The sequence below is a fragment of the Polaromonas sp. YR568 genome (genome assembly GCF_943372955.1).
Lineage (GTDB): Bacteria > Pseudomonadota > Gammaproteobacteria > Burkholderiales > Burkholderiaceae_C > Polaromonas.
Genome location: NZ_CALSAL010000002.1, coordinates 1 through 57,671, shown reverse-complemented (window position 1 = coordinate 57,671; position 57,671 = coordinate 1). Strand labels below are relative to the sequence as shown.

General features: G+C 60.3%; 42 protein-coding genes and 1 pseudogene. 22 read left to right on the top strand and 21 right to left on the bottom strand.

Annotated features, from left to right (window positions below; all coding sequences use genetic code 11):
* Positions 1-29: 29 nt before the first annotated feature.
* From AAG793_RS06150 to AAG793_RS06140, 3 genes are read right to left on the bottom strand one after another with little or no spacing between them, the layout of a single operon-like run.
* Positions 30-692 (bottom strand): class I SAM-dependent methyltransferase, encoded by a 663-nt coding sequence (locus tag AAG793_RS06150; RefSeq protein WP_341905607.1) that lies wholly within the window; start codon positions 690-692, stop codon positions 30-32.
* A gap of 13 nt (positions 693-705) precedes the next feature.
* Positions 706-837 (bottom strand): hypothetical protein, encoded by a 132-nt coding sequence (locus AAG793_RS06145; RefSeq protein ID WP_341905604.1) that lies wholly within the window; start codon positions 835-837, stop codon positions 706-708.
* Between the two features lies 1 nt (position 838).
* Positions 839-2,077, bottom strand: coding sequence for an MFS transporter (locus tag AAG793_RS06140; protein ID WP_341905602.1), 1,239 nt, complete (start codon positions 2,075-2,077; stop codon positions 839-841).
* 169 nt (positions 2,078-2,246) lie between these two features.
* Between AAG793_RS06140 and AAG793_RS06135 the strand changes: the two genes are divergently transcribed.
* The 4 genes from AAG793_RS06135 to parC all read left to right on the top strand — a co-directional run bounded on the left by AAG793_RS06135 (position 2,247) and on the right by parC (position 8,730).
* Positions 2,247-4,217 carry a DNA topoisomerase IV subunit B gene (locus AAG793_RS06135; RefSeq protein WP_341905598.1) on the top strand — a complete coding sequence of 657 codons (1,971 nt, stop codon included), beginning with the start codon at positions 2,247-2,249 and terminating at the stop codon, positions 4,215-4,217.
* On the top strand, positions 4,217-5,068 hold the full coding sequence (locus AAG793_RS06130; RefSeq protein WP_341905594.1) for a transglycosylase SLT domain-containing protein: 852 nt from the start codon (positions 4,217-4,219) through the stop codon (positions 5,066-5,068). Before AAG793_RS06135 ends, AAG793_RS06130 begins: the two co-directional genes overlap by 1 nt.
* Complete coding sequence (locus AAG793_RS06125; protein ID WP_341905590.1) at positions 5,068-6,279, top strand: diguanylate cyclase; 1,212 nt, start codon at positions 5,068-5,070, stop codon at positions 6,277-6,279. Before AAG793_RS06130 ends, AAG793_RS06125 begins: the two co-directional genes overlap by 1 nt.
* 96 nt (positions 6,280-6,375) lie before the next feature.
* A complete protein-coding gene (gene parC / locus AAG793_RS06120; RefSeq protein ID WP_341905585.1) occupies positions 6,376-8,730 on the top strand; it encodes a DNA topoisomerase IV subunit A in 2,355 nt (784 codons plus the stop codon).
* Positions 8,731-8,818: 88 nt separating this feature from the next.
* Here parC and AAG793_RS06115 read toward each other — a convergent pair whose 3' ends face one another.
* The 4 genes from AAG793_RS06115 to AAG793_RS06100 form a co-directional block, all read right to left on the bottom strand.
* Positions 8,819-9,271 carry a RidA family protein gene (locus AAG793_RS06115; protein ID WP_341905583.1) on the bottom strand — a complete coding sequence of 151 codons (453 nt, stop codon included), beginning with the start codon at positions 9,269-9,271 and terminating at the stop codon, positions 8,819-8,821.
* A gap of 190 nt (positions 9,272-9,461) precedes the next feature.
* Positions 9,462-10,394 (bottom strand): transglutaminase family protein, encoded by a 933-nt coding sequence (locus AAG793_RS06110; protein WP_341905580.1) that lies wholly within the window; start codon positions 10,392-10,394, stop codon positions 9,462-9,464.
* A 4-nt stretch (positions 10,395-10,398) separates the two neighbouring features.
* Positions 10,399-13,419: a circularly permuted type 2 ATP-grasp protein gene (locus AAG793_RS06105; RefSeq protein ID WP_341905578.1), complete on the bottom strand. Its 3,021-nt coding sequence runs from the start codon at positions 13,417-13,419 to the stop codon at positions 10,399-10,401.
* Positions 13,420-13,598: 179 nt separating this feature from the next.
* Positions 13,599-17,249, bottom strand: a complete 3,651-nt coding sequence (locus AAG793_RS06100; protein ID WP_341905573.1) for a transglutaminase family protein — start codon at positions 17,247-17,249, stop codon at positions 13,599-13,601.
* A 583-nt stretch (positions 17,250-17,832) separates the two neighbouring features.
* Between AAG793_RS06100 and AAG793_RS06095 the strand changes: the two genes are divergently transcribed.
* From AAG793_RS06095 to AAG793_RS06075, 5 genes are all read left to right on the top strand, one after another.
* Positions 17,833-20,502: a DNA internalization-related competence protein ComEC/Rec2 gene (locus tag AAG793_RS06095; RefSeq protein WP_341905568.1), complete on the top strand. Its 2,670-nt coding sequence runs from the start codon at positions 17,833-17,835 to the stop codon at positions 20,500-20,502.
* A 76-nt stretch (positions 20,503-20,578) separates the two neighbouring features.
* Complete coding sequence (locus AAG793_RS06090; RefSeq protein WP_341905565.1) at positions 20,579-22,072, top strand: circularly permuted type 2 ATP-grasp protein; 1,494 nt, start codon at positions 20,579-20,581, stop codon at positions 22,070-22,072.
* 2 nt (positions 22,073-22,074) lie between these two features.
* On the top strand, positions 22,075-22,242 hold the full coding sequence (locus AAG793_RS06085) for an alpha-E domain-containing protein (RefSeq protein WP_341905562.1): 168 nt from the start codon (positions 22,075-22,077) through the stop codon (positions 22,240-22,242).
* Positions 22,243-22,254: 12 nt separating this feature from the next.
* Positions 22,255-23,217: an alpha-E domain-containing protein gene (locus AAG793_RS06080; RefSeq protein WP_341905557.1), complete on the top strand. Its 963-nt coding sequence runs from the start codon at positions 22,255-22,257 to the stop codon at positions 23,215-23,217.
* 185 nt (positions 23,218-23,402) lie between these two features.
* On the top strand, positions 23,403-24,221 hold the full coding sequence (locus AAG793_RS06075; RefSeq protein WP_341905554.1) for a transglutaminase family protein: 819 nt from the start codon (positions 23,403-23,405) through the stop codon (positions 24,219-24,221).
* Between the two features lie 35 nt (positions 24,222-24,256).
* Here AAG793_RS06075 and mltB read toward each other — a convergent pair whose 3' ends face one another.
* The 4 genes from mltB to AAG793_RS06055 form a co-directional block, all read right to left on the bottom strand.
* Positions 24,257-25,330, bottom strand: coding sequence for a lytic murein transglycosylase B (gene mltB, locus AAG793_RS06070; RefSeq protein ID WP_341907597.1), 1,074 nt, complete (start codon positions 25,328-25,330; stop codon positions 24,257-24,259).
* Positions 25,331-25,461: 131 nt separating this feature from the next.
* The gene (locus AAG793_RS06065) at positions 25,462-27,519 is read right to left on the bottom strand and encodes a DUF3488 and transglutaminase-like domain-containing protein (protein WP_341905551.1); all 2,058 of its coding nucleotides are present in this window, start codon (positions 27,517-27,519) and stop codon (positions 25,462-25,464) included.
* Positions 27,492-28,433: a DUF58 domain-containing protein gene (locus AAG793_RS06060; protein ID WP_341907594.1), complete on the bottom strand. Its 942-nt coding sequence runs from the start codon at positions 28,431-28,433 to the stop codon at positions 27,492-27,494. The genes AAG793_RS06065 and AAG793_RS06060 overlap by 28 nt, the downstream gene beginning before the upstream one ends.
* A 143-nt stretch (positions 28,434-28,576) precedes the next feature.
* Complete coding sequence (locus tag AAG793_RS06055; RefSeq protein ID WP_341905548.1) at positions 28,577-29,497, bottom strand: MoxR family ATPase; 921 nt, start codon at positions 29,495-29,497, stop codon at positions 28,577-28,579.
* A gap of 53 nt (positions 29,498-29,550) precedes the next feature.
* Here AAG793_RS06055 and AAG793_RS06050 point away from each other — a divergent pair, with 53 nt between their 5' ends.
* The 7 genes from AAG793_RS06050 to AAG793_RS06020 all read left to right on the top strand — a co-directional run bounded on the left by AAG793_RS06050 (position 29,551) and on the right by AAG793_RS06020 (position 37,949).
* Positions 29,551-30,504, top strand: coding sequence for a histone deacetylase family protein (locus tag AAG793_RS06050; protein ID WP_341905545.1), 954 nt, complete (start codon positions 29,551-29,553; stop codon positions 30,502-30,504).
* A gap of 83 nt (positions 30,505-30,587) precedes the next feature.
* On the top strand, positions 30,588-31,931 hold the full coding sequence (locus AAG793_RS06045) for a mechanosensitive ion channel domain-containing protein (RefSeq protein ID WP_341905542.1): 1,344 nt from the start codon (positions 30,588-30,590) through the stop codon (positions 31,929-31,931).
* 266 nt (positions 31,932-32,197) lie between these two features.
* Positions 32,198-32,947, top strand: a complete 750-nt coding sequence (locus AAG793_RS06040) for an electron transfer flavoprotein subunit beta/FixA family protein (protein WP_341905539.1) — start codon at positions 32,198-32,200, stop codon at positions 32,945-32,947.
* A gap of 9 nt (positions 32,948-32,956) precedes the next feature.
* Positions 32,957-33,889, top strand: coding sequence for an electron transfer flavoprotein subunit alpha/FixB family protein (locus AAG793_RS06035; protein ID WP_341905537.1), 933 nt, complete (start codon positions 32,957-32,959; stop codon positions 33,887-33,889).
* An 83-nt stretch (positions 33,890-33,972) separates the two neighbouring features.
* Positions 33,973-35,763: an acyl-CoA dehydrogenase gene (locus tag AAG793_RS06030; RefSeq protein WP_341905532.1), complete on the top strand. Its 1,791-nt coding sequence runs from the start codon at positions 33,973-33,975 to the stop codon at positions 35,761-35,763.
* A gap of 63 nt (positions 35,764-35,826) precedes the next feature.
* Positions 35,827-36,780 (top strand): nitronate monooxygenase family protein, encoded by a 954-nt coding sequence (locus AAG793_RS06025; protein ID WP_341905530.1) that lies wholly within the window; start codon positions 35,827-35,829, stop codon positions 36,778-36,780.
* Positions 36,781-36,845: 65 nt separating this feature from the next.
* Positions 36,846-37,949 carry an acyltransferase family protein gene (locus AAG793_RS06020; protein ID WP_341905527.1) on the top strand — a complete coding sequence of 368 codons (1,104 nt, stop codon included), beginning with the start codon at positions 36,846-36,848 and terminating at the stop codon, positions 37,947-37,949.
* Positions 37,950-37,967: 18 nt separating this feature from the next.
* Here the strand turns inward: AAG793_RS06020 and AAG793_RS06015 are convergent, their stop codons facing one another.
* Positions 37,968-38,369, bottom strand: a complete 402-nt coding sequence (locus AAG793_RS06015) for a cupin domain-containing protein (protein ID WP_341905523.1) — start codon at positions 38,367-38,369, stop codon at positions 37,968-37,970.
* 114 nt (positions 38,370-38,483) lie between these two features.
* Here AAG793_RS06015 and AAG793_RS06010 point away from each other — a divergent pair.
* The 5 genes and pseudogenes from AAG793_RS06010 to AAG793_RS05990 form a co-directional block, all read left to right on the top strand.
* Positions 38,484-38,747, top strand: a pseudogene (locus AAG793_RS06010) (radical SAM protein); the annotation flags it as partial.
* Between the two features lie 192 nt (positions 38,748-38,939).
* A complete protein-coding gene (locus tag AAG793_RS06005; protein WP_341905519.1) occupies positions 38,940-40,190 on the top strand; it encodes a site-specific integrase in 1,251 nt (416 codons plus the stop codon).
* Between the two features lie 6 nt (positions 40,191-40,196).
* Positions 40,197-42,086: a hypothetical protein gene (locus AAG793_RS06000; RefSeq protein ID WP_341905517.1), complete on the top strand. Its 1,890-nt coding sequence runs from the start codon at positions 40,197-40,199 to the stop codon at positions 42,084-42,086.
* Position 42,087: 1 nt separating this feature from the next.
* Complete coding sequence (locus AAG793_RS05995) at positions 42,088-44,250, top strand: hypothetical protein (protein WP_341905511.1); 2,163 nt, start codon at positions 42,088-42,090, stop codon at positions 44,248-44,250.
* Between the two features lie 37 nt (positions 44,251-44,287).
* Entirely contained in the window at positions 44,288-44,776 is a 489-nt protein-coding gene (locus AAG793_RS05990; RefSeq protein ID WP_341905507.1) for a hypothetical protein, read from the top strand.
* Between the two features lie 520 nt (positions 44,777-45,296).
* On the opposite strand, the gene AAG793_RS05985 is transcribed toward AAG793_RS05990, so the two are convergent.
* The 9 genes from AAG793_RS05985 to AAG793_RS05945 form a co-directional block, all read right to left on the bottom strand.
* Complete coding sequence (locus AAG793_RS05985) at positions 45,297-46,154, bottom strand: amidohydrolase family protein (RefSeq protein WP_341905504.1); 858 nt, start codon at positions 46,152-46,154, stop codon at positions 45,297-45,299.
* Between the two features lie 227 nt (positions 46,155-46,381).
* Complete coding sequence (locus tag AAG793_RS05980; RefSeq protein WP_341905502.1) at positions 46,382-47,128, bottom strand: IclR family transcriptional regulator; 747 nt, start codon at positions 47,126-47,128, stop codon at positions 46,382-46,384.
* A 69-nt stretch (positions 47,129-47,197) separates the two neighbouring features.
* Entirely contained in the window at positions 47,198-47,992 is a 795-nt protein-coding gene (locus tag AAG793_RS05975; protein WP_341905498.1) for an alpha/beta hydrolase, read from the bottom strand.
* On the bottom strand, positions 47,985-49,514 hold the full coding sequence (locus tag AAG793_RS05970) for an AMP-binding protein (RefSeq protein WP_341905495.1): 1,530 nt from the start codon (positions 49,512-49,514) through the stop codon (positions 47,985-47,987). Before AAG793_RS05970 ends, AAG793_RS05975 begins: the two co-directional genes overlap by 8 nt.
* Positions 49,511-50,701, bottom strand: coding sequence for an acyl-CoA dehydrogenase family protein (locus tag AAG793_RS05965; RefSeq protein WP_341905492.1), 1,191 nt, complete (start codon positions 50,699-50,701; stop codon positions 49,511-49,513). Before AAG793_RS05965 ends, AAG793_RS05970 begins: the two co-directional genes overlap by 4 nt.
* On the bottom strand, positions 50,698-51,990 hold the full coding sequence (locus AAG793_RS05960) for a TRAP transporter large permease (protein WP_341905489.1): 1,293 nt from the start codon (positions 51,988-51,990) through the stop codon (positions 50,698-50,700). Before AAG793_RS05960 ends, AAG793_RS05965 begins: the two co-directional genes overlap by 4 nt.
* On the bottom strand, positions 51,987-52,532 hold the full coding sequence (locus AAG793_RS05955) for a TRAP transporter small permease (RefSeq protein WP_341905486.1): 546 nt from the start codon (positions 52,530-52,532) through the stop codon (positions 51,987-51,989). Before AAG793_RS05955 ends, AAG793_RS05960 begins: the two co-directional genes overlap by 4 nt.
* A gap of 9 nt (positions 52,533-52,541) precedes the next feature.
* Positions 52,542-53,531: a TRAP transporter substrate-binding protein DctP gene (dctP, locus tag AAG793_RS05950; RefSeq protein ID WP_341905483.1), complete on the bottom strand. Its 990-nt coding sequence runs from the start codon at positions 53,529-53,531 to the stop codon at positions 52,542-52,544.
* Positions 53,532-53,583: 52 nt separating this feature from the next.
* Positions 53,584-54,066, bottom strand: coding sequence for a MaoC/PaaZ C-terminal domain-containing protein (locus tag AAG793_RS05945; RefSeq protein ID WP_341905479.1), 483 nt, complete (start codon positions 54,064-54,066; stop codon positions 53,584-53,586).
* 657 nt (positions 54,067-54,723) lie between these two features.
* Here AAG793_RS05945 and AAG793_RS05940 point away from each other — a divergent pair.
* On the top strand, positions 54,724-57,671 hold a 2,948-nt coding region (locus AAG793_RS05940; protein WP_341905476.1), incomplete at its 3' end, for a hypothetical protein.

Genomic DNA, 57,671 nt, shown 5'->3' with positions numbered 1-57,671 from the left:
GGAGGAGCCAGAGGTTTGGCGCGCCGGACTCAATCCTGCATTCTACCCAGACCCCAAGGCAGCTGATAGCGCGCGGGGACGGCCTGCGAGGGGCTTTCTGGTGAGGGCAAACCCGTATCGATCGGAGGCTCGTTGACAGCGGCAATCCGCTGGACGAATCGCTGAAGTACCGGTTGGCCGGTGCCGTCACCGCGCTCCTCAAAGCCGTCCTCAAACGCCACCACCCGCAGTCCTGCGCATACCGTCAGCAGTTCACCCGTGCGAAGAAGAAAGTCGGGCCGGGAGGGCTTGCCCACCGTCTCGTTGCCGGCGGTAAAGGTTTCGTAAATCAGCACACCGCCCGGCGCCAGACTGGCGAGCAAGGTGGGCATCAGCGGTCGCCACAGGTAATTAGTCACCACCACGGCGTCAAACTGCCGGTGAGCGAAGGGCCAGGGGCCGTTTTCGATGTCGGCCACGACAGCCTCGCCTTTCGTGAGGGAGGCGGCAATGGCCTCGATGGCGTCACTGGAGCGGTCTACTGCGGTAACCGCATGACCCAGCGCATCCAACCACCGGGTGTGGCGACCATGGCCGCATGCTACGTCGAGCACGGTGCCATGCGCGCGAACCAGATGGGACCAGCGCTGCACCCACGCCGAAGGTGCTTCGGTGCCGTGCAGTGGCGGGCTGGCCGGCAGCGGGGCCGTCATGCCGGACAGGACACTAGAAGCACGCCCACACCTGATTGGCCAGTGTGAACAGGAACTCCGGGCGTGTGTACATCGCGAACACGGCGCCAGAGGCCACCAGGACCAGGGCCCACACGCCGATTTTCTGGAAGGTGCTCAGATTCATCTCAGGCGGCCGCCACGGCTTTGGCATGACCCCTGCGCTCGATCGGTGCCTCGCGCACCGGCAGATTCACGAGCGCCGCAAACACGCCCAGTGCAATCGCGATGTACCAGACGATGTCATAGCTGCCGGTGCGGTCATACAGGTAGCCACCCAGCCACACGCCCAGGAACGAGCCAATCTGGTGGCTGAAGAAAATGAAGCCACCCAGCATGGACAGGTGCTGGATGCCGAAAATCTGCGCCACCACCGCATTGGTCGGTGGAATGGTCGACAGCCACAGCAAGCCCATGACGCTGGCAAAGATGTAAACACTGAGCGGGGTCAGCGGTGCGGCGAGAAAGATGGCGATGACCACGGCGCGCGAGAAGTAGATCGTGGCCAGGATTTTCTTCTTGGCGATGCGCTGGCCCAACGAGCCGGCGATGTAAGTGCCAAACACATTGAACAGGCCAATCAGCGCCAGGGCATAGCTGGCCACCTCCGGAGAAAGCCCTTTGTCCTTCAGGTAGCTGGGCATGTGCACGCCAATGAAGACCACCTGAAAGCCACAGACGAAGTAACCCGCCATCAGCAACTGGAAGCTGGGGTACTTGAAGGCCTCCTTCAGTGCCTGAAGAATGGTTTGTTCCCGCTGCACCGGTGCGCTGCTGGAAAATCCTTTCTCCCGCAAGCCGAGGGCCAGCGGCATGATGAGCAGCACGGCGCCTGCGAGCGCGAGCAGGGCCTCTTTCCAGCCCAGCCCGCTGATCAGAAAGCCCTCGACCGGCACCATCAGGAACTGACCGAAGGAACCCGCAGCAGCGGCCACACCCATGGCCCATGAACGCTTGCTCTCGGGAATATTGCGACCAATCACGCCGTAAATCACCGCATAGGTGGTGCCGGCCTGCGCCGCGCCGATCAGCACGCCTGCCGTGAGCGTGAACATCGGGCCCGTCGTGGATTGCGCCATGCCCACCAGGCCCAGCGCGTAGAGAACGGCACCACCCAGAATCACCCGGAACGCGCCAAAGCGGTCGGCGGCCATCCCCGCAAAAATGCCGAACACGCCCCAGGCCAGGTTCTGCACGGCCAGTGCAAAGGCGAACGTCTCGCGCGTCCAGCCCTGCGCCTGGGTGATGGGCTGAAGCCACAACCCAAAGCCGTGGCGGATGCCCATGGACAAGGTGACGATGGCGGCGCCGCAGATGAGCACCTGGGCCATGGAAAGAGGGGGGCGGGTCGATGGCGTGGAAGACATCCAGCCAATGTAACCAATGCCGTGCCTGTTTGCTGCTGAAAGTTTTGGTGAAAATTTTCAGGGCATTGATGCGTCGATGACATGGATGGTTTATCCCGACTGGTTCGAACCTGGAGTACTGGATATTTATCCAGCTTTAAAATCCCGGCGGTCTACAATCCGTGCTCCCATGGCCGATAAAACTCCTACTGAATATTCCGAAGGCTCCATCCGCGTTCTCAAAGGGCTGGAGCCGGTCAAGCAGCGTCCGGGCATGTACACCCGCACCGACAACCCGCTGCACATCATCCAGGAAGTGCTGGACAACTCTGCCGACGAGGCGCTGGCAGGGCATGGCAAGAAAATCAAGGTCACCCTGCACACCGACGGCTCGGTGAGCGTGGAAGACGACGGCCGCGGCATTCCGTTCGGCCTGCACCCCGAAGAAAAAGCCCCGGTCGTGGAACTGGTCTTCACCCGCCTGCATGCTGGCGGCAAGTTCGACAAGGGCAAGGGCGGTGCCTACAGTTTCTCCGGCGGCCTGCATGGCGTGGGCGTGAGCGTGACGAATGCGCTGTCCAAGCGCCTGGAAGTCACCTCTTATCGCGAGGGCAGCGTGGCCAGCCTGGTTTTCTCCGGTGGCGACGTCACCGAGAAGCTGCAGGTGCGTAAAGCCGGCGAGGGTGACCGCAAGACCGGCACCACGGTGCGGGCCTGGCCAGACGCCAAGTATTTCGAATCGTCCGCGCTTCCGATGACCGAACTGATGCATTTGCTGCGCAGCAAGGCGGTGCTGATGCCGGGCGTGAGTGTGACCCTCACCACCGAAAAGACCCGTGACACCCAGACCTGGCTGTACAAGGGCGGTCTGCGCGACTACCTGATGCAGACGCTGACAGCCGATCCGGTGATTCCGATGTTCGAAGGCGAAGGCTTTGCCGACAGCAACCACGACAGCTTTGCCGAAGGCGAGGGCGCGCAGTGGTGCGTGGCCTTCACCGAAGACGGCCAACCGGTCCGTGAAAGCTACGTCAATCTGATCCCGACCAGTGCCGGCGGGACGCACGAAAGCGGCTTGCGCGACGGCCTGTTCAATGCGGTCAAGAGCTTCATCGAACTGCACTCGCTGCTGCCCAAAGGCGTCAAGCTGCTGCCGGAAGACGTGTTCGCCCGCGCCAGTTATGTGCTCTCGGCCAAGGTGCTGGACCCGCAGTTTCAGGGTCAGATCAAGGAGCGGCTCAATTCCCGCGATGCGGTGCGGCTGGTCTCCAGCTACGTGCGGCCTGCGCTGGAGTTGTGGCTCAACCAGCACGTCGATTACGGCAAAAAGCTCGCCGAACTGGCCATCAAGGCTGCGCAAACGCGCCAGAAGGCAGGGCAGAAAGTTGAAAAACGCAAAGGCTCGGGCGTGGCGGTGCTGCCCGGCAAGCTGACCGACTGCGAGAGCCGCGATCTGGCGCACAACGAGGTGTTTCTGGTCGAGGGCGACTCCGCCGGCGGCAGCGCCAAGATGGGCCGTGACAAGGAAAGCCAGGCCATCCTGCCCTTGCGCGGCAAGGTGCTCAACACCTGGGAGGTCGAGCGTGACCGCCTGTTTGCCAATACCGAGATTCATGACATCGCGGTCGCCATCGGTGTCGATCCGCACGGCCCGAACGACACGCCTGACCTTTCGGGCCTGCGTTACGGCAAGGTCTGCATCCTGAGCGATGCCGACGTGGACGGCTCGCACATCCAGGTGCTGTTGCTGACGCTGTTTTTCCGGCACTTCCCCAAGCTGATCGAGGCGGGCCATGTGTATGTGGCGCGGCCGCCGCTTTTCCGCGTGGATGCACCGGCCCGTGGCAAGAAGCCGGCGTCCAAGGTCTATGCGCTTGACGAGGGCGAATTGACCGCCATACTCGACAAGCTGCGCAAGGATGGCGTGCGTGAGAATGCCTGGAGCATCAGCCGCTTCAAGGGGCTGGGTGAAATGAGTGCGGAACAATTGTGGGAAACCACGCTCAATCCGGATACACGCCGGCTGCTGCCGGTGCAACTGGGCAACCAGGACTTCCTGCAAACGGAAAACCTCATCACCAAACTGATGGGCAAAGGCGAAGCAGCAGCGCGCCGCGAACTGATGGAGTTGCACGGCGACGCCGTGGAAATTGACATTTGATGGTTTTTTCAGCCCTGTTCCGCCAACACCGCCGCCTGCCGCTTCGTGGCTGGTTGAGCGCGGCCGTCTTGCTGGCCGGGCTGCAGGCCGCGCCGGCCCGCGCAGACATCTGGGCCTACGTGGACGCGCAGGGCATTGCCCATTTTTCTTCGACCCGGCTCGACAGCCGCTACGAGCTGTTCTTCCGGGGCGGTCAATCCTTCAGCGCCGGCAAGGGTGTTGCCAGTCAACGCCTGGATGCCGGGCGTGGCGCAGGCGTAGCAGCCGCGCCGACCAAGCTGCTGGCGTACTTTGATGTGTCGCCCAACTACAAGGCGGTCAAGCATCTGCTGCGCGAAGCCTCCGTCACGCACGGGATTGATTACGAACTGCTGCAGGCCCTGATTGCCACCGAGTCGGGTTTCGATGCCAACGCCGTCTCACCCAAGGGCGCTGTCGGCCTTATGCAGCTGATCCCGCCCACCGCCGAGCGCTACGGCGTCAAGGCGGATCGCAATGTGCCCATCCAGAAAAAGCTCACCGACCCACGCACCAACATCCGGGCCGGCTCCAGCTATCTGCGTGACCTCATCAAGATGTTTCCGGGTCAGCTGGAGCTCGCTCTTGCAGCCTACAACGCTGGCGAGGGCGCGGTGCAACGTGCGGGCAACCGAATTCCCAATTACCCCGAGACGCGCAACTACGTCAAAACCGTGATGGAGCTGTACAACCACCTCAAGCCCCCCAGTGCGGTGGGCAGCGTGGGCCGTGTCCGTATGGAGATGATGGGCGGCACTGCCGGTCGCGCCAACATGGTGCCCGAGGCGGTGGCTGTCGCTCCCGCGCCTGACGCTGGAGCGGTGCGGGAGTGATGTCCTTGACCCTTGCATTCAATCCAGGGCTGTTCGCGCTGGGTATCGCTGTAGGCGTGTTGGGGCTGGTGCTGTTGCTCAGTCTCATCGTCTCCTATGCCTATGACGAGCGCACGCTGCTGGCGTTGGCGGCCTATCTCTCGCTGATGGTGGCCGCTGTGGGCGTGGGGCAGCAGCTGCAGATGGGGCAGGGGCAGCTCCAGAATCTTTTGCTGGTCGCTGGTTCGACGGTCATGGCCGCTTTCCAGATGTGGCTGATGCGAAACCGCCAGAGCACCGTGCTGGCAAAAGCCGCCGCAGCGATTGTCGGATTGGCCACGCTGGGTTTGCTGTGGCTGGAGTCGGGCTGGGCGCCGCCGGTGGCGATGGCGCTGGCGATTCCGGCGTCCCTCGCCTGGACGGCGATGCTGCTGATGCTGTCCGTCACGCTGCTGCTGCAATCGCGGGATACCGTGGGACCGTGGAAGTGGTGGTTGTTGCTCGGCCACTGGGGCGGCCTGGCGGTTTCCGCGCTGTTCCTGGCTGATGTGGTGGAGGTTCCGCAGGGCTACTGGGCAGTGGTCATGATGCTGCTGTTGCAGATTCCGCCGATTTACCTCTCGCTGGTCTGGCGCAGCCGCCTGCTCAACGAGAGCCGCCTGCGCAGCTACTCGGCCAACACGACCGACCCGCTCACCGGTCTGGCCACCGTCAATGTGTTGCTGGAACGCCTGATGCGCGTGACATCGCGGGCGCCGCAAAGCGGCACCACCAGCGCGCTGTTTGTCATCGACGTGCTGAACTGGCAGGGCCTGCTCAATGAACTGGGCGCCGAGTTCAATGAAAAAATGCTGCTTGAAGCCGCCATGCGGCTGCGCCGGTCGATTGGCGACAACGACCTCGCCGCACGACTGAGTGGCGGCCGCTTTGCGGTGGTGGCGCAGGGCCTGAAGGGCGACGAGGAAATCGCGGCACTGGCCACGCGCCTGGTGGTGAGCGGTTTGCGTATCGACAGTCCCTTGCTGTCGGGTGTCGAGTTCAAGTTCCGTGTCATCGTGCTGGAGCTGCGCCTGAAGCAGCCCCTGACGCTGCTGGCGGCCCAGACCTGGATGGAGTCCGTGTCCGGCGTGTTCAAGAAGTGGCCGTCCAGTCACCGTTCGCGCAGCATTCTGGTCGTTTCCGAAGATTTGATGGGTCGTGCCAACGACACCGAAATCGATTCCGATTACTGATAGCCGTGCCAATGTTGCACGGCTTTTTCAGCAGTTGTTCCACGCCGCCGTACTGATCCGCAAGCCCCTCTTTTCAAAAAAGCCAAGTCCTCTCCGATGGATCTCTTCACCCCCGGCGCTGATGCGCAAAACCCTGAACCCGCGAGCGAAGACTCTCTCGCCGCTTACGCGCAACGCGCTTACCTTGAATACGCCCTGAGCGTGGTCAAGGGCCGCGCCCTGCCCGATGTGTGCGACGGGCAAAAGCCGGTGCAGCGCCGCATCCTCTACAGCATGACGCGCATGGGTCTGGGCTTTGGTGGCGCCAACGGTGCCACTGGTGCCAAGCCCGTGAAAAGCGCCCGTGTGGTCGGCGATGTACTCGGCAAATACCACCCGCACGGCGACCAGGCGGCCTACGACGCCATGGTGCGCATGGCGCAGGATTTCAGTCAGCGCTATCCGCTGGTGGATGGTCAGGGTAACTTTGGCTCGCGCGATGGTGACGGCGCGGCAGCCATGCGCTACACCGAGGCGCGGCTGGCGCGCATCACCACGCTGCTTCTTGACGAACTGGACGAAGGAACCGTCGATTTCGTGCCGAACTACGACGGTTCATTTGAAGAGCCGCGCCAGCTGCCAGCGCGTCTGCCCTTCACGCTGCTCAACGGCGCCAGCGGCATTGCCGTGGGCCTGGCCACCGAGATTCCCAGTCACAACCTGCGTGAAGTGGCCGATGCCTGTGTGGCGCTCATCAAGACGCCCAAGTTGGGCGACGACGAGCTCTACACGCTGATTGCCGGACCCGACTACCCCGGTGGTGGGCAGATCATTTCGAGCGCAGCGGAAATTGCTGCCGCTTACAGCTCGGGCCGCGGCTCGCTCAAGGTGCGCGCCCGCTGGAAGATTGAAGAGCTGGCCCGCGGGCAGTGGCAAATGGTGGTGCAGGAGCTGCCGCCCGGTGTGAGCACCCAGCGCGTGCTGGAGGAGATCGAGGAACTCACCAACCCGAAGATCAAGACGGGAAAGAAGGCGCTGAGCCAGGAGCAGGTGCAGCTCAAGCAGACGGTTCTGTCGGTGCTGGACGTGGTGCGTGACGAGTCCAGCAAGGACGCGGCCGTGCGACTGGTGTTTGAGCCCAAGACCAGCAAGATCAGCCAGTCCGAGCTCATCAACACCCTGCTGGCGCACACCAGTCTGGAGAGCTCCTCTCCAATCAACCTGACGATGGTGGGACTGGACGGTAAACCGACGCAAAAATCGCTGCGCGAGATGCTGCTGGAGTGGATCGAATTCCGCCAGACCACGGTACAAAAGCGTTCGCAGCACCGGCTGGACAAGGTGCTGGACCGCATCCACATCCTCGAGGGCCGGCAGCTGGTGCTGCTCAACATCGATGAAGTGATTGCCATCATCCGCCAGTCGGACGAGCCCAAGGTGGCGCTGATCGAGCGTTTCCGCCTCAGTGACCGGCAGGCCGAGGATATTCTTGAAATCCGCCTGCGCCAGCTTGCGCGGCTCGAAACCATCAAGATCGAGCAGGAGCTCAAGAGCCTGCGTGAAGAGCAGGGCCGGCTGGAAGAAATTCTGGGCAGCCCGGCCGCCCTGCGCCGTCTGCTGATCAAGGAAATCGAGGCCGATGCCAAGCAGTTTGCCGACCTGCGCCGCACGCTGATCCAGGCTGAGAAGAAAGCGGTGCTGGAAGTCAAGGTGCTCGACGAGCCGGTGACGGTGGTGGTCAGCGCCAAGGGTTGGGTGCGCGCGCGCAGCGGGCACGGTCACGACGCGGCGAGCTTTGCCTTCAAGGCCGGCGACGGCCTCTATGGCACTTTTGAATGCCGCACGGTGGACACACTGCTTGGCTTCGGCAGCAACGGCCGCGTCTACTCGGTCCCGGTGTCCACACTGCCGGGTGCCCGGGGCGATGGTCAGCCGCTGACCACGCTGATTGATCTGGAATCCGGCACGCAACTCGTGCATTACTTTGCCGGGCCGGCAGCGGCAACCCTGCTGCTCAGCAGCAGCGGTGGCTATGGTTTCCTCGCCACCATCGAGAGCATGACTTCGCGGCTCAAAGGCGGCAAGGCATTCATCAGCTGCGCTGAGGGTGAGTCGGTATGCCGGCCTTCGCCGGTGTCAGGCAGCAGCGGCTCGGCTCCTTTGCTGCCCGCCACGCATGTGGCCTGCGCGTCGACCGGCGGGCGCATCCTGACCTTTGAGATCAGCGAGCTGAAACTGCAGGTGGCAGGTGGCCGCGGTCTGGTGCTGCTGGACCTTGACGTCAAGGACACGCTGGCAGGCGCCGCAGCCTACACGCGCAGCGTGAAGATCGAAGGCGTTGGCCGCGGCGGCAAGGCGCGCGACGAAACGCTGGAGATCCGCAGCCTGAACAACGCCCGTGCAGCGCGCGCGCGCAAGGGCAAGGCTGCCGATCTCGGGTTCAAACCCAGCTCGATCATTCGAGTGGAATAAGTACAAGGGTCACCGCAGAACCGGCTTTGCCGGGCTGCAGGTGGCGCCCCCTGAGGGGGGGCGGCCAAAGGCCGCTTCGGGGGGGAGCCTAAACCTCAGCGATCAGCTCGATCTCCACGCAGGCACCCATCGGGATCTGCGCCACGCCGAAGGCACTGCGCGCATGTTTGCCTGCGTCGCCAAACACCTCGCCGAAGAGTTCGCTGGCACCGTTGGTGACCAGATGCTGCTCGGTGAAGTCGCTGGTGGAGTTGACGAGACTCATCAGCTTCACGATGCGTTTCACTTTGCCCAGACCGACGGCCGCTTCCAGTGTGCCCATCAGGTCAATGGCGATCGCGCGTGCCGCGGCCTTGCCTTCTTCGGTGCTCATGTTCTTGCCAAGCTGGCCGACCCAGGCCTTGCCGTCTTTCTTGGCGATGTGGCCGCTCAGAAACACCAGATTGCCGGTCTGTACAAAGGGCACATAGGCAGCAGCGGGGACAGCCATGGGTGGCAGGATGATGTTCAGGGCCTTGAGTTTGTCGTGCACGGTGGTCATGGAGTCTCCTTGTGGTGTGTCAGGGTGTGGGTGTATCGGTGGTTGTCAGTGTCGTCTGATCAAGCGGCGTACGAATTGCGCTCGATCACAGCGACGGGTGTGCCGGAATCTTAGCGCGGCAAGCCGATGAACCCGGCTAATCGGCAGTCAATTCCACTGATGACGAAGCGCTGCGGCTCCCCTCATCTCGTCAGACCTGAGCGGCAGCCTCGACAGGTTCGACAGTCACTGCCACATCGAGCACATGGTGGGTGCCACCGCGGATCACGCCGCGCATCGGCGACACGTCAAGAAAATCGCGTCCGGTGGCCAGCGTCACATAGTCTTCACCCGGTGCGCGGTTGTTGGTTGGATCAAAGTCCAGCCATTGGCCAGCTGCTGCAGCCATGCCGCCTTCACTGGCTGCCGCAGGGCAATACACTGAGGCCCAGGCGTGCGATGCATCACTGCCAATCAGGCGCGGCTGCCCGGGTGGCGGATTGGTTAGCAGGTAGCCACTGACATAGCGCGCCGGCAGCCCCATCGCGCGGCAGCAGGCCACCATGATGTGGGCGAAATCCTGGCACACGCCCTTGCCCAGGTGCAGGGCTTCCAGCGCGGGTGTGTTCACCTCGGTGATCTCGGCTTCGTACTGCATGTGGGTGTGGATGCGGCCCATCAGGTCGTAAGCCGCCTCGGGCAGGGGGCGTCCGGCGACAAAACTGGGCCGGGCGAATTCGACAAACGCATCATCACGCGGCACATAGGGCGAGGCGAACAAAAATTCGGATGCGCTGTCGTAGGCCACCCCCGCCCGGTAGCGGAACTGCTCGCGCACCTGATCCCACGCGGCCATGGCGGGCATGCCCTCGGACTGCAGCGGATTGACGGGCGTGGTGGACACCAGACTCTCAGCGACCACCGTGAGGTTCTCGTGTGCGGACTGCAGGGAGAAATAGGTGCGTGTGTTGCCATACACGTCCTGCGCTTCGCGTTGCTGCACCGGTGCCGGATCGACATTCAGGCTATGGCTCAGCAACGTCTGCCCCTGGCGGCTGGCTGGCTTGAGGTGCACCACATGGTGGGCGTTCACCACCATCGGGCTGTAGCGGTAGCGAGTTTCGTGGACGACGCGCAGCAGCATGGCTTCAGGCTCCCAGGCTCTGATTGCCCGCCGCAGCGTGGCTGAAGTAACGCCGGCTGATGGTGTCAGACAAATCACGGGCTGCATCGCAGCAGTCTTCCAGCAGGCTCACTAGGAACTCAAAATCGGCTGGAGCATTTCCGCCCCCGTCCCCGCTTTCAGCACTGTTTTTGCGATGTGGCGCCGCGCACAGCTCTGCCAGCGACCAGGCGCCCGGATCGGGCAGCGCGACACCGAGGTCCGGCATGTCGGTGGGCGTGCTGGCGGCCAGTTTGGCCAGCCGGCCGCTCAGGCTTTGCACCACCCAGCCCAGCGAGCGCGGGTTGTCGCGGTCCAGCACCAGCAGATCGAGCAGGGCAGGGATGTCGCGCCGCTGCTGGTACTGGGCGTGGAAGGTGATGGTGCTGTCGAACAGGGCCACCATGGCGCCGAAGCCGCCTTCTTCAAACACTGCGCCGGTTTCAAAGCCGCTGGCCAGCGCGCTCGACAACATGTTCAGACGCTCGATCAGTCGACCGATGCTCAGCAGGCGCCAGCCGTCGTCGCGCGTCATGCGGTCGGTTTGTGCGCCTGTCATGGCGGCGAGAAAGCCGCTCAGGAATTCCAGTGCGCGCAGTGCTTCCAGCGAGGAATAGTCGGCGCTGCGCGGGTCGGTCGGGGCGGCATGGCGATGCGCTGCGCTTTGCCCCAGTTGCCGGCAGTGGTGGAAAAAGTCGGCCTCTGCGCGCACGATCACATGCCACTGCTCCTGCGACAGACGCTCGCGCACCGCCGAGGCGGCGCTTTTGAGGGCGCGCAGGTTAAAGCCCACGCTGGCTGTTTTGTCGGTGTCGGCCAAGCTGGCGATCAGCGCGCGCTCGAATACGCGGCGGGCCTGTGTGGCGGGCGGCACGGTATCCAGCACCAGCGCGTTGTTGACGGCCACCTCGGTGAGCCAGGCCAGCAGCGGCTGCGAGTTCTGGTCTTCGCCACCCAGGCATTGCAGCGTGATCTGTGCCAGGCGCGTTGCGTTCTCTGCACGCTCGGTGTAGCGGCCCAGCCAGAACAGGTTCTCTGCGGCGCGGCTCGTCACCGGTGGGCGGTGCCGCACCAGCGCGGGTGCCTGCAGCAGCTGCCGCGCGCGGGCGGCCATCACGGCTTCCACGGTGTCGCCAGCGGCCAGGGGGTCTGATGAGTTGGACAGGTCGGATGAGCGGGATGTATCAGCGGCGGCACTGTCGCTGGTGGTGGCGACCGAGGCGGGTTCCGCTTCGTGGTTGCGTGGATCCTGCGGCGCCGTCACCTGCTCGCCATCGTGCTCTCCATCGGTTCGCGCGCCCAGTACCCACACATCGGCACTGCTGCCACCGTGCTGCATCGAGGCCATGTTCTCGTTCTTGCCCGCCAGCCGGGCCAGGCCGCCGGGCAGCACCTGCCACGAGCCGGAACCATCGGCCACGGCGAACACGCGCAGCATCACCGGGCGCGGCGCGATTTTTTCCTGGTGCCAGGTCGGGGTCTGCGACAGTGGCACATAGGCCTGCACGGTGTAGTCCTCGCCACGCCGCAGAATACGGCCAGCCCATTCATCCAGTTCACGCCGCGACAGGGTGTTGCCGATCACCGACTCCATGCCGGAACCGGGGTAGGTGGGCTTGATCACGCAGTTCTGCAGCTCGGTCAGCACGTCCTGCATCACCGCCTGTTCGCCGCACCACCAGGTGGCCAGCGACGGCAGCGCGAGTGTTTCGCCGAGCAGGTGCTTGGAGAGCGCGGGCAGGAAGCCGAGCAGCGCGGACGACTCCAGAAACGCCGAGCCCGGTGTGTTGACCACCAGCACATTGCCGGCACGGATCACCTGCAGCAGACCGGGCACGCCCAGCGTGGAGTCAGATCGCAGCTCCAGCGGGTCCAGGAACTGATCGTCAAGGCGCTTGAGCAGGCCGTGCACCGGCTCCAGCCCGCGCAGGGTCTTGAGGTAAAGGCGGTCGTCACGCACCAGCAGGTCATTGCCTTCCACCAGCGTCAGGCCCAGAAAGCGCGCGAGATAGGCGTGCTCGAAGTAGGTCTCGTTGTAGGGGCCCGGCGTCAGCAGCACCACGCGGCTTTCAGTGCCGTCGGTCTGAGGGCTGTTGTTGGCCGGGCTCATCGCCTTGAGGCCATCGACCAGCGCCTTGTACGAGGCCGCGAGACGCTGGACCCGCATGCCGCGGAAGGCATCGGGGAACAGGCGCGAGATGGTCAGGCGGTTTTCCAGCAGGTAGCCCAGACCCGATGGCGCCTGCGTGCGCTGCGATACCACCGACCATTGGCCATCAGGCCCGTGGGCCATGTCAAAGGCGGCAATGTGCAGGTAGGTGCCGCCCGCCGGCTTGACGCCGTGCATGCCGCGCAGATAGCCCGGGTGGCCATGCACCAGCGCGCTGGGGATCAGGCCTTTGGAGAGCAACTCCTGGGGGCCGTAGATGTCGGCCATGACTTGGTCGAGCAGGCGTGCCCGCTGCCTGACGCCAGCCTCGATGTGCTGCCAGTCGTCGCTGGAGACCATCATCGGGAACAGGTCGAGTGACCAGGGCCGCTGCGGGCCGTTGGCGTCGGCATAGACGTTGTAGGTCACGCCGTTGTCGCGAATCTGCCGTTGCAGGTTGGCGGTGCGGTGGTTCAGGTCATAGAAACCGCTGGTGCCGAGGTGGTTGAAAAAGCGGCTCCAGTCGGCAGACAGCGGGTCGCCGCCGGCGGGGTGAGCTGCGGGGCCCTGAGTTTGGCTTTGAGACTGTGAGGATGCGGATTGTGCCTGTCCAGACGCGCTCGCCTGCTCATCGACCGACAACGGCGCTGCTGCTGAATCGGCCGCCAGGTACAAGGCCTTGGCGGCATTGTCAGCGGGTGCCTCGCTCGCTGCTTTCCAGGCCACCGGCCCCGGCGCCACCGTGCCGCGCAGTTCATCGAAATGCCCTGCCGCTGCGGCTGGCGCTAGCGCTGCGGCGAGCGCGCCGGGCGACTCGAGTGCCTGCGCCTCAAAAAGGGACTGGGTCTTGTTTTCCACAGATTGCAACGGGTAGTAACCGTTGAGTATGCCTGCGGCATCTCGCCGCACCCCGGAAATGCCCGTTCCACGCCCGGATGGCGTATTTATTCATGCCTGTGCAGCATATTTATGTTGCAGGCATAAGACAGACGGCTGCGAGGCGATAAGGCTTGGCCGTCCTGCCCAGTCTGTGGCTGCTAGCGCAGATCCAGCGTGAACGGGAATTCACTGCTGCGTTGTGCGGGCGCGACCTGTATCTTGCCGGGGGTGTGACCCATGCGGAAAAAGCGCGTCAGGCGCCGGCTTTCGGCCTCATACGAGTTGACCGGCAGCGTGTCGTAGTTGCGCCCCCCGGGATGGGCCACGTGGTACTGGCAGCCGCCGAGCGAACGCTCCATCCAGGTGTCGACGATGTCGAAGGTCAGCGGCGCATGCACGCCGATGGATGGGTGCAGGGCCGAGGGCGGGTTCCATGCCTTGTAGCGCACGCCCGCCACGAACTCGCCGACGCGGCCCGTGCTTTGCAGCGGCAGCGCCCGGCCATTGACGGTGACCACATGTCGGTTGTCATTGAGGCCTGTCACATGCACTTCGACGCGTTCGAGCGACGAATCCACATAGCGCACTGTGCCGCCTGCAGAGCCTTCCTCGCCCATCACATGCCAAGGTTCCAGCGCACTGCGCAGGGTCAGCTCAATGCTGTGCGACTTGACCTGTCCGATCATCGGGAAGCGGAACTCGAAGTGCGGCTCGAACCAGGCCATGTCGAACGCATAACCGGCGTCGCGCAGCTCGGTCAGCACGTCGGCAAAGTCCATGCGGATGAAGCTGGGCAACAGGAAGCGGTCGTGCAGCTCGGTACCCCAGCGCGTCACGCGGCCATGGTAGGGCTGCTTCCAGAAGCGGGCGACCAGCGCGCGCAGCAGCAGTTGCTGGGCAATGCTCATGCGCGCATGGGGCGGCATCTCAAATGCGCGAAGTTCCAGCAGGCCCAGCCGGCCGGTGGCCGAATCCGGCGAATACATCTTGTCGATGCAGAACTCGCTGCGGTGGGTGTTGCCGGTCACATCGACGAGGATGTTGCGCAGCGTGCGGTCGACCAGCCAGGGCGGCATGTCGGCGCCGTACTTCTTGCGGTTGTTGGCGATCTCGCGCAGCGCGATCTCCAGCTCATAGAGCTGGTCGTTGCGGGCTTCGTCCACGCGCGGCGCCTGACTGGTCGGGCCGATGAACATGCCCGAGAACAGATAGCTCAGCGACGGGTGGTTGTGCCAGTAGGCGATCAGGCTGGCGAGCAGTTCGGGCTTGCGCAGGAAGGGGCTGTCGGCTGGCGTAGCGCCGCCCAGCACAAAGTGGTTGCCACCGCCGGTACCAGTGTGGCGGCCATCGGTCATGAACTTCTCGGCTGAGAGGCGTGTTTCGTGCGCGATCTTGTAGAGGAACTCGGTGTGGGCCACCAGTTCGCCCCAGTTGTAGGCGGGGTGGATATTGACCTCGATCACACCCGGGTCCGGCGTGACCTGCAGCATCTTCAGGCGCGGGTCGCGTGGTGGTGGATAGCCTTCGAGCACGATCTGCACGCCCAGCGCCTGGGCTGTGGCTTCCACGGCAGCCAGCAGCTCCAGGTAATCCTCGAGTCGCTCCATGGGCGGCATGAAGACGTAAAGCGCGCCGACTTCGCCGCGGCCCTTGGCATTGGCCGGGTGGTCGGGATCGGCTTTGGGTTTGGTCGGCTTGTCTTTGGGGCCATTTGCGCGGGCCGGGTCGCGCACCTCGACACACAGCGCGGTACGGGTCAGCCAGGCGGCTGACTCGTGGGCCTTGGGCATGCGCGCGTCCTCGGGAGCTGGCGCTGCAGCGGGGACGGGCGAGGCAGTCGGTGTGCCTGGTGCACCGGTGCCCCCTCCGCCGGAGCCGAGCGGACGGAACTGCAGAATGCGACTGGCCTCGGTGAGTTTGGCGTTGCCCGTCATGTAGCGGGCCATGTACTGGGCCAGAGAGCTGGCGCTGCCGCTCCGGCTGGTGGGTGCTGCAACCAGGGCGGGAGTCGCAGGTACATCTCCGCGACTCAGTGCGTTGGCGCTGTTGTAGCGCGCGGCCAGCGCTACGCTGGCCGGCAAGTCATCGCGCGGCGCAAACGGGTCCGACTCGATCATGTACGGGTAGTCGGTCTTGGACACCCAGGGCACCGAATCGAGCGGCAGGCGATAACCCATCGGCGAATCGCCGGGCATCAGGTACATGCGCTCGTCGCGGAAGAACCAGGGGCCGGTGGTCCACTTCGGTCCAGTCAGCAAGGGCACAGCACCCGGGTTACGCTGCACGAGCTGCTCGCGCGTTTGCAGGGGCAGCACATAGCCGACCACGGCATCCAGCCCCTGCATGAAGACGCGGCGCAGGCGCTCGCGTTCCATCGGGTCGTCGAGCCGCGACTCGAACGGGTCCACGTTCACCGGCAGGCGGCGCTCACGCCAGAGGTAGTACCAGGTGTCTTCGTAGCCCGGCGTGATGTAGCGGGTGGCCAGGCCCAGCTTGCCGGCCAGTGTGTCGATGAAGCGTTTGGCGTCCAGACTGGTGTAGTTGCAGCTGGCCTCGGTATTGCGCTCATCGGCAAACAGGGCCGGGTTCTGCCAGATCGGCTGACCGTCCTTGCGCCAGAAAATGCTCAGCGCCCAGCGCGGCAACTGCTCGCCGGGGTACCACTTGCCCTGGCCAAAGTGCAGAAATCCGCCTTGCCCATATTCAGCGCGCAGCTTTTGCACCAGCTCGGTCGCGTAGCCGCGTTTGGTGGGGCCCAGCGCGTCAATGTTCCATTCGGCGGCGTCGCGGTCGGTGGTGGCCACAAAGGTCGGCTCGCCGCCCATGGTCAGGCGCACGTCGCCAGCGGTCAGGTCTTTGTCGACCGCCTCGCCCAGGGCCAGTACCTTCTGCCACTGGTCGTCGGTGTAGGGGCTGGTGACTCGCGGCGATTCATAAATACGCTGCACCGCCATGTGGTGGGTGAACTCCACCTCGGATTTGTCCACGCCGCCCTCGACCGGCGCTGCGCTGGAGGGCTCGGGTGTGCAGGCCAGGGGAATATGCCCCTCGCCAGCCATCAGGCCCGAGGTAGGGTCCAGGCCGATCCAGCCGGCACCGGGCAGAAACACCTCGCACCAGGCATGCAGGTCAGTGAAGTCCACCTCGGTGCCGCTGGGCCCGTCGATGGATTTCACGTCGGCCTTCAACTGAATCAGGTAGCCCGACACGAAACGCGCCGCCAGACCCATGTGCCGCAGCAACTGCACCAGCAGCCAGCCGGTGTCGCGGCAGGAGCCGACGCCGAGGCGCAGGGTTTCTTCCGGCGTCTGCACGCCGGGCTCCATGCGGATGGAGTACTTGATGTCGGACTGCAGGCTCTGGTTCAGCCCCACCAGAAAGTCGATGGTGCGTTTGGGCGCGCGGTCGATCTTCTCAAGGTAGCGCTTGAGCAGCGGCGTCGCGGGCTGCGTGGCCAGATACGGGGCCAGCTCGCGTGCCTGAAGCGCGTTGTAGGTGAACGGGAATTCCTCGGCCGCCGGCTCCAGGAAAAAGTCAAACGGATTGAACACCGCCATCTCGACCACCATGTCGACGGTGACCTTGAACTCGCGCGTCGGGTCCGGAAATACCAGACGAGCCTGGTAATTGGCAAACGGGTCCTGCTGCCAGTTGATGAAGTGCTTGGCGGGTTCGACCCGCAGCGAGTAGGAGAGCACCCGGGTGCGGCTGTGCGGTGCCGGACGCAAGCGGATCACCTGCGGCCCCAGCTTGACCAGACGGTCGTACTTGTAGTGGGTGATGTGGCTCAAGGCGACGTGAATGGACAAGGGCAGCCTCGCTTAAATCTCGCTGAATAGGTTGCGGCACCGGGGTACCGCGCAGTCAAATGGTAGCAACTCACTAGGGCCTGTTAACGCTATTTTTGCAAGATGCGTTGCGAGTCAAAAAGGCAAGGGGCAAGGCGTAAAACGCGGTCGGGGTAGGCCCCCGACAAGGCTTTGCAACGCTGCCCAGTGTCTTTTTGATCGCAACCCGGAGGGAACGGCATGAAAACAGCGCCACTCGGCGTTGCACGGCTTGCCCAGACACCCGGTCTGGGCTGCGCCCTGCGCCTTGATTGGCACCGTTTTCATACCGTTCGCATTTGCAAAAATAGTGTTAACAGGCCCTACCTGCCGGGGTAAACAGCGCTGTCGCTGCGTTCCCCTGCATGCCGGTGGTGCCAGCCCAGCTTACCGCGTTTCGTTGAATCATTTTTCACCTTCAGCGGAAAGCAAGACCTGCGCCACCGTCCGCAGCCAGTGCCCTGCCTGCTTCGGATACGCTAGCTCCTGTGGGTCCATGGCTCACAGAAAACCAACAAAAATCAGGGAGGGCAACAGTGAGAGCATCTGTTGCGGAATCGGAGCGATGAGCCGGCTGGGATGGGTGTTCCTCGGCTGGATTGCGGGTGTGGTGAGCCAGTTGCAGCAGGTGGCGCTCTGGTCGCCTGTGGCCAATGGCGGCCTGTTCCTGCTCGGCATGGTGTTGCTTGTACTGGCCTGCTGGTCAGTCGCGAGCCGTCGCCACGGGACTGGTATGCCCGTGCTGGTGTGCGCTGCCGCACTGATGGCTTTTGGCTCAACCGGTTGGCGTGCGGGGGTGTTCCAGTCGACCGCACTGAGCCCGGCGCTGGAGGGCCGCGACATCACACTGGTAGGGCGGGTGCTGGCGATGCCGCAGGTGGGGGAAGACGGTGTGCGCTTTCGCTTCGGAGTGGAATCAGCCACCCTGAATGGTTGGCCGGTGCGCCTGCCACCCAAGCTGCTGCTGGGCTGGTATCACGGCTTTGGCGCCCGGGGTGTGCAGCCGGGCTCGCTCTCGTCTGCGTCGGCGCTCAATGAGGCGTTGGCCGATACCGACACCGCTGAGCAGGCGGTGATCTCGCCGCGCCAGGCGCAGCCGTTGCGCGCCGGGGAGCGCTGGCGCATGACGGTACGGCTCAAGGCCCCGCATGGCAACGCCAACCCGCACGGTTTTGACTACGAGCTGTGGCTCTGGGAGCAGGGGATTCAGGCGACGGGTTATGTGCGCACGGGCGCGCAGGACGCGGCCCCGGTGCGCCTGTCCGCCAGCTGGCGTCACCCGGTCGAGCGTGCGCGGCAAAGCGTGCGGGAGGCCATCTTTGCGCAGGTGTCCGACCGACCGCTCGCCGGTGTGATTGCCGCGCTGGTGGTGGGCGACCAGAACGCGATTGAACGCGCCGACTGGGATGTGTTCCGCGCCACGGGCGTGGCCCATTTGATGAGCATCTCTGGCTTACATATCACCATGTTCGCCTGGGCGGCTGCATTGATCGCCGGGGCGCTGTGGAGGCGTTCTGTACGGCTGACGCCCCGTCTGTGTCTGGCCGTGCCGGCGGCCAATGCGGCGGCGTGGGGCGGCTTGCTGCTGGCCACGCTGTATGCCGTGTTTTCCGGCTGGGGTGTGCCTGCGCAGCGAACCATCTGGATGCTGGCCGCCGTGGTGCTGCTTCGCCAGAGCGGCCGTCAATGGCCGTGGCCGCAAACCTGGTTGATGGCCATGGCCGTTGTGGTAGCGCTGGATCCGTGGGCGCTTTTGCAGGCGGGCTTCTGGCTGTCGTTTGTGGCGGTCGGCGTGCTGTTTGCGACGGGGACCCACACCTGGGAGACAGATCAGTCGGTGATTCACCATTCGGGCGGAGCAGGGCAGCGTGTGCGCGAGGGCTGGTCGGTGCTGCGCCGCAATCTCGTAGGTGCAATGCGCGAGCAATGGGTGGTGATGCTGGCGCTCACGCCTCTGTCGCTGCTGTTGTTCAACCAGGTGTCGCTGGTGGGGCTGCTGGCCAATGCGGTGGCGATTCCTTGGGTCACGCTGGTGGTTACGCCGCTGGCAATGGTCGGCGTGATCTGGTCACCGGTTTGGAGCATGGCAGCTGGCGCCACCGGCTGGGTGACCGTTCTGCTGCAGTGGTTGGCGAGTTGGCCGCTGGCCTCCATCAGCGTTGCCAGCGCGCCGCTGTGGGCTGCCGTGGCCGGGGTGGCGGGCGGCGCTGTATTGGCGATGCGTTGGCCGTGGCACCTCCGGCTGCTGGGTTTGCCAATGCTGCTGCCCGTGCTCTTCTGGCAAGCGCCGCGTGTGGCGCCAGGCCAATTCGAATTGCTGGCGGCCGACGTCGGACAGGGCAATGCGGTGCTGGTGCGGACTGCCACGCACAGCCTGCTGTACGACACCGGGCCCCGCTTTTCACGCGAGAGCGATGCCGGGCACCGGGTGCTGGTGCCGCTGCTGCGGGCTGTTGGCGAACGACTCGACCAGGTGGTGCTGAGCCACCGCGACACCGATCATGTCGGTGGTGCACCCGCGGTGCTGGCGATGCAGCCGCAGGCGGGCTTGCTGAGCTCGATTGAGGCCGGGCATGCGCTGCAGGCGCTGCGGCCAGCGGTGCGTTGTGTCGCGGGGCAGCAATGGGTGTGGGACGGCGTGCGCTTTGAGGTGTTGCACCCGACGGCTGCCGATTACGAGCTGCCGGGCAAATCCAATGCCATGAGCTGTGTGCTGCGCATCTCCTCGTCCGACGTGTTGGCGCCCGGTTCATCGGCTTCCCCGGATGGCACTGCATCGCGAGCAGCCGTTGCGCTTTTACCCGGCGACATCGAGGCGGCGCAGGAGCTGCGGCTGGTGTCCGCTCAGCGTGGGCAGCTGCGGGCCGACTTTTTGCTGGTGCCGCACCACGGCAGCAAGACCTCGTCCAGTGCGGCCTTCCTCGATGCGGTCAGCCCCCGGGTGGCGGTGGTTCAGGCGGGCTACCGCAACCGTTTTGGCCACCCGGCGACTCCCGTGGTGGCGCGCTATCAGGAGCGGCATATTCCTGTGATCGAGTCGTCCCGCTGCGGCGCTGCTGTCTGGCGCAGCGATCAGCCCGGGGCCATTGGCTGCCAGCGGCAAATCGCCCATCGCTATTGGCACCACCCGTTGGGACTGGCACCGAATCCGACGAGCGGCAACTTTGCGCATGGGTCCACACCCTCGGCCGCGCAAGCCGCTGAAAACAGGCCCCCCATCTCGCCAAGTCAGTGATGCACCGACTTGGCGCATTACTTGCTAAGCTATATTGCCATCAGATGATGGGCAAATCCTGCTGGAGACCACGCCAATGAGCCGACCGATGTTTGACGAGATGAACGCCACGGATTCCAGCGTCCGTGAGCACTACCAAGGGTACCAGCGATGGCTGGCCCGCCAGCCGGCTGATGTGATGGAAGCGCGCCGCGCTGAAGCCGAAATGATTTTCCGGCGTGTCGGCATCACCTTCGCGGTCTATGGCGCCAAAGACGAAGATGGCGCCGGTACCGAACGCCTGATTCCCTTCGACCTGATTCCCCGCATCATTCCTGCCCACGAATGGGAGACCATGGAAAAGGGACTGGTGCAACGCGTCACCGCGCTGAACCGTTTCATCCATGACGTCTATCACGACCAGGAAATCATCAAGGCCGGCGTGGTGCCGTCCGAACAGATCTTCCAGAACGCCCAGTTCCGCCCCGAAATGATGGGTGTGGATGTGCCGGGCAACATCTACTCCCACATCAGCGGCATCGACATCGTGCGTGCCCCGAACGCGCAGGGCGAGGGCGAATACTACGTGCTGGAAGACAACCTGCGTGTGCCGAGTGGCGTGAGCTACATGCTGGAAGACCGCAAGATGATGATGCGGCTGTTTCCCGAACTGTTCAGTGAAAACCGCGTGGCGCCCGTCGCGCACTACCCCGACCTGCTGCTCGAAACCCTGCGCGCCTCGGCGCCACCTGCCACCGCCGACCCGACGGTGGTGGTGCTGACGCCGGGCATGTACAACTCGGCCTACTTCGAGCATGCCTTCCTGGCCCAGCAAATGGGGATCGAGCTGGTCGAGGGCCAGGACCTGTTTGTGAAAGACAACTTCGTCTACATGCGCACCACCCGCGGCCCCAGGCGCGTCGACGTGATTTACCGGCGCGTCGATGACGACTTCCTCGACCCACTGGCCTTCCGGCCCAATTCCACGCTCGGCTGTGCCGGATTGCTCAATGTGTACCGCAGCGGCAATGTGGCGCTGTGCAATGCGATTGGCACCGGTGTGGCGGACGACAAGTCGATCTACCCCTACGTGCCCAAGATGATAGAGTTTTATCTGGGTGAAAAGCCGATCCTGAAGAACGTGCCGACCTACATGTGCCGCAACAGCGAAGACCTGCAGTACACGCTGGCCAATCTGAAGGACTTGGTGGTCAAGGAAGTGCACGGCGCGGGCGGCTACGGCATGCTGGTCGGGCCTGCCTCCACGAAAGCTCAAATTGAAGAGTTCCGTGCGGCACTGCTGGCCAATCCGTCGGGTTACATTGCCCAGCCGACACTGAGCCTGTCGACCTGCCCGACCTATGTGGAAAGCGGCATCGCACCCCGCCACATCGATTTGCGGCCTTTCGTGCTGAGCGGCAAGGAAGTGCAGATGGTGCCCGGCGGCCTGACGCGCGTGGCGCTGAAGGATGGCTCGCTCGTCGTCAACTCGTCACAGGGCGGTGGTACCAAGGACACCTGGATTCTGCAGGGCGGCGTGTCTGCCCCGTACGGGTCGCAGTCGCAATCACAGAAACCAGGGAGCAAGTAATCATGTTGTCCCGCACCGCTGACCATTTGTTCTGGATGTCTCGCTACACCGAGCGAGCTGGCGACATGCCGCAGGCATTCGCGGGGATGACTCATCAATTGCGCGAAGCGCTTGTGAGGCCATCACCAAAACACGCAAAGCGCGCAGCGCTTTCGGTGTTTGAGGCGTAAGAAGGAGAAAAAATGTTATCCCGCACCGCTGACCATTTGTTCTGGATGTCGCGCTACACCGAGCGAGCCGAAAACACCGCCCGCATGCTTGACGTCAATTACCAGACCTCACTGTTGCCGCAGTCCGCTGCGGTCGTTCAGTCGGGCTGGGAGGGGCTGCTGAGCATCAGCGAGCTCAAGCCGGCCTATGCCGCCCACTATGGCGACAACATCAACCCGCGCGACGTGATGGACTTCATGGTGCGTGACGAGAAGAACTCGTCGAGCATCATCTCCTGCCTGCAGAACGCGCGCGAGAACGCCCGCGCCGTGCGCGGCACGCTCACCACCGAAGTCTGGGAGACGCAGAACCAGACCTATCTCGAAATCATCCGCATGCTGCGCAATGGCGACTTCGAGCGCGACCCGGGACAGTTCTTTGAATGGGTCAAGTTCCGCTCGCACCTGTCGCGCGGCGTGACGGCGGGCACCATGCTGCAGGACGAAGCCTTTCACTTCCTGCGCATGGGCACCTTCCTGGAGCGGGCCGACAACACGGCGCGGCTGGTGGATGTGAAGTTTCATGCGGTGCAGACCGATTTCGTCGGTTCTGCCGAAGAGAAGGACCAGGAGTTCGACTTTTATCACTGGAGCGCCATCCTGCGCAGCGTTTCGGGCTTCGAGGTGTACCGCAAGGTCTACCGCGACGTGATCCGCCCGGAGCGCGTGGCCGAGCTGCTGATTCTGCGGCCCGACATGCCGCGCTCGCTGCTGGCCTGCCTCAACGAGCTGATGAGCAACCTCGTGATGGTCACCAGCGACACGACGAGCGAAACCCAGCGCCGCGCCGGCAAGCTGCGCGCCGACCTGCAATACGCACGCATCGACGAGATTCTGGCCACCGGGCTTCATGCCTTCCTGACGCAGTTTCTCGACCGCGTCAACGAACTGGGCATGCACATCAGCCGGGAGTTTCTCGTTCCGGCGACGTCGTGAACCCCCTCAGGCGACTGGCAACCCCCAGCGGGGGATGCCGTCCCGGAGCGCCTGGTGAATAGCCGTAACGGATACCCTCTTCACCAGCAGGAGCCGCGGAACCGGCTTCGCCGGGCCGCAGGCGCAGCGGCCCCCTCGGGGGGCAGGGCGCTACGCGAAGCGAGCAACCGTGGGGGCCACCTTACGTGAAACTCCACGTCCGGCACATTACCGACTATCGCTACAGCGAACCGTTGCGTTACGCGCTGCAGACGCTGTGGCTCACGCCGCAATCCAGCCCCGCGCAGACGGTGCGTTACTGGAGTCTGGGCGCGCCTGAAAAGCTGTTTGCCCAGCGCGATGCCTTTGGCAACACCGTCAACACCTTCACCTTTGTCGGCTCGGTGGCTGACGATGTGCGTTGGAGTCTGGTGAATGCCGCAGGCGATGTGGAAACCCTGGGCATGGCCGAGTTCACCGATGCCGACACCTTGCCGCACCCTTACTTCTTTCTGCGTGCCACGCATCTGGCAGAGCCGCACTGGGAGCTGGCTGAGTTTGGCCGTCAGTTCATCGGCCAGAGCGTCGATGGGCGGGCCGATTTGCAGGCTCTGCTGGCCCTGAGCCAGGGCGTGGCCAAGGCGGTGGGATATCTTAAGAACAGCACGACCGTGACAACGACCGCACTGGAGGCGTTCAGGGCCGGCGCCGGGGTCTGCCAGGACCAGGCGCATGTGATGGTGGCGATCTGCCGCAGCCTGGGCTACCCGGCGCGTTATGTCAGCGGCTATTTCTATGCGGCGAACGAGCCCGATCTGGCCAGCCACGCCTGGGCCGACGTGTGCCTTGATGTATCGACCCGGCGGTGGGTCAGCATTGATGTCACGCACAGCTGCCTGATTGACGAGCGCCACGTCCGGCTGGCGATGGGCACCGACTACAACGCCTGCCCGCCGATCAAGGGGGTCAGGCAGGGTGGTGGTGAGGAAACGATGCGGGTGGAGATCACGATCCAGCCGGTCTGAATGCGGTCCGCTTGAATTGCCGGTACAGGCAGGCGTTAGTTGCCAGCCTTGACGCGAGCCGCTACTTCCTGCGCCAGCTCAATCACCGCCATCGCGTAATAGCTGCTCCAGTTGTAGCGGGTGATGGCGTAGAAGTTCTCGGTGCCAGCCACGTACTGCGGTGCGTCGGGTCCGTTCAGCAGCTCGATCAGTGCCAGCGGGCCAGCGTGTTGCTGTGCCTCGCCCTCCAGCACCGCACCTTTGGCAGTGAAGCTGGCCACGCTGAAGGTCGGCAGAATGTCCGGCGCCATCAGCGCGGGCATGTCGAGGCGGCTGGTGTCGAAACTCACCGAGTAATGCGTGGGCATGCCCGGTTGCCAGTTGAAGGCCTTGAAGTAGCTGGCCACCGAACCGATGACATCGCTGGTGCTGTCCCAGAGGTTGATGGTGCCGTCGCCGTCAAAGTCCACTGCGTACCTGATCCAGCTCGACGGCATGAATTGCGGCAAACCCATGGCACCCGCAAAGCTGCCGCGGGCTTCAAAAGGGTCGGCCCCGCGCCGGCTCTGCAGGGTCAGGAACTGCTCGAGTTCGCTCTTGAAAAATTCGCTGCGCTCCTTCGCGCGCGGGTGGCTGGCCGGGAAGTCAAAAGCCAGTGTGGTGAGTGCGTCCATCACGCGGAAGCTGCCGGTGTCGCGGCCGTAAATGGTTTCGACGCCAATGATGCCAACGATGATGGCCGCCGGCACGCCATACTCCTGCTCGGCCCGTTCCAGCGCTGCCTGATTGGCGCGCCAGAAGCGGACGCCAGCCTCGATGCGGATCGGGTCGATGAAGCGGCTGCGGTACACGCGCCAGTTCTTCACAAAGGATCGCGCAGGTGGCTGCATCAGCCGCACCACCGTCGCATTGAAGCGCGAGTGGCCGATGGCGTCGCGGACCCAGTCCCGGTCCAGATCGCGGCGGCTGGCCACATCGTCTGCAAACTGCATGACCTCGGGGCGGGTGGAATACAGCGGGCCCTGGCTGGCAGGCGCCTTGCTGGCGGTTTTTCTCACTGCCTTCGGATCCGCAGCAGACGCGATGGGTGTGCCGGCAACGCCAGCGACTGTCAGCACGGCCGTCAGCATGCAAACCGGTGCCTGTCGGTGAAAGGCGCGCAGGGCCCGCACGAACGAGGTTATGAGCGAGCTTGTCAGTGGATTCATCAGCGGGGGCATGGTTGGCCTCATTGTAGGGAGCGGGCCACGCACCGAAGGCTTCAGCCCGGCCAGGCCAGCTGGTCAAACTGCCGCTTGAGCTCGCCCAGCCGTTTGTGTTGATGCGTGCGCTGTTGCGGATGGGCGTTGGCATAACGCTCCGCCTCCAGCGCAATCAGCCAGTCGTGCAGGGCCTGGGCGTTCATTCCGTTGGGCGTGGTTTCTGCCTGCCGGGCCATTACCTGCTGCGCCAGCTGCCGTGGTGATGTGGACGTCGAGCTGTCGATGCCAGCCTTGGCCAGTTGCTTGCGTGCGCGGGCCAGCAGACGCAGCCACGGGTCATGCTGGGTGCGGTCCCACAGCGTCCACGAGGCGCCGACAAGGCTCACCACCACAATGATTCCCAGCAGCAGATAGCTCAGATCTTCCCAGCTTGGGGTGTCAAAGCCGATATCCTTGAGCAGATTGAGTTGCTGCCCCTGGGTGTAGTTCAGCACCCACTGGTTCCAGCCGTTGTTCACCGCTTCCCAGGTGGCACGCAGCTGGGCGGCCAGGGTGGGGCTCATCCGGTTGAGGGCTTGCCCGACCACACCTTGTGGCACGAGCAGGCGGTCGAACGAGCCGATGCGGCCGGGCGCGACTGCCGATGTCGGGTCCACCCGCACCCAGCCCTGTTCCGGCTGCCACACCTCGGCCCATGCATGTGCATCGCTTTGCCGCACCACCCAGAAGCCACCCACGGTGTTGAGTGTTCCGCCCTGGTAGCCGGTGACGATGCGCGCCGGAATGTCCAGCGCCCGCATCAGCACCACAAAGGCCGAGGCGATGTGCTCGCAGAAGCCGGTCTTCCGGTCGAACCAGAACTCGTCGGCGGTGTTGGTGCCATACACGCCGGGCTCCAGCGTGTAGGTGTAGCCGCCGGTCCGCAGCCGGTCCATCACCACACCCACCAGTTCGGTGTTGCTGGCGTTTGCATAACGTGCATCACGGCGTATCTCGGCAGCCAGCGCGAGCGTGCGCGGGTTGAAGCCCGGTGGCAGGTCGAGGTAGTCCTGCAGTCCCAACGTCTGCTGCTGCGGTCCGTGGCGGAACTCCAGGTGGCTTTGTGCCTTGTAGCGGACCATGTCAGTGATTGGCCGCGCAGCAATCCATTGCAGGTCCGCCATCATCACGCTGGGCGGGCCGGGCAGTTCTGGCGGCTTGACGGCGGCATCGAGCAGCAGCAGCCAGCGGCGGCGGGTCGGCTCCAGCGTCACCTCGTAGTTGATGGGTGTGCCGGTGACCTGCAGATTGGCGGGCAGCGAGTCGTTGAGCAGCGACCGTGCACGCATCGGTTGCCAGTTGCGGCCGTCGAAGCTGGACAGTACGGGCCCGCGGAAGTACAGGTCTTTCTGTGGCGGTGGCGGGCCCTCAAACCGTACGCGCATGGCCATGCTTTCGTCCAGCGCCAGTTTGGCGATGGCGCCGACCTCCATGCTGCCGCTCAAGCCGCTGCGGCCGGTCAGGTTGTCATCGGCAGGCACGCCCCACAGCGGCGCCATGCGCGGGAAGAGCACAAACAGCACCAGCATGATGGGCGCCCCCAGCAGCGCCATCCAGCCAGCGGTTTTGGCGGCGTCAAGCAGCGGCGGCCGGCCAACCGGCATGTGGGCGTTGACCAGCATGGTGAGCAGGCCCAAGAGGCCGGCCAGCATGCCGAAAGCGGTGAGAAGCGACTGCGAGTGCAGGAAGTTGCTCAGCATGCAGAAGAAGCTGAGGAAGAACACCACAAATGCATCGCGCCGCGCGCGCAGCTCCAGCGTCTTGAGCGTCAGCAGAACCACCAGCAGCGTCACGCCGGCCTCCGGCCCGATCAGCGTGCGATGGGTCGCGTAGGTGGCCGCCAGGGTCAGCCCCAGTGCGCCGAGCAGCCAGAAGCGGCCGGGCAGGGGCTTGACCTGCAGCGCCAGCCAGCCGCGCCAGAGCAGCACACCGCCCGCCGCCAGACTGCACCACAGCGGGATGCGCTCCACCTGCGGCACCAGCACCCAGGCAATCACCACCAGCAAGAACAGCGTGTCACGGCTGTCGCGGGGAAGGGCGGTCAGGCGTGTCAGCACAGCGCGAGCGCCTCCAGGCATCGACGCTTGTGCGCCTCGCCACTGCCGGGTTTGACTTCCAGCGCAGGCAGTCTCAACCCGTAGTCCAGCGCCAGGCGGTCGGCCTGCAGCACCCAGGCGCACAGGCGAGAGAGCTTTTGTTCCACATCGCCGGGGCCGGCGCGCGTCAGGTCCAGCCACAGCTCGTGGCGCTGGGCCTGCTGGGTGTCACGCACCACCAGCTCACCGCTGTACCCGTCGCCGCCCATGGCGTTGGCGGCCTTTTTCCAGACCACGATTTTCATCGGGTCACCGCGCTGGTAGCCGCGAACCCCGTCGAATTCGCCCGAGCTTTGTGCACGGGCGGCTGCTGCGGCACCTCCAGAGCGGGGCTCGCCGGAGGGCAAGGGGGGTGGGTGGCTCTCGGCTGCCGGGTACACCAGCATTTGCGCGGCAGGGCGCCACACAGTCCAGACGCGGAAGGTGCCGAGCGGGAACCGGGTTTCAGCCGTCAGGGTGGGCAGCCGGTGCAGTCCGCGCCGCGGCGGTGTGAAGGCCACCTGCACGGTGCTGCTGCCTTGCGCCGGAACATCGGTCCAGGCCCAGTGCGCCTGGGTGTCGCTGCCGACAGGGTGCAGCACGCTCAGGCCAATGCCGTAGCGGACACTGCGCCTGTCGTTGTGCAGGCGGACATCAAACACTGCAGCGGTACCGGCGTGCTGAGGAGTGGGTGGCGTCAGGTGCGTCGACAGGCCGCGCAGCGTGCCGTGGCATACATGCATGCCTACCAGTGCACTGCCCGCCAGCAGGAAGGTGAGCAGGTAACCCAGGTTGAGCTGGTAATTGATGGTGGCGACCAGCAGCACCAGCAGCGTCACGCCCAGCATGAGGCCGGGGCGGGTGGGCAGGATGTACACATTGCGCTGTGTCAGCGTGATGCTGTCGGCCAGCGGCATCTTGCTTTGCCACCAGGTCCGGAATCGGGCTCGCACCAGAGTCAGGGGATTCCACTCGCGTGCCACCGTGGAGCCGGCTTTGCCGGGCCACAGGTGGCGCCCCCCGGGGGGGGAGGCGCCGTAGGCGCTTCGGGGGGCGTTCATTACGGCAATGCCACCGCTTCCAGCATGGCCCGCACCTGCTCTACCGGTCCACGGCCTGCGTCACTGACGGGAATCAGCCGGTGTGCCGCCGTTTGCGGCAGGATGGCAGAGATGTCATCCGGCGCCACGTAATCGCGCCCGCTCAAAAAGGCCTGCGCCTTGGCGGCCCGCATGATGGCGATACCGGCACGCGGGCTCAAGCCTTGCAGGAACCAGCGGCCCGAGCGCGTGGCGGCCACCAGGTCCTGCAGGTAATTGACCAGCGGCTCCGACGCATGGATGGCCAGCACCATCTTCTGCAGCTCCAGCAGATCATGCGGAAGCACCAGCGCGGTGAGGTTGTCCACCATGTCGCGCCGATCACCCCCGCGCAGCAGCTCGCGTTCTGCGGCGCGGTCGGGGTAGCCCAGTGAAATGCGCATGTGAAAGCGGTCCAGCTGCGACTCGGGCAGCGCGTAGGTGCCCAACTGGTCGTGCGGGTTCTGCGTGGCGATCACGAAAAACGGCAGCGGCAGCGGACGTGACTCGCCCTCGACGGTGACCTGTTTTTCTTCCATCGCTTCGAGCAGCGCGCTCTGGGTTTTCGGGCTGGCGCGGTTGATCTCGTCGGCCAGCAACACCTGGGCGAACACCGGCCCCGGGTGGAACACAAAGCCTTCCTTCTGGCGTTCGTACACCGATACGCCCGACAGGTCGCTGGGCATCAGGTCGGCGGTGAACTGGACGCGGGAAAACTGCAGGCCGAAAGAACGCGACAGCGCATGGGCCAGCGTGGTCTTGCCGACGCCCGGAACGTCCTCGATCAGCAGGTGGCCACCGGCCAGAAGACAGGCCACGCAGTCCTGCACCTGGGGCTTTTTGCCTACGATGACCGTGTTAAGCTGATTCAGAAGCGCTTGAAGTTTTTCTTTGACATGCATGTGTTGAACCATACCGTAATTTTTCAGACAGATTGTCCGCGAGAGTTAGTCCGATGAATGCCACCGGTTATTACACGCACCCCGATTGCCGGCGGCATGAAATGGGCGCCGGGCACCCGGAATGCCCCGAGCGGCTGGACGCCATCGAGGACCGGCTGCTGATCACCGGCGTGGGCGATGCGCTCGACCGCCGCGAGGCACCGCTCGCTCCGCTGGGCGACATCGAATTGGCGCATGACCGCATGATGGTCGCCGCCATCCGCGGCCTGAGCGACCAGCTCGGCGACGACATCCAGGCTGGTGGCCCGGCTTATGTACAGATCGACCCCGACACCGCGATCAACCCGCACTCGTGGAATGCGGCCCTGCGCGCTGCCGGGGCGGCGCTGGCAGCCACCGACGCCGTGATGGCCGGTGAAATTGAAAATGCCTTTTGCGCGGTGCGCCCACCGGGCCACCACGCCTGCCACGCCAAATCGATGGGGTTTTGCGTTTTCAACAACGTGGCGATTGCGGCCCGCTATGCGCTGGAGCGCCATGGCCTGCAGCGCGTGGCAGTGGTCGACTTTGATGTGCACCACGGCAACGGCACCGAAGACATCCTGAGCGGTGACGACCGCGTGCTGATGGTGAGCTTTTTCCAGCACCCGTTCTATCCCTACACCGGGGCTGACAGCCACGCCAACAACATGGTGAACCTTCCGGTACCGGCGTACACCAAGGGCATGGACGTGCGCGAACTGATCGAGATGATGTGGATTCCTCGGCTCGAAGCCTTCAAGCCCGAGATGATCTTCATCAGCGCCGGTTTTGACGCCCACCGCGAGGACGATCTGGGCCAGATGGGTCTGGTCGAGCAGGACTACGCGTGGATCACGCAGCGCATCAAGGATGTGGCCCGCCGCCATTCGAAAGGCCGCATCGTGTCGTCGCTGGAAGGCGGTTACAACCTCAGCGCACTCGGGCGCAGTGTGGAAGCGCACATCCGGGTGCTAGCCGATCTGTAGACCCGGCTGCCGGGACGTTGCGGTTGTCCCGCCGCTTGCTGAATCGAAACCCTTGTTTGACTCGATGAATAAAGGACTCTGCAATGGCCGGCACCGGCACCCTGAGCAAGCGCGCTGATTCCATGACCCGTTTTGAAAGTTTCGATGCCTGGCTGGCCGCGCTGACCCAGCCCACCGCGCTGACCGAACTCGCCGCGCTGGTGGGTTGCATGTTGCTGGCGTGGCTGGTGGTTCGCCTGGTCAGCCGTGCGCGCGTGGTGGTGGACGAGAGCTCCATCCTCTTCGGACGCCGTGTGATCGACGGCGTGCTGTTTCCGCTGCTGCTGCTGTTGCTGGCCTATGTGGTGCAGGGGCTGCTGGCGCGCGTGTTCCCGTTAGCCGTCTTCAAGGTGGCAATTCCTGTGCTGCTGGCGCTGGCGGTGATTCGCATGGGCGTGAAAGTGCTGCAGGTCACCTTCAAGGAGGCGCCTCTGGTGCGCGCCCTTGAACGTACCATTTCGTGGGTCGCCTGGGGCGCGATGGTGCTGTGGCTGAGCGGCCTGTTGCCGGTGATTCTTGAAGAGCTCGACGACATCCAGTGGAAGGTGGGCAACACCACCCTGTCTGTGCGCACCATGCTTGAAGGCGGCCTGACGGCTGGTCTGGTGCTGCTCATCATGCTGTGGATCTCCTCGGCCATCGAGGCCCGCCTGCTGCGCAAGGCTACCGGCGGTGAGCTGTCGCTGCGCAAGGCCGTCAGCAACGGCCTGCGGGTGATCCTGGTGTTCATCGGCTTGCTGCTGGCGCTGTCGGCGGTAGGCATTGACCTCACCGCGCTGTCGGTGCTGGGCGGGGCCATTGGCGTGGGTGTGGGCTTTGGTCTGCAGAAGCTGGCCGCCAGCTATGTCAGCGGTTTTGTCATGCTGGCCGAGCGCAGTGTGCGCATTGGCGACAACGTGCGCATCGACGACTTCGAGGGCCGCATCACCGACATCAACGCCCGCTACACCGTGATCCGTGCGATGTCGGGGCGCGAATCGATCGTGCCCAACGAGATGTTCATCAGCAACCGCATCGAAAACCTGTCGCTGTCCGACAAGCAGGTACTGCAGTCCACCGTGGTAACGGTCGGCTACGACAGCGACGTCGAACTGGTCATGCGTCTGCTGATTGAGGCCGCCCTGAAGCAGGACCGGGTGCTGCGCGACCCTGGGCCCGGCGCCAACCTCACCAACTTCGGTGCCGATGGGCTGGAATTCACCCTCAATTACTGGATGACCGACCCGGAGAACGGGCAGCAGAACCTGCGCTCCCGCGTCAATCTGGCGATTCTGCAATCGCTGCGCACCAACGGCATCGACATTCCGTACCCGCAGCGGGTGGTTCATACCCGCGCCGTGCCGGCAGAGCAGCCCGGTGCCGTGTCACCGGTCTCCCCAGCCGGCTGATGCCTGCGGGACACCGGTTGGGCGCGGCACTCTAATCCGTGCAGTGATCTCCCCTATAATCCAAAAAAAGAACGACCGTTCGTTTTTATCTCTGCAGGGAGATTCGGGGCCGGTCGGGGAGTCCGGATGAATGCCCCGGACAATACGGTCACCACTTAGAATAAGTGCTTTACGTTTACGTCAACGTCAATCTGGCGCACAGCTGATGTCAACGCAAGCTGATCAATGAAAACTGGAATTCAAACTGGAATAACTGGAGCCACTCAATGAAGGTCTTGGTCCCTGTCAAACGTGTAGTCGACTACAACGTCAAAGTCCGCGTCAAATCCGACGGCACTGGTGTCGATATTGCCAACGTCAAGATGAGCATGAACCCGTTTGACGAAATCGCCGTCGAAGAGGCGACCCGGCTCAAGGAAAAGGGTGCCGTGACGGAAGTCATCGCCGTCAGCTGCGGCGTGCTGCAGTGCCAGGAAACCCTGCGCACCGCCATGGCCATCGGCGCCGACCGCGCCATCCTGGTTGAAACCGCCGAAGAACTGCAGCCGCTGGCCGTGGCCAAGCTGCTCAAGGCGTTGGTCGAGAAAGAGCAACCCCAGCTCGTGATTCTTGGCAAGCAGGCGATTGACGACGATTGCAACCAGACCGGCCAGATGCTCGCCGCGCTGCTCGGCTGGCCGCAAGCCACCTTCGCCTCCAAGGTCGAAGTGACGGACGGCAAAGCCAAGGTCACCCGCGAGGTTGACGGCGGCCTGGAGACCCTCTCCATCACGCTGCCCGCCATCATCACCACCGATCTGCGCCTCAATGAGCCGCGTTATGTGACGCTGCCCAACATCATGAAGGCCAAGAAAAAGCAGCTCGACAACGTCAAGCCCGAAGACCTCGGCGTGGACGTCAAGCCGCGCATCAAGACCCTCAAGGTCAGCGAGCCGCCGAAGCGCAGCGCCGGCGTGAAAGTGCCCGACGTCGCCACGCTGGTGGACAAGCTCAAGAACGAAGCCAAAGTGATCTAAGGAATTGACATGACTGCACTCGTAATTGCTGAACACGACAACGCCACCATCCGTCCCGCCACGCTCAACACCGTGACTGCCGCTGCCCAGTGCGGTGGTGAAGTGCATGTGCTGGTGGCCGGCCACAACGCCGGTGAGGCCGCCAAGGCCGCCGCGCAGATCGCTGGCGTGGCCAAGGTCATCCACGTGGAAGGCGAGCATTTCGCCCACGGTCTGGCCGAGAACATGGCTGCCCAGGTGCTGGCCATTGCGGCGAACTACTCGCACATCCTGTTCCCCGCCACGGCCTCCGGCAAGAACATCGCCCCACGCGTGGCCGCCACGCTCGATGTAGGCCAGATCTCCGACATCACCAAGGTCGATGCCGCCGACACCTTCGAGCGCCCCATCTACGCCGGCAACGCGATTGCCATCGTCCAGAGCCTGGACGCAACCAAGGTCATCACCGTGCGTACCACCGGCTTTGATGCGGCAGCTGCCACCGGTGGTTCGGCCGCCATCGACGCACCGGCCGGTGTGGCCGACAGCGGCAAGTCGTCCTTCCTCGGCTCCGAAATCGCCAAGAGCGACCGACCCGAACTCACGGCAGCCAAGGTCATTGTTTCAGGCGGCCGCGCACTCGGGTCTAGCGAGAAGTTCAACGAAATCATGACGCCGCTGGCCGACAAGCTGGGCGCTGCGCTCGGCGCCTCGCGCGCGGCGGTGGACGCCGGCTACGCGCCGAACGACTGGCAAGTGGGCCAGACCGGCAAGATCGTCGCGCCGCAGCTCTACATCGCCGCTGGCATTTCAGGCGCCATCCAGCACCTGGCCGGCATGAAGGACAGCAAGGTCATTGTGGCCATCAACAAAGACCCGGAAGCCCCGATCTTCAGCGTTGCCGACTATGGCCTTGAAGCAGACCTGTTCACGGCCGTGCCGGAACTGGTGGCGGCGCTGTAAGTGCGCTGCGTCAAGGAAAGGCATCGTGAGCGGTGCCTTTTTTCTTGGCTGAATGACGACGGTAGATACAACGGAGACAAACCATGAGCTACACCGCCCCCCTCAAGGACATGCTGTTCGACATCCAGCACCTGGCTGGCATCCAGCAGATCGCGCAAATCCCCGGCTTTGAAGAGGCCGGCCTTGACACCGCCCAGGCCGTGCTGGAAGAGTGCGCCCGTTTCAATGAAGGCGTCGTCGCACCGCTGAACTGGGAAGGCGACAAAAACCCCTCGAGCTGGAAAGACGGCGTGGTCACCACCACCCCCGGCTTCAAGGAAGCCTTCCGGCAATACGCCGAAGGTGGCTGGCAGGGCCTGCAGCATCCCACAGTCTGCGGCGGCCAGGGCTTGCCCAAGACGATCGGCGCGGCCTGCGGCGAAATGCTCAACTCCGCCAACATGAGCTTTGCGCTATGCCCGCTGCTGACCGACGGTGCGATTGAAGCGCTGCTCACCGCCGGCTCCGATGAACTGAAGGCCACTTACCTCGACAAGCTGGTGAGCGGGCAGTGGACCGGCACCATGAACCTGACCGAGCCGCAGGCTGGCTCAGACCTGGCCATGGTGCGCAGCCGTGCCGAGCCGCAGCCAGACGGCAGCTACAAGGTATTCGGCACCAAGATCTACATCACCTACGGTGAGCACGACATGGCCGAGAACATCGTGCATTTGGTTCTGGCCCGTGTGACGGGTGCGCCCGAAGGTGTGAAGGGCATCAGCCTGTTTGTGGTGCCCAAGTTCATGGTCAACAAAGACGGCTCCCTTGGCGCCCGCAACGACGTGCACTGCGTCAGCATCGAGCACAAGATGGGCATCAAGGCTTCGCCCACCGCCGTGCTGCAGTACGGTGACAAGGGCGGTGCGGTCGGCTACCTCGTTGGTCAGGAAAACCGTGGCCTCGAATACATGTTCATCATGATGAACGCCGCCCGTTACGCGGTGGGTGTGCAGGGTATTGCAATTGCCGAGCGGGCCTACCAGAAGGCGGTGGCGTTTGCGAAAGAACGCATCCAGAGCCGCCCGGTCGATGGCTCCATCAAGGCCAGTGCACCCATCATTCACCACCCCGACGTCAAGCGCATGCTGATGACCATGCGCGCCTACATCGAAGGCTGCCGCGCGATGGCGTCAGTAGCTGCTGCGGCCTACGACGGCGCTCACCATCACCCGGATGCCGAGGTGCGCAAGCAGAATGCCGCGTTCTATGAATTCCTGGTGCCACTGGTCAAGGGCTACAGCACCGAGATGAGCCTGGAAGTCACCAGCCTTGGCGTGCAGGTGCATGGCGGCATGGGTTTCATCGAGGAGACCGGCGCTGCGCAGTACTACCGCGACGCGAAGATTCTGACCATCTACGAAGGCACCACAGCGATTCAGGCCAACGACCTGATCGGCCGCAAGACGGCGCGCGATGGCGGCCGGACCGCCAAGGGCATTGCCGCGCAAATCGAAACCACTGAAAAAGAACTGCTTAAGCACGCTAGCGCCGACGCACTGGCCATGGCCAAACGCCTGAAGGCCGCGCGCGAGGCGTTCGTCGAGGTGGTCGAGTTTGTGTCTGACCACACCAAGGCCAGCCCCAACGCCGTGTTCGCGGGCAGCGTGCCGTATCTGATGCTGGCTGGCAACGTGATGGCGGGCTGGCAGATGGCGCGCTCGCTGCTGGTGGCCGAGCAGCAGTTCGTAGCGGGGGTGGATGTTGATTTCATGAAAGCCAAGGTCATCACTGCACGCTTTTACGCCGACCATCTGCTGACCAAGGCACCCGGCATGCGCGACAGCATCGTGCAGGGGGCCGAGTGCGTCACGGCGCTGGCGCTGGAAGCGTTCTGAGCGCTCTCTCGCTGCTTTCCAACAGATCACACCCCTCACAGCTTTCTTACAGGCGGAACCACCATGTCCAGACTGCCCGGCGCACTTGCCAACCTGCCCCTGCCCATCATCGGTTCGCCGCTGTTCATCATCAGCAACCCCAAGCTCGTCATTGCGCAGTGCAAGGCGGGCGTGGTCGGTGCCATGCCGGCGCTCAACGCGCGGCCGGCTTCGCAGCTCGACGAGTGGCTGGCTGAAATCACCGAGACGCTGGCCGCCTGGGACAAGGCCAACCCCGAAAAACCCGCCGCCCCGTTCGCCATCAACCAGATCGTGCATAAGTCCAACGACCGGCTGGAGCACGACATGGAACTGTGCGTGAAGTACAAGGTGCCCATCTATATCACCAGTCTGGGCGCACGTGAAGACATCAATGCCGCAGCGCACAGCTACGGCGCGGTGGTGCTGCACGACATCATCAACAACAAGTTCGCCCACAAGGCGATTGAAAAAGGCGCCGATGGTCTGGTGGCAGTAGCCGCCGGAGCAGGCGGTCATGCAGGCGTGAAGAGCCCCTTCGCGCTGATCCAGGAAATCCGCCAGTGGTTTGACGGCCCGCTGGCGCTGTCGGGCTCCATCGCTTCCGGCGGTGCGGTGCTTGCTGCGCAGGCCATGGGCGCCGACTTTGCCTACATCGGCTCAGCCTTCATTGCGACCGAAGAAGCCCGCGCGAGTGACGCCTACAAACAGGCCATCGTCGATGGCAACTCGGACGACATCGTTTACAGCAACCTGTTCACTGGCGTGCACGGCAACTACCTCGCGCCCTCCATCCGCGCCGCCGGCATGGACCCCGACAACCTGCCTGCCAGCGACCCCAGCGCCATGAATTTCGGCGGCGACAAGTCCAAGGCCTGGAAAGACATCTGGGGTTGCGGCCAGGGCATTGGCGCTGTGAGCAAGGTGCAAACGGCGGGCGAGTTCATCGCCCAGCTCCAGCGCGAATACCAGACGGCCCGCCAGCGCGTCTGCGCCTGAACCCAAGCGCTTGACCAGACAGGTTTGTTGGTCTGCGTGCGTTGAAGCCCTTAGCAGGCGTTCCCATGACCAACCCGTCTGTTGCCAGCGCCACACCTGACCGACTGGCCGGCATTGACGTGCTCAAGGGCATTGCCTGCGCGTTGATCGTCTGGCACCACCTGGCCTTCTATGGGCCGATGTCGGACGTGGTGTTTCCCTTCGCACCGCAACTCATGGACTGGCTGTACGACTACGCACGCATGGCGGTGCAGCTGTTTCTGGTCGTTGGTGGTTTTCTGGCGGCGGGCTCGCTGGCGCCACGGGGCATGGCGACAGTGCGCACGCCATGGCGCCTCCTGCTGAGGCGCTATCGCCGGCTGGTGCTGCCTTATCTGGCGGCGCTTGCGGTGAGTCTGCTGGTGGCCGCCGTGCTGCGGCCGTGGTTTGTACATGACTCCCTGCCCGCCGCACCCACGCTGTGGCAGGTGCTCAGCCATGCGCTGCTGCTGCACAGTCTGGTGGGGCAGGAGTCGCTGTCGGCCGGGGTCTGGTACGTGGCGATTGACTTCCAGCTGTTTGCGCTCAGCGTGCTGTTGTTCAGCCTAACTCAGGCCATCCAGCGTGGTGGGGCGGGGGCTTGGTCGGCAGCTGCAGGCCTGGCACTGATTGGTGCGATGGTGGTGGCTTCGCTCATGGTGTTCAACCGCCAGCCGGGGCTGGATGCCACCGCGCTTTATTTCTTCGGTGCGTATGGCCTGGGTATGGTCGCGCGCTGGGCGGTTTCGGCCCACCAGCACGGCCAGTCAGAACGCTTCAGGTGGCTGCTGCTGGCGATGGCGCTGGCGGTCATCGCCGCCCTGTGGCTGGACTTTCGCGGGCGCATTGTGGTGGCAGCGGCCACGGCGTTTGGGCTGGTCGGGTTGCAGCTGGCCGGTGAGCAGCTGCGTGCATTACCGCCGCAATGGATGGTGCAGCCGCTGGCTCGGCTGGGCGGTGTGTCGTATTCGGTGTTTCTGATTCACTTTCCGGTGTGCCTGCTGGTCAACGCCGTGGTCAGCCACTTCTGGCCCGCCGTGGTGTGGATCAATGCCGTGGGGCTGCTGGCCGCTTTTGGCCTGTCGCTGGCCAGTGGCGTGCTGCTCTACCGCAGCACCGAGGCGCGGACGCTGCGGCCGTCACCGTCGTAAGCGCAACAGCAACGGGTTTTACGCCGAGGTTGTCACCTCAACCGCCTCGACTTCTTCGGTCTTGAAGTCGGCAGGCATCACGATTTCGAGCATTTCGATGTCATCGCTGTGGCCCGTCTCGCGGTGCCGAATCCCGGGTGGCTGGTAGACGCAGGACCCCGCCTCCAGTCGCACGATGCCCTGGCCCTCGTATTCAAACTCGATCCAGCCCTTGAGCACATAAACCATCTGGAAGCTGGTGCGGTGCAAGTGCGGCTGACCGGAGAACTCACGCCCGGCCGCCGCGCGGATCACATGGGCCTCGACCTGGCCTGCGGTGGCCTGGCTGATGCCCAGGTCGCGGTACTCAAAAAACGACCGCAGCCCGCGCTCAAAGTGCGCGCCTGCGGCGTGGCTGACGGTAAAGCCGGTGCTGCTCATGGGGTGTCTCCGTTGGGGTTTCTGCACGGCCAGCATAGCGGGCATTGCATCCTGGTTCCTAAACCATATACTGTATAAATATACAGTTTTATTGGCTAATTTCAACATCGCCTCATGACTGACGTCACCATCCCGCTGCATGCCATCAAGGGCCGAGGCGCAGCCACGCGGCTGGGGCACCGGTTCGAGAAAGACCGGCGTATCGCGCACGACGACGGCTGGGGCACGCTTGAACGCATGGAAGGCGAGGCCAGCGACAAGCCGCCCCTTGAAACCGAGGTGATGTTTGAAGACGCCCGCAGCGCCATCAACCGCAACGACTCGCCCGACATCTTTTTCGACTACAGCATCAACCCCTATCGCGGCTGCGAGCATGGTCTACGCGGTCAAGATTTGTTCACTTTTTATTGGCCTTGCAGGGTTGGCTGAGGAGGGAATTCATTCTGGCAGACACATAAACAATTAAGTCTTTCCGCGCTTTGAAAAGTGTTCACTAAAAGTCATCTCATTGCGGATATTTCGGTCTTCAAGTTTTAATTGTTCATTCTTGAGCAAACCATGTGAGTCCCAATGAACACTTCCAACATCATCGTTTTTTTTAACCCTGAGCAATCAGGAACTTCTCTAAAACGGGGAGCGCCTGCTTTTTTCGCCGCAGACACCGGAATTCTCCTAGAGGATCCGACGCGGTTTTTTCGAAAACGGTACGTCCAGTCTGGGAAATCTCGTTCCCCACTTACATGGGAAAAGGGAGCCTATGCGCTAGCGACTTGGTTCGACTTTCTGGAAGCCTTGGAAACACCAATTGAGTGCGCTCTCGCAACCAGGGAAGACCTTTTGAAGTACCGTGATCTGTACCTTGGATCAATCAGTCCTAAAACAGGTGAGCCGTACGATCCAGATACGGTTGGATATCGAATGTCAGTGATATGTGACTTTTATAGGCACCAAGCAGGCTTGGGGCGTTATGACGGCACGATCCTGCAAGGGGATCTCGCCAGTACTACATCCATAGCAACGGTAAGCGTAGGTCCGGAAAATACATTTATCCGGGATTCACAGCCTGGAATTGACTTAGACATATTTCCAAAATCGACTAGCGATGACCTAATTAGGCCATATAGCCCCGCTGACTGGCAACGCATGATGAAAGTCCTGGGACCGCTTCCATCGGCAAATCGCAGCGGAGATTTATGCCGCGACACCCTAATCTTCACAACTGCGCTCGTGCTGGGCATAAGAATTTCAGAGCTGACGGGACTGACTTGTTATCAATTTTTGTCGATTACCGACGCAACCCTTTTTTCTCAGCATAACCTCGAAGTTAAAGGGAAGGGTAGCAGGAGTCGAATGATCCGATGCCCCGGTTGGCTTGTGCTCGAAATAAATATTTATATTGCACATGAAAGGCAAACAGCGGCAGATCGTTTGAAAAAAAGAATCTCAGCAGCACTTTTTTTGACCAGTGTTAATTCAAAACGCCCTGGTGCGAAATTGTCGAACCGACGCATTCAGGAAATTCATTACGAAGCTTGCTTCCGCGCTGGCCTTACTAGAACGGTAATGCGGGTAATCGATGACTCGGGTGACCTAAAGCCGGTAGAAATTTCCCGATATCGAGTGCACGATCTCAGGCATACCTATGCCGTATGGACTTATCAATCTTTGAAGCAGGCGGGAGACCCAGAGCCTTGGAAGCAAATACAGGCGCAACTAGGGCATCGTCACCTAGCGACCACGCTCAATACCTACCTCGAGTATGTCGCCATTTTTGACGCCAGCGTTCCTGTCGCAGATCTTCGCGGCATCATGAAATGGTAGTCATCCATGCGAACTAATAGTGCCAAGAAAATGTTGGGGAGACCCAAGACTGAAACTCAAAAAGACAAAAAAAACTTGAGTGAAAAGTCAATTGATTTTGGGCTGATACTTACCAGCTTTGATGATGGTTTGCACAAGCTAGACGCGATTATGTCGACCGGTGGTGGAGTGCCGTTCCGAATTGAGTTTACTTTTTTATTGGATTTCCCGAATATCTGGAAACCATTTGCAATCGGACTCCGATTGGCAATTGAATCTCAACGTAAAAATACAAAGAAAACGTATGTTGGCGATCTTAGGAACGGTTTTTTTAAATTTCTTATAGAAACGGACCAGAAAAATATTGATCTTGAAGATCTGTCCGAAGACCTCTTTCAAAGTTTTCTTGCATGGTTGAATAGAAGTGATGCTACCTCCGAAGGGGTTTTCTCTCACAAGACTCGACTCAACTATTACTGCCGGTTGCGATCAGTGTTTTCTAGCCTTAGAAAAAGTAAGCAATTTAAAGATGTCGCGCTGAAAATTCTTGAATATTTTCCGTCTAGCTCATATGAAAATGCGAGTAAGAAAGCAACGCCAAGAGAGAGATTGCACAAAGAAGCTTTAGCAAAAATGAAACAAGCCGCAGCCGCGGAAATTCTCTTGCTTGAGCAAAGATTTGAAGAAGGTCAGCGTCTTATTGCAGCAGGAAAGTTGTTACCAGAACTTGCCAATGAACCTAAAGTCACGGACATGGCCAGTTTGCTGGCCCGTATTGTTGCGCTTTATCCAGGACCGCTTCCAAAAACCAGTCTGCTCAAGAAAGAGGACAAAGTAATTGGCGCAACTCTTCGTCACCTAGGAGGTGTTTCAGCTTTCAGGGGATACCTCTACCCTTCTGCCCGTGATTTGGTTCCACTGGTTTTGCTGCTTACGACAGGCTTGGCTCTAAACCCGGAAACTGTTCTGACTTTGAGCAACGAGAACATATCCCGAATGGATGTATTTGGTAAGTCTTATGTTGTCATTAAAGGGGCGAAAAATAGAGCTGCCGCTGATCCAGTGCTAACCGTGCCACTCGATTTTGAAATAACGCCAGGAATATCGTTTAGAAAAATCCTAGACCTTACGGAAAAATTGGTCGCACGCATTCGGCCGGAGACTCCAATTACTGCCCATCGCAATCGACTGTTCCTGTTTGTAGCTCAGTCGTCAGCCATAACCAAGCTCAGAAGTTACGGTGACAACTATGAAGGAGCCGAAAAATTGGCATGTAGCGATATCGCGTTTAGCCACAATCTAAAACTATTTATCCGAGATCATTCACTGAAATATTTCTCTTTGGCTAATCTTCGTCCGACGGTGCTGGACGACATTATTGCGAACACTGGGGACCTCAAAGCGGCGCAAGCGTTGGGCAAACAAAAAAGTCCTTGGACACTGCTAAACCACTACACGTCAGATGGGACAAAACAGCGCCTATCTGAACAACTAGGAGAGGCCGTGTTTCTTCTCAGGGAACGTTGGCTCAAAACTGGAGGACTCATTGACCCTCGAGTAGATCGGACGGGATTCTCTAAAAACCGTTCCTCCGCTACCCCTGGGTTTTATTGTTTGGACCCATTTGATTCACAACGCCCAGGGCAAAAAGCGGGTCGCCTGTGCACCGCTTATGGCGAATGTCCTGATTGTCCGCTGGCTGCAGCGTCGAACGGGCTCACTGACGTCGCGAGTTATCTGTCATTGCGTAAGCGGGTCGCAGAAGCGTTAACTACTACGACTAAGACGGTTTGGCGAACTCGGTGGGCGCCAGTGTTTACATCCCTGGAAGCGCTGATCTCAAGTTTCTCAAAGGTTCTGATCGATGAAGCAATGGACTTTGAGGTGAAACTTCCGAAATTACCGGAGATAGGCTGATATGGGAAGCAATTCGCCAAAAATGTATCGTAGGGTGGCACTTTCCGATACTGGAGCTGCAAAAAATGGACCCGATTGGACAACTCAGCGAATTGTTATGAGCCCAGTCGGTCGCAGTCTCTATTATCTTGAAAATGATCAACTTGTGGATAAAGCTGTCTCAAGTTTTAGCCTTTGGCACGATCATGGGTGGACGTTTGATACAGAGACTGCAGGCATGGAAAGAACCGGCATCAACTGGCATATAAAGTTAGAGGATGGCAGCTATTTAACCGATTCAAACAACGCTGATGTCTTGAACTGGTCCAGGAGATTTGTGTGGTCACTTTTGGTTGCACCTGGCGATGGCGCGAGTGCCCTTTCAGTTTCGTCGATTGATTCGTTGAGTGTTGGATTCAAAACGCTGATTACCTGGATGATTGCAAATCAGTACAGAACACCTGCTGAATTAACACCCGATGCCGTTAGCGAATTCTGTGATGATCTTCCCGAATTGCTTTCTGATACTGGAGAGGTATCTGAATCGCAAGTTTGGTTGCCGATCAGAACAGTGTCACAGTTGTGGAAGCAACGCAGGGCCTTAACCAAAGCGGGTTGTGAGGCAATGGCCAAACATCCTTTTAACGGAGAAACGGCAAACGAGGTGCAGTTAAGGATTGCTACCCGCGGTCGGGGGTGGATTTTGCCTCTGCCTGATGAAGTAGCAATACCTCTTTTGAATAGAGCACATTGGTTTGTTGAAGTTGCTAGTAACGACATTCTTGAACTAGTTCATCAAATGTATGAAGCTTATTTTCAAGAACCTGGCACACACAAGAACGGCGGCGGTATATCTAGGCATGTGTCTGCAAAGAGAGCAAAAACGGCATCGCTTAAGTTTAGATTCCTTGACCGTAGTGCAGAAGCTTGGTGGCGTGGACGCTTTGAAGAACGAGACTTCACCAGCGAAGAAATTCGATCGCTTTTTGTGGACTTAGCAGGTGCCAGTATTGCAATCCTTCAAGGGGGCACTGGTGTTCGTATTTCGGAAATTGCAGCAATCTTCGCGGGGCTAGATGAAGAGAGTGGTTTGCCTAGCGCCGTAGAAAAAAGGATTTCTGCGAGTGGGCTTTTTGAGATGTTCTACCTCCGTTCCCATATCGCTAAAGGGGAAGAGTCTCCTAGGAAGGTTGAATGGCTGATGGGGATGCGTTTAGTCGGTACCGAGATTCTTCCACCGGTGGTGACTGCGCTCATTATTGCGCAGAAACTTTTCGACCCTGTCAGGTGGTTGGCGGGTACTGAGCGAATGTTCGTGTCGTTGCCACCGGGTTCTGGTTTGCCTAAATCTGAGGCAGGGGTTGGGCCCATCTACAGTGGCCATTTGAGAGACTGGCTTCGTGGTTTTATTGAACGATGGGTTGACCTAAATGAAATTCCTGACCAGTCCTCACGACCCTACATACTCAATGATTTGGTTGAGTACAAAGTATCAAAAGGACGCTGTGTTAAACCGACACAGTTTCGCAAGACTTTTGCATCATTCGCTATTCACGTAAGTTCTGGCCTGATTCCGGCTTTAGCGATGCACTTCAAACATATGTCGCATGCCATGACTGAGCAGGGCTATATCGGGTCCAACCCGATCCTTCTAGCTGATCGGGATTCAATCGCAGCCCAACGAACTGCATCTATTTTCTTTGATCTAGTTGGCGGTAATACAGCAGTTGCAGGAAAGAGGGGCGCTCATTTGCTTGAGAATCTTGAAGAGGCACGCAAACTCTTGTTAGGAAATACTGTAGCCGCCACCTGGAAAAATTCTGTTGAGCTTGTTCAAAAAATTGGCGTTACCGCGTGGTTTCAAATTGACGGGGCCTGTTTGCCATTTGACTCAGAGAATATGCTTTGCCACAAAGACGCGGGAACCCGCCCCAATGCAATAAATATACAACCCAATCACGAATTCCGTCGACCTTCAACTTGTGGAGGATGTGATAACTATCTAATTACTGCTCAAAATCGCTCTTTTTGGCTTAAAAGATATATTGAAAATAAAGTAGCGGCACGCGAACACGGCAGCCTTGAAAGTATTCTTTCGGGTGCTGTTTTTGAAAAGCGAGCTGCAGTAGCAGGTGCTTGGCTTCGAATGCTGGGTGAAGATATGAAAGATATAGACGCAATTTGAAGCTGATCGACGCATCCTGAAGGAGTAAGAGTTGTCTATGTCAAAAAAAAATAGGAAAAATGTCCCAGTCACAAAACGTGGTTTAAACGTTGCGCAGGATTTCGATGACGCCATAGAGCGTTTAGTGCTTGGAAACCCGCTTAATGCAGAACTTAAGCAGCGCGCACTTGAGGGTAAGCTTAAGATCAATGCATCAACGGTTGCTCAGGAGGCCGGGCATTCAAGAACCCTAATTGCCTTAAATGCCTGCAAATTCCCGCTTGTTCGGGAAAAGATTCTCGACTTGTCTAAAGTAGTAGATGCGCCATCGACGTCAATGGCGGTAATGCAAAAGCTAAGGCAGGAAAATAGAAATCTCAAATCTGACCTTGATAAATCTAGATCCTTGCGTCTGCTTGACTTTTATGAAAAGGAGGACGCTCTCAAAGATGCAAGGCGATGGAAAGACGCATACCAAAGACTAATGAAAACAGGACGCGACTCTGCAAAGATTGTGAGTTTGATTTCCAAGAAAAAAGTCGATTAAAAATCCTTTGTAAGCTGATGGGAGTGAAAATTGCGTATTCCGGAAATCACTCACCACTAATCCGGTAATTCCTGTTCAGCTGGCCTGTAATGACCATTACTAGTTAGTGAATCAGCCAATGCGTCTGCCAGGAATTGATCGCTATGAACGACTCTTAACGAGACATAGCGGAATTCCAGGATTCCGAACCGACTACCAGAAAGCCGAAATTGACTCTCTGTGACGTCAGGACTCAAGAGCTTCAGCAATACCTCGTAAGGCTTCCAATGAGCCTTCAGGCATGCCGATATCTCTGGTGCTCGGCACCTGCGATTCCCTTTGGTTGATACGGATGATGCAACCATTAAACTCATGACTGACTCGATAGCTGAAATGCCTTACTGAAGGTATAGAGGCCCCGGCCACTAGACGTTCTTGAATCGCCCCGGGAAGGTTCGGCGCTGTGCGCAGTTATTGAGTCGCACGACTCGAAGGCCGGCAATTGTGTTTCGTTGAATAAGGTCGGTAGATTGAAGTAAAACTAACTGTTCCAATAAAGGCGCGTAGGGTTATCTACTAGCACCTGCTGCAGTTGTGCTGGACTACAACAGTCCAACAACGCATTGATCAAATGCCCATCGTTGGGCATGGGGGCTGAAATGGATGGATGGGGCCAGTCACTACCCCAGACCAATTGCCCAGAGTTAGCTTTGAGTAACGCCTCGGTCAAAGGTCTTACATCATCAAAATGCTCTCGCTGCGGTGAAATTCGGTAGGCTCCTGAAAGTTTCACCCAAGCTCGTCCTTCACGCACTAGGGCGAGTAAGTTACCAAAGCCTTTGCTTTGCATAGCATCCTCTGCGTTGACATGCCCATAGTGGTCGATCACCAATGGCACACCGAGGCTAGCCATTTTCACCACCATATCAGGATCTTTATTGATGTCCATCAGCACCTGCAAATGCCAACCAAAGTCTCTGACTTTGGCTATGATTCTTGGCAAATCCTGCACCGCAGCGCCGCCTTCGAAGAGTGCATTACATCGTGTTCCGCGGGCGCCGAGGTCATCCCACCGTGAAATGTCGGCAATCGGTGTATCGGCGTACACCACGGCGACCCCCCGCATCCAATCCCGGTTGTGGCGCAATGTGTCTTCAAAGCTGCGGTGATCTGACCCGTACACGCTGGGATGAACTAATACCGCGCGACTCAATCCCAATGCGCGTGCCATCTCTTGGTATGCCGTGAGCGGCGCCGGGGTTGGCGTATAGCTACGCTCCGTTGCTAGAGGATAGTTTGAAAACGACTCAAAAACATGAAAATGACAATCACATGCACCTACAGGTAATGCCATCGCTGGGGCAATTACGTCAGAATTGAAGGGCAAGTAGGCAGGCATAACTTCTTTCTCTGTTTGCGTGAACTGGCAGTTGGTACTTCAACCGAAGACTGCGACACTAGGCTGAACCCACAAACTGCGAGACACATCTTCTGGGTGCTTGCGCATCAATTTCCTGGCGGTTTGGGGTCACCTGTTTTTCAGACAGTGATGGTCCTCAAGGCGGTTAACCTTTTTAGGGTTCGCTTGTGACGGTGACTCCTATATTTGGCGATATGAGGGTCTTTTCACTCGTTCTCTGTGCGATCGCGCAAATAGCCTGCAACTTCGTCTTTGAGAATTTGAACCAGCTCGGGTATGCGGTTTTTCATCCGGTACGAGGGGCCGGCAACCATCATGGAAAACTGCCTGTCTTCTAGGTTGACTGGCACAGCCAAGCCGACCAGATCTGGCTCGAAGCCGTTAATGTTCTGGGCCCATCCGCGCTTCTGCGACTGCTCGATCTCTTCGTGCAGAGCATCTATGGTCATGATTGTTTCAGGGGCGTAACGTATCCATTCGCACTTTTGCAAAATGACTGTGCGTTCTTTTTTTTGTAGCAGGGAGAGAAGAGCTCGACCAGCTGACGTTGTGTGCGTAGGTACCCGCTGGCCGATTTGTGCGAAATACCGGATGGGAGAGCTGGACTCCACAACTTCGACAAAGATCGTCTGCGGGCCGGACAGCGCGCACAGAGCAGCCGTTTCATCGGTGCGCTGCGCGATGTGGGCAATGCAGGCGCGCAGCCGCTCGGAAATCGGCCCTCCCGCTATGGCATCGTTGGCCAGCTTCAACAGCTTCATCGACGGGTAATAACCACCCCGAAACTTGGGTTCGTACAGAAAACCGCTGCTACAAAGGGTTTCAATCAGGTTAAATGTGCTGGAACGCGGCCAGCCAAAATGATCAGCAATTTCCGTAAGCGTGGCCGCGCTACGCCGGCTGGCGAACAACTCAAGGATCTGAAAAACGTTCTGGACTTGCCTGACGATCATAAGCGCCCATTGATGCTCTATGTAAATGCTTACAGGAAATCAGAAAAGTATAGCTGTGGCCTATTTTGTTCAGTTCAGGCTGTCCAGCGAGTTTAGAAGGGCTTGCGCCTCCGTTTTCGCATGGGAAAACGGCAGCCCATGGCGAGCGCCCGCTACGACGCGTAACTGGGCATGTTTTACGTGGCGTACGAATTCGTATCCGTGTTCGATAGATATAAAAGGACTGGCGTCGGGCAGCACTATAGCTGTCGCCGCCTTCAGGTTCCGAAGCTGTGGCGTCAAGTTCAGTTTCGCCAAGACTCCGCCCAGACCAATAGCAACCCAAGGCAGGGTTTTGGACTGTTCGCGCTCAAACCAGGCAAGAGCCCCGGGACTACAGGCGTCGGCGTGAAACCGATTGATCATCATGCGCTGGCTCCAGCCTTTACTGCTGCCCTCGGCAAACTGCTGCTCCCACTTGTCCAATTCGCCCAGACCCTGGCCTTTAAAGGTGCCGTTGAGCATCCGAAGCGACTCCACGCGGTCGGGGCGTGCGAGGGCAGCGGCCAGAACCACGGTGGCACCGAACGACTCGCCCACCAGATGTACCCTATGGTGGCCTGCCGCGTCGACGACATCCCACACGTCATCCACCATTTCCTGCAAAGACCAAAGGTGTGGCTGGTCGGGGACTATGGAGTTGCCGAAACCACGCATGTCGAACTGCACGACAGGGTAGCGTGCTGCGATGATAGGCACCCATTCGCTCCAGATGGCGTGATTGGTGCCGATGCCATGGTGAAAGAACACGGCCGAGCCTTTGCTGCACCATGGCGGGCGGATATCAGTGGTTTGGTAAAAAAGGCCGCGTGAGGTTTCAGACATGAGTGATCTCTGCGGTCAGATCAATGACACCCCGCTGATCTTTTACCAGCAGATGCCGCTGTATCTTTTGGGTTTCGGTACGAGGTATGGTTTGCACGTGCTGCAGGTAGCGCGGAATCATGTGCGCAGGAACTTTCTCGCGCAGGAAACGCACCAGATCATCGAGGGACAGCGGCGCAGCGCTGACGATCACCGCCTTGATCTCTTCGCCGTAGATCTCGTCGGGAATAGGTACAACGGCGGCGTCGCGTATGGCCGGATATTCAAGCAACGCAATCTCGATTTCGAACGGGGAAATGTTCTCGCCGCCGCGTCGAATGATTTCCTTGAGCCGGCCCTGGAAAAACAGATAACCATCTGCGTCAATGAGCCCTATGTCGCCGGTGTGAAACCAAAAATTGCGCGATCCTTCCCAAGTTGTCGCGGGGTCGTTCCAATAGCCCAACAGAAATATGAAAGGATTCTCCGGGCGGAGCACAATTTCGCCGGCGACGCCGGCCGGAACAGGGTTGTCGTGGGCGTCAACCACACGCACAGAAACATCGGGGCGGGCTTTACCACACGAGCCGTAACGGTAATTCTGTATGCTATTACTGGTTACCCAGCCACCGACTTCCGTCATTCCGTACAGTTCGTAAGGCGTGATTCCAAAGCGTTCCTGCAGTGCAGACCACACGCTAGCCGGGCAGCCCCCGCCCATGCAACGTGTTATGGGGTGGTCGAGGCAGGAGTCTTTTATGCGACTCGTAAGCATCGACAGCACGGTACCCACATAGGTGAACATAGTGCATTCGAAGCGTCGAGCATCATTGAAAAATTGGCTTACCGAGAATCGTGGGCGTAGCACGATTGCGCAGCCCGTCTCCAAGGCTGACATTACGGCATACATTTGCGGGTTAGTGTGAAACAGCGGCAGAAAGACCATGATTCTGTCCTCTGCCGTGATCCCCAAGTACTGCACCATCTGACGCCCACTGGCCAGGAATGCCTCGTGACAGTTAAGCACCCCTTTCGCGCGTCCCGTGGTACCCGATGTATAAATTATGCTAACTGGGTCAGAACCATGGCCCTCATAGACCGTATCGGCGCTGAATGTGGCAAGCTGCGCCAGCAAATCGTCCTCGGACTCAAGCGTGAAGCAGAAACGAATGCCGGGGAGGTCATTCAAGTAGGCTGCCTTTTCGTCAAGCAAACTCGATTCGATGATCATTGCCGACGACTCGCTTTGCGTCAGTGTGTAGCGCAGGCTCTCACCGATCAGGCCGGTGTTCACCGACACAGCAATGGCGCCTATGTTGGCAATGGCGAACCATCCGATCAGAAAGGTGGGACGGTTCCCGCACACCAATGCCACGCGATCGCCGCGTCTGATGCCTTGCGCGCGCAACATCGACGACATGCGAAGCGAGTGATCAAGAAGTTCACTCCATGAAATTGTGCCGCCGTCGAAGACCACGGCTGCGTTGTCCCCGTGCTTTTGTGCCTGGTGGTACAGCCGCGAACAGATGGTCAAGCCGCTCATGCGCTTACCTTCGCTTTTGGTCCAATGCCGGCGATGGGCATCAGCGCCTTGCCGATGGTGTTTTTTAATATCTCGCTGGAACCGCCTGCAACTTCGTACGCCTTGGCATCGCGCAAATAGCGACCGAAAGGCGCGTTTTCCATGATCCCGTAGGCGCCGCATATCTGAGCGCATTGGCTGGCAACTTGAGTGGCTACCGTTGATGCTTTAAGCTTCGCTTCGCTACCCCAGCGCGCAATTTGATCATCGGCGTCCAACGCCCTTGCAGCGTGATAGGTGAGCACCCGGGCCCCATCGATGTCGGTGAGCATGTCTGAAAAGTACCATTGAATACCCTGGAAGTTCAATACGCGTTGGTCAAAGGCAATGCGATCACGTGCAAATGTCAATGCCCCCTCAAACGCTGCTCGTGCGATACCCAAGCTGATTGCTGCGGCCAAGGTACGTGAGTAATTCAGCACGGTGACAGCCTGCCTGACACCTTTACCTTCTTGGCCAATGAGGTGATCGGCGGGAACTCGCACTGCGTCGAGCCGCACGTTCATGTGTGGGCCATTACGCAGACCGAAAGTAGCCGAGTTGGAGCCCTCGTACATGGTAAGGCCTGGCGCGTCTCGAGGAATGGCAAACACAGAGACGCCAACGTCCGTTTCTGCCAAGATGACGAACAGTTCAGCAGCCGTGGCTGACGTGATGAAATGCTTTTCGCCCTGAATCACCCATTCATGGCCCTGGAGTTGCGCTTTGGTATCCAACTTGCGAATGTCGCTGCCATGGCTGGCTTCGGTAAGTGCATATGACGACAACAGGCCCCGGCCGAAGGCCGGCAGATAGCGTTGCTTGAGGCTTTCCAGACCAAACAGGTTGATCATGTTCTGGGCCTGATAAATAGTGATTAGAGAGATGCCGACGGCCGCGCTGGCGGCGCCGACTTCCTCAAATACGGCAGCACCGTGGGTGTACGACAAACCTTGTCCGCCGTATTGCTTGGGCAAGGTAACGTTGTTGTAGCCGCACCGGGCCATTTTTTTCAGTATCTCTACCGGATACACATCGTGTTTGTCGATGTGCGCCGCATGTGGAGCTATGTGGTCATCGGCGAATGACTGGAGTTCGCGAACGTAGACCGAATCAACCAAGGCGGGCCAGAGAGCCTCCCTGTCCATTTCGGCAATATCGGAGTTCATTGTTTGTAGTCCATTGTTTGTGGAAGCCACGTCGCCAGTTCCGGCCAGTAGGCAACGGCGTACATCATCAACACGGCCATAACCACGTAAGGCACGATGGACCGGATGATGCTTTCGAAAGGCACCTTTCCAATTTGCGACACCGTGAACAAATTGATACCCACAGGGGGCGTGATCTGTGCTATTTCGATGGCGAGCACCACGAAAATGCCGAAGGCCAGCGGGTCCATCCCTATAGCCATTGCAACGGGATATAGGATGGGGATAGTGATCAGCATCATGGAGAGAGCCTCCAGGAACATGCCCAGCACAAGGTAAAAGACTATCATCAGCGTCAAGGTACCAAAGAAGCCTAGCCCTGAGCCGGCGATCACTTCGGTGAGCAGTAGGGGTACCCGGGTTACGGTAAGAAAATGCGTCAGCAGGGCGCCAAATGCCACCAACATTAGAATCATTACAGATGCATGCGTGGCCGATAAGCCGGCTTTGTATAGCTTCCGAAGATTCAGCGTGCGCGATGCAAAACCGACGACAACGGTATAAACAACCGCCAAGGCGGCAACTTCGGTGGCGGTGGCCAGACCAGAATAAATTCCGTAAAAAATGAGAATGGGCAGCAACAGTATGGGGCCGGCATTCACAGTTGCTTGCCCGATTTCCCGGGCAGTGGGCTTTTTACTTCCGGGGTCGCGAGGATTTGTCAGTATGGTGTAGACCGCCATCAGGGTGGCCAGCGCTATACCAGGCATCACGCCCGCCACGAACAGGGCGCCGATCGACTGATTGGTGAGCACGCCGTACAACAGCAGCGCAATAGATGGCGGAATAAGAATCCCAAGCGTGCCGCCAGCGGCAATTAGCGCACCTGACCGACCGGGCGGGTAGCCGTTTTGTTTCAGTATGGGAATGGCGACAAGCCCTATGGTCGCGGCTGTGGCTACGCTGGAACCGGAAATCGCGGCGAAGATGGCACAGGCAATGACGGTGGCCACCCCCAGTCCGCCGCGTATGTTTGACACCAGCGCAGCAGCGAAGGCAAACAAGCGCTTGGATAAGCCTGTTTCCTGTAAGAGCGTGCCGGCCAGTATATATAGAGGCACGGCCAACAGAACAAAGCTGTTCAGTGCGTTGTAGGCATTCAGTGCTGCGTCTTGGAAAAGATTGTCACGGCCCAGCACAAAGCCGCCAAGCACGGCGCTGGCCCCCATTGCCACGAACACAGGGACGCTGCATACCAGGCAGAGTACGAAGAATGCGATGATGCCAAGGACTGCGTATTCCATGGTCATATCACCTCGTTAGAACTTTTGGCATCGCGCGCGGAAGCGCCTTCTGCGAAAAACCGCAGTGTGTCGCGCACATTAGCTAGTATCAGCAGCACGCCGCCGAGCAGGAGCAAGACCTGAAGTATCCACATGGGGACTTGAAGTATGGTTGGGGTACTCAGATTCAGCATCAGTGAAAACGAAATCAGCTTCCAGGCCCCGTAAGTGAAACCTATGGCGAATCCCAGGTACACCACGAGACTGAATAGATCGAAAGCAGCCCGCACCGGGCGCGGGCACATATCGCGAACAAGAGTCATGCGGAAATGGCCATCCACGCTTTGGGTGGCGCCTACGCCCAGGAACGCGACTGCAAGCATCAAGTAGATGCTGACCTCGGAGGCCCATAGCGTTGGCGCACCCATGCTGCGAAGAACGACATCGTAGGTGACGGTGGCCGCCAACAGCCATATGACGATGGTGGCTATTACGCCACCCGCCGTGCCTAGCGTATCGATCAGGACGACTATTTTTTGCTGCGGCGCTTCGTCATGCGTGGATGCCATGAGGGCTCCTTAGTTTTTGAACTGCGAATTCATTTCGGGACTGAGCTTGTCAGCAATTTTCTTGAGCAAGGGGCCAGTGGCATTTTTCCATTTCGGATATTCGGGTTGGTTTGGTGACAGGAACGTGACGGTCATGCCTCGTTTTTCGTAGTCCTTGGTCAGATCGCCGATTTCATCGACGATGGCTTTGCGGTTCTGGTGACTGGCGATATCCATGGACTTCAGAAATGCCTTGCGGTCGCCTTCTGGAAGGCTTTCAAACCAGGGTTTGTTGGCGGCCCACCCCATCATGGTCGTTCCCAGAAACGATGCCGGCACCATCACGTGTTTGGCAACTTCGTAGACTCGCTGGCTGCCGACGCCCTGGAAGCCCAGGATGGCAGCGTCGATGGTGCCGTACTGCATGGCGGAGTAGATGTCGGCAAACGCCAGATTCACGGGTGAACCACCAAAGGCTTTCACGGCCTCTGCCTGGCCCTCAGAGAACACACGCACCTTCATGCCCTTCATGTCTTCAGGCGACCTGATCGGCTTCTTCGATGCGATGGCTGGTGGGCCAAGGTCCGCCATGCCGACCAGAACAGTATTTTTCTGCTCGAATTTTTTCTGCAGAACGCTCATCAGTCCATTGGGCGCATCGATCAGTTGGTCGAGTTGCTGCATCGTCAACCCGGTAGGCGCGTCCATGATGCGGGTGTCGGGAACGGTGCCAGTCCAGCCGTTAATCGTTATCCAGCCGAGTTTCACCTGGCCCGTGGGAATGGCGATGGGCATGCCTTTGTCTTCGCCCAACTGACCGCCCGGAAAGTGTTGCAGCACAAGATTGTTAGGCTTGGTGTCTTTGAAGGCTTGTTCCAGAGCAGGAACAAAGTGGCGAATGTTGATGTGATTGGTACCACCCCACGTTGCCAGTGGAATAGCGATATCGGCAGCGCTGGCGGAAGTAGCGATAGCCGCGGTCAAGCCTATGCTGGCGAGTACTCTTGTGATTTGTCTCATGGTGATGTCTCCTAGGGTGGTGGAATTGGCTAATAGAAGGTTTTCTTTTGATTTATTGCCCGTCGAAGCGCTTGACCATGCGAGTGGCTGTGTATGAAAGCACACAGTCGCCATGCTGGTTCGTTACGTTATTCAATGCCGTAACGATGCCTCGGCCGGGTTTGGATGTGGGGCGCGCATGGGTAACTTCGCATCGCACATGAATGGTGTCGCCAGCGAGAACCGGCTTGCTGACTTTAAGCTCCATGCCCAGAAATGCGAGCCCGGTGTGCTGCATGACGGATTGCATGAGCAGGCCCTCAGCAAAGGAATACACCAGTGCGCCTGGCGCCAACCGGCCTTTGATCAGGGATTCGTTCTCGAGATAGTCGAGATTGGTAAACAGTACTTCGAGCATACCGGTGACGCAAACGAAATTAGTAATGTCTGCGTCTGTGATGGTTCGGCCTACGGTTCGAAACTTGCGTCCGATCGTCCATTCTTCGTATGGAATGCCCAAGCCGACGATAGGCAGATTGTCTGAAGTGATTGCCATTATTTACCTTTAAATTCACATACATGAATTACAACTACATGTACATGAATTTAGTATCAACGAATGTGCGGAAAAACGGACTAGGGTTTTCCCAGATTTTTCGGATGATTTACTGGACATCTGACGATGGATCAACCCGCCGGCATCTAACAGCATGTGTATGCCGAAAGTTCACTCTCATAAGCGCGGCTAAGCTTGGGAGGCTCCACCAACGAGCTTCTTGATGTGAGATTTCCCTGAAATAACGGATACCGGACTTGACCCGCTTTCGGAGACACATTTCAGCTTCTAGTATGAAGCTGCGCGAACGCAAGCGGGCACAGCAGGTCTAGATGAGCTATCCGAGAATTGAAATTTATATCTTTTGGAATCGGTATCTGGCTGCCATATCGGTTGCCTGATACCGGTCACTCGCCAAAGACCACTTGTGGCTACGATTGCGGTCGGTCGGCAGAGGGCGCCGAGTTAACGGTCACTGCGCCGATGCGGGCACTGAGTCACCCTGCAAACCGCGCCAAATGACCTTGGTTTGTGCCAAGGGTCGTGGGAGTTGCAGACGGCACCGCGGCGCGCTTCAGGTTTTCCGTCAATGGCAGGCCAGACGCTCCCATGGAGGAGCTGCTGCCGATGAGGGCTTCTCTACCTTAAAGTCGTGGTATGTCGTCACCTCACGTTTCTTTCCCGGCAGCCTTGACAAGTCTCTCCAAGGACCAGATCAAGCAAGCTGGGCAGCGGTACACACCAGGCGTTGATCCGAACGCCCCGAACCTCCGGATCGAATCGCTCTTCACCGCCATTGAAAACGTCGCTTGCGGCGCGGGGGCGCTCGCGCGTTTTGAGGGTGTCCTGGAGGCGTTCTCGAAGGCCTGGGACAGCGCCAAGAACTGCAGTCAGCGGCGCGACGAGATTCAAACGCTGACGGACGAGGCGCACAAATTCTTGCCATTGATCATAAGCCGATTGCGTGCGAGGGATGCGCGGGCAGCGGACGAGTGGTCTGAGCAACTTGGGCGCCTTCAATCCGATCTTGAAGCTGATATGGATCACTGGCGCGCCGAGGACGCCAAGCTGTCGCCGACTACCGGGGATGGCGGCTACTCCTCCGAACGCAATACCGTCCGCGGCAACATGAACTCCATCGGACGGTGTTTGGGCGTCGTGCGAGACGAAAGAGAATTCGTTCAGAGCGCAGCGTTCAAGGTTCTGTTCGACCCGCGACTGCTGGTCAGCGGCGAGTGGGGCACGGGCAAGACGCACCTGCTGTGTGACGTCACGCAGATGCGGATCGCGCGAGGCCAAGCCACCGTTTTGGTACTGGCCAAGAACTTCGAAGGGCGTGTCGTCGCCGAGATTTGCGGTCGCATCGAAGCAGGGTGCGGTGAAGACGAGATTTTCGACCAACTTCAGGCGCTTGCCGACGAGCGAGGGGAGCGCGCAGTCGTTATCGTGGATGGCGTCAACGAAGGTCGTCGGCGGGAGTGGCGCGAAGCTGTCAGCACCCTTCAATCCCTCGTTGCATCGCGCCCAAGTGTCGGGTTGATCGTTACGTGCCGGACACCGTTCGAGTCAATCGCGATTGAGCAGAACAACTTGGACAAGTTCCACAAAGTGACGCACCTTGGATTCGACGATCAGGAGTTCGATGCCCAAGCAGCCTTCTTCGAGTATTACAGCCTTCCGCTGCCCGAGGTGCCGCTGCTTGACCGCGAGTTCTCGCGGCCCCTCACGCTGAAGTTGATCTGCCAGTCACTGCAGAACCTCACCGGCAAGAAGTTGGCCAAGGGATTCGCTGGAATTGCCTCCGGACAAAAGGGGATGACCTTTGTACTCGAATCGTTCGTTAAGCGCGTCGGCGAGCCGATCGAAGGTGAATTCGGCCTGAACTCCAAGGGATGCTGGTTCCTGCTGAAGGGAAGCGATCAAATCGCTGACAGGCGCCTCGCCGGATTCGCGCCATGTATGGCGGTCAACTTGCGCGGCTATGTTCGGCCCGCCGAGGCGGACCGTATCATCGCGGCAAATTACCCGGCACTGAAGCCGGCGCAGCGACGCCAACTTCTTGAGGCACTGCGAACGAATGGTCTGATCGAAGAAGACGCGATTTGGTACTCGTCCCGATCCGAGTTCAAGTCCCGCGTGGTCTTCCGCCTGCCTTACCAGCGCTTCAGCGACCATTTGGTCGCGCGGCACTTGCTGAAGACGCACCTCGACGTGTCTTCGGCGACCACGATCAGGCGCAGTTTCTCGGCCAAATCGCCGCTCGCCCGAATCTTTCGGATGGCGAGCCGCTATCAGCGCGAATACGCAGAGCCAGGCTGGGCACAGGCACTGATCACCGAATTTCCGGAGCGTGTGGGCACGCGGCTGCCGGCCAAGGAGCGTGAGCTGTTCTTCGTGCTGCCCAAACCGGCACAGAATCTGGATGCGTACTTCGACCCGTTCATCGAAGGGATGTTCTGGCGCGATCCGGCGGCGTTTACCGAGGGAACACGGGCCGTTATCAATCAGTATTTGAACGCAGGGGTCCAAGCATGGGAGCGAGTAGTTGACGCACTGGCCGCCGTCTCGACCAAACCGAAGCACCCGTACCACGCCCGGCGCTTGTATGACTTCCTTGCACGCTTTCCGATGCCGGATCGGGATCTGCAGTGGTCCGAATACCTTCGACGGCGGTACGCATCGCCCACCATTCACAGGCTGCTGACATGGGCACAGAAGCTGAGCACGGCGAACATGACCCCGCAGTCCGCGAAGGAGCTTGTCATCCTACTCTCGCTCGTTTTGACGACCGTCAACCGCGCTGACCGCGATATTGCGACCAAGGCGCTCGTATTGATCGGCGAACGGTTTCCCGACGTGCTGTTCAGCCACCTTGAGACGAGCCTTGCGTTCAATGACCCGTATTTGCCGGAACGGATGCTGGCGGCCGCCTACGGAACAACCTTATCGCTGGTGGACTCTGAAAACGCTGCGACGTTTCGACCTGTGCTCGGGCCGCTCGCCAAGACGCTGTACCGCAAGATGTTCGCACCCGGTGCGAAGTGCGCGACCCACCACACCCTGATGCGAGACTACGCGCTGGGGATCATCGAGATGGCGCAGCGCGCGAAATGCGTCGCACTTCCGATAACCGCAAGCCGCAACCTCGCCACGCCCTATCCGAACACGCCTTCGACTTTCACGAGCAACGGCACACCTGATCCGAAGGTGGAAGACGCCATCGGTCATGCGATCCAGATGGACTTCGGCAACTACACGATTGGGCGCTTGATCCCGCAGCGCTCGAACTACGACGACAAGCATCCGGGCCACGTGCAGGTTCTCTCGAAGATCAAACGTCGCATGTTCGACTTGGGGTATCGCCAGGAGCGCTTTAAGAATTCTGATCGCGAAATCGGAAACACCTCCTGGAATGCACGTGACCAGGACAAAGTGGACCGGTACGGTAAGAAGTATTCGTGGATCGCATACTTCGAAATGTGGGGTGAGCGCGAGGCTGCGAGGAAACTGCCAGATTGGCGCCTCGGCGAGAGGACGTCCGACTGCGGCGTGGATCCAAGTTTCCCCAAGCGCCCACCCCAATGGTCGCCGCCGATCCCCGACCT

Bases quoted from the DNA above. Each gene is read 5' to 3' on its own strand.
- AAG793_RS06150 (WP_341905607.1), bottom strand. From the start codon at position 692: ATGACGGCCCCGCTGCCGGCCAGCCCGCCACTGCACGGCACCGAAGCA.
- AAG793_RS06145 (WP_341905604.1), bottom strand. From the start codon at position 837: ATGAATCTGAGCACCTTCCAGAAAATCGGCGTGTGGGCCCTGGTCCTG.
- AAG793_RS06140 (WP_341905602.1), bottom strand. From the start codon at position 2,077: ATGTCTTCCACGCCATCGACCCGCCCCCCTCTTTCCATGGCCCAGGTG.
- AAG793_RS06135 (WP_341905598.1), top strand. From the start codon at position 2,247: ATGGCCGATAAAACTCCTACTGAATATTCCGAAGGCTCCATCCGCGTT.
- AAG793_RS06130 (WP_341905594.1), top strand. From the start codon at position 4,217: ATGGTTTTTTCAGCCCTGTTCCGCCAACACCGCCGCCTGCCGCTTCGT.
- AAG793_RS06125 (WP_341905590.1), top strand. From the start codon at position 5,068: ATGTCCTTGACCCTTGCATTCAATCCAGGGCTGTTCGCGCTGGGTATC.
- parC (WP_341905585.1), top strand. From the start codon at position 6,376: ATGGATCTCTTCACCCCCGGCGCTGATGCGCAAAACCCTGAACCCGCG.
- AAG793_RS06115 (WP_341905583.1), bottom strand. From the start codon at position 9,271: ATGACCACCGTGCACGACAAACTCAAGGCCCTGAACATCATCCTGCCA.
- AAG793_RS06110 (WP_341905580.1), bottom strand. From the start codon at position 10,394: ATGCTGCTGCGCGTCGTCCACGAAACTCGCTACCGCTACAGCCCGATG.
- AAG793_RS06095 (WP_341905568.1), top strand. From the start codon at position 17,833: ATGAGCCGGCTGGGATGGGTGTTCCTCGGCTGGATTGCGGGTGTGGTG.
- AAG793_RS06090 (WP_341905565.1), top strand. From the start codon at position 20,579: ATGAGCCGACCGATGTTTGACGAGATGAACGCCACGGATTCCAGCGTC.
- AAG793_RS06085 (WP_341905562.1), top strand. From the start codon at position 22,075: ATGTTGTCCCGCACCGCTGACCATTTGTTCTGGATGTCTCGCTACACC.
- AAG793_RS06080 (WP_341905557.1), top strand. From the start codon at position 22,255: ATGTTATCCCGCACCGCTGACCATTTGTTCTGGATGTCGCGCTACACC.
- mltB (WP_341907597.1), bottom strand. From the start codon at position 25,330: ATGCTGACGGCCGTGCTGACAGTCGCTGGCGTTGCCGGCACACCCATC.
- AAG793_RS06065 (WP_341905551.1), bottom strand. From the start codon at position 27,519: ATGCCTGGAGGCGCTCGCGCTGTGCTGACACGCCTGACCGCCCTTCCC.
- AAG793_RS06060 (WP_341907594.1), bottom strand. From the start codon at position 28,433: ATGCCGCTGGCCGACAGCATCACGCTGACACAGCGCAATGTGTACATC.
- AAG793_RS06055 (WP_341905548.1), bottom strand. From the start codon at position 29,497: ATGCATGTCAAAGAAAAACTTCAAGCGCTTCTGAATCAGCTTAACACG.
- AAG793_RS06050 (WP_341905545.1), top strand. From the start codon at position 29,551: ATGAATGCCACCGGTTATTACACGCACCCCGATTGCCGGCGGCATGAA.
- AAG793_RS06045 (WP_341905542.1), top strand. From the start codon at position 30,588: ATGGCCGGCACCGGCACCCTGAGCAAGCGCGCTGATTCCATGACCCGT.
- AAG793_RS06040 (WP_341905539.1), top strand. From the start codon at position 32,198: ATGAAGGTCTTGGTCCCTGTCAAACGTGTAGTCGACTACAACGTCAAA.
- AAG793_RS06035 (WP_341905537.1), top strand. From the start codon at position 32,957: ATGACTGCACTCGTAATTGCTGAACACGACAACGCCACCATCCGTCCC.
- AAG793_RS06030 (WP_341905532.1), top strand. From the start codon at position 33,973: ATGAGCTACACCGCCCCCCTCAAGGACATGCTGTTCGACATCCAGCAC.
- AAG793_RS06025 (WP_341905530.1), top strand. From the start codon at position 35,827: ATGTCCAGACTGCCCGGCGCACTTGCCAACCTGCCCCTGCCCATCATC.
- AAG793_RS06020 (WP_341905527.1), top strand. From the start codon at position 36,846: ATGACCAACCCGTCTGTTGCCAGCGCCACACCTGACCGACTGGCCGGC.
- AAG793_RS06015 (WP_341905523.1), bottom strand. From the start codon at position 38,369: ATGAGCAGCACCGGCTTTACCGTCAGCCACGCCGCAGGCGCGCACTTT.
- AAG793_RS06005 (WP_341905519.1), top strand. From the start codon at position 38,940: ATGAACACTTCCAACATCATCGTTTTTTTTAACCCTGAGCAATCAGGA.
- AAG793_RS06000 (WP_341905517.1), top strand. From the start codon at position 40,197: ATGCGAACTAATAGTGCCAAGAAAATGTTGGGGAGACCCAAGACTGAA.
- AAG793_RS05995 (WP_341905511.1), top strand. From the start codon at position 42,088: ATGGGAAGCAATTCGCCAAAAATGTATCGTAGGGTGGCACTTTCCGAT.
- AAG793_RS05990 (WP_341905507.1), top strand. From the start codon at position 44,288: ATGTCAAAAAAAAATAGGAAAAATGTCCCAGTCACAAAACGTGGTTTA.
- AAG793_RS05985 (WP_341905504.1), bottom strand. From the start codon at position 46,154: ATGCCTGCCTACTTGCCCTTCAATTCTGACGTAATTGCCCCAGCGATG.
- AAG793_RS05980 (WP_341905502.1), bottom strand. From the start codon at position 47,128: ATGATCGTCAGGCAAGTCCAGAACGTTTTTCAGATCCTTGAGTTGTTC.
- AAG793_RS05975 (WP_341905498.1), bottom strand. From the start codon at position 47,992: ATGTCTGAAACCTCACGCGGCCTTTTTTACCAAACCACTGATATCCGC.
- AAG793_RS05970 (WP_341905495.1), bottom strand. From the start codon at position 49,514: ATGAGCGGCTTGACCATCTGTTCGCGGCTGTACCACCAGGCACAAAAG.
- AAG793_RS05965 (WP_341905492.1), bottom strand. From the start codon at position 50,701: ATGAACTCCGATATTGCCGAAATGGACAGGGAGGCTCTCTGGCCCGCC.
- AAG793_RS05960 (WP_341905489.1), bottom strand. From the start codon at position 51,990: ATGACCATGGAATACGCAGTCCTTGGCATCATCGCATTCTTCGTACTC.
- AAG793_RS05955 (WP_341905486.1), bottom strand. From the start codon at position 52,532: ATGGCATCCACGCATGACGAAGCGCCGCAGCAAAAAATAGTCGTCCTG.
- dctP (WP_341905483.1), bottom strand. From the start codon at position 53,531: ATGAGACAAATCACAAGAGTACTCGCCAGCATAGGCTTGACCGCGGCT.
- AAG793_RS05945 (WP_341905479.1), bottom strand. From the start codon at position 54,066: ATGGCAATCACTTCAGACAATCTGCCTATCGTCGGCTTGGGCATTCCA.